General features: G+C 37.0%; 33 protein-coding genes and 2 pseudogenes (1 of these 35 only partly in view). 12 read left to right on the top strand and 23 right to left on the bottom strand.

The annotated features are described in order from the left end of the window. Both BUA16_RS02975 and BUA16_RS02965 read left to right on the top strand, forming a co-directional pair. Positions 1–2,024, top strand: partial view of an alkaline phosphatase D family protein gene (locus BUA16_RS02975; protein ID WP_072763153.1) — the 3' portion only. The gene continues 577 nt to the left of window position 1, outside the view; 2,024 of the gene's 2,601 nt are visible here — the last part of the coding sequence; its start codon lies beyond the left edge, outside the window; its stop codon occupies positions 2,022–2,024. A 413-nt stretch (positions 2,025–2,437) separates the two neighbouring features. Then, a complete protein-coding gene (locus BUA16_RS02965; protein ID WP_084668412.1) occupies positions 2,438–4,315 on the top strand; it encodes a sulfatase family protein in 1,878 nt (625 codons plus the stop codon). Between the two features lie 238 nt (positions 4,316–4,553). Here BUA16_RS02965 and BUA16_RS19185 read toward each other — a convergent pair whose 3' ends face one another. Further along, positions 4,554–4,772, bottom strand: coding sequence for an ATP-binding protein (locus BUA16_RS19185; RefSeq protein ID WP_084668411.1), 219 nt, complete (start codon positions 4,770–4,772; stop codon positions 4,554–4,556). 364 nt (positions 4,773–5,136) lie between these two features. On the opposite strand from BUA16_RS19185, the gene BUA16_RS02955 reads away from it, so the two are divergent. The 6 genes from BUA16_RS02955 to BUA16_RS02930 all read left to right on the top strand — a co-directional run bounded on the left by BUA16_RS02955 (position 5,137) and on the right by BUA16_RS02930 (position 10,592). After that, positions 5,137–5,847: a response regulator transcription factor gene (locus tag BUA16_RS02955; protein ID WP_245795508.1), complete on the top strand. Its 711-nt coding sequence runs from the start codon at positions 5,137–5,139 to the stop codon at positions 5,845–5,847. 7 nt (positions 5,848–5,854) lie between these two features. Beyond that, the gene (locus tag BUA16_RS02950; protein ID WP_084668410.1) at positions 5,855–7,237 is read left to right on the top strand and encodes a HAMP domain-containing sensor histidine kinase; all 1,383 of its coding nucleotides are present in this window, start codon (positions 5,855–5,857) and stop codon (positions 7,235–7,237) included. 86 nt (positions 7,238–7,323) lie between these two features. Further along, entirely contained in the window at positions 7,324–7,806 is a 483-nt protein-coding gene (locus BUA16_RS02945) for a hypothetical protein (RefSeq protein WP_072763149.1), read from the top strand. Positions 7,807–7,847: 41 nt separating this feature from the next. Further along, positions 7,848–9,524, top strand: a complete 1,677-nt coding sequence (locus BUA16_RS02940; protein WP_072763148.1) for a SulP family inorganic anion transporter — start codon at positions 7,848–7,850, stop codon at positions 9,522–9,524. A gap of 4 nt (positions 9,525–9,528) precedes the next feature. Further along, on the top strand, positions 9,529–10,218 hold the full coding sequence (locus BUA16_RS02935) for a carbonic anhydrase family protein (protein ID WP_072763147.1): 690 nt from the start codon (positions 9,529–9,531) through the stop codon (positions 10,216–10,218). A gap of 11 nt (positions 10,219–10,229) precedes the next feature. After that, positions 10,230–10,592: a hypothetical protein gene (locus BUA16_RS02930; RefSeq protein ID WP_072763146.1), complete on the top strand. Its 363-nt coding sequence runs from the start codon at positions 10,230–10,232 to the stop codon at positions 10,590–10,592. Positions 10,593–11,431: 839 nt separating this feature from the next. Here the strand turns inward: BUA16_RS02930 and BUA16_RS02925 are convergent. From BUA16_RS02925 to BUA16_RS02915, 3 genes and pseudogenes are all read right to left on the bottom strand, one after another. Continuing rightward, positions 11,432–11,689, bottom strand: a complete 258-nt coding sequence (locus BUA16_RS02925; protein WP_072763145.1) for a glycerophosphodiester phosphodiesterase family protein — start codon at positions 11,687–11,689, stop codon at positions 11,432–11,434. A 37-nt stretch (positions 11,690–11,726) separates the two neighbouring features. Further along, entirely contained in the window at positions 11,727–12,428 is a 702-nt protein-coding gene (locus tag BUA16_RS02920) for a DUF2490 domain-containing protein (protein WP_072763144.1), read from the bottom strand. A gap of 709 nt (positions 12,429–13,137) precedes the next feature. Beyond that, positions 13,138–13,257: pseudogene (locus BUA16_RS02915) on the bottom strand (aminotransferase class III-fold pyridoxal phosphate-dependent enzyme); the annotation flags it as partial. Positions 13,258–13,348: 91 nt separating this feature from the next. Between BUA16_RS02915 and BUA16_RS02910 the strand changes: the two are divergent. Next, positions 13,349–13,504 (top strand): annotated as a pseudogene (locus tag BUA16_RS02910) (IS4 family transposase); the annotation flags it as partial. A 27-nt stretch (positions 13,505–13,531) separates the two neighbouring features. Here the strand turns inward: BUA16_RS02910 and BUA16_RS02905 are convergent. From BUA16_RS02905 to BUA16_RS02865, 9 genes are all read right to left on the bottom strand, one after another. After that, on the bottom strand, positions 13,532–15,148 hold the full coding sequence (locus tag BUA16_RS02905) for an MFS transporter (protein ID WP_072763142.1): 1,617 nt from the start codon (positions 15,146–15,148) through the stop codon (positions 13,532–13,534). A gap of 62 nt (positions 15,149–15,210) precedes the next feature. Further along, the gene (locus BUA16_RS02900; protein WP_072763141.1) at positions 15,211–16,068 is read right to left on the bottom strand and encodes a phosphoenolpyruvate hydrolase family protein; all 858 of its coding nucleotides are present in this window, start codon (positions 16,066–16,068) and stop codon (positions 15,211–15,213) included. Positions 16,069–16,096: 28 nt separating this feature from the next. Then, entirely contained in the window at positions 16,097–17,311 is a 1,215-nt protein-coding gene (locus BUA16_RS02895; RefSeq protein ID WP_218616750.1) for a Tm-1-like ATP-binding domain-containing protein, read from the bottom strand. 20 nt (positions 17,312–17,331) lie between these two features. Next, positions 17,332–17,628: a Dabb family protein gene (locus BUA16_RS02890; protein WP_072763139.1), complete on the bottom strand. Its 297-nt coding sequence runs from the start codon at positions 17,626–17,628 to the stop codon at positions 17,332–17,334. Between the two features lie 45 nt (positions 17,629–17,673). Then, positions 17,674–18,930 (bottom strand): FG-GAP repeat domain-containing protein, encoded by a 1,257-nt coding sequence (locus BUA16_RS02885; RefSeq protein ID WP_072763138.1) that lies wholly within the window; start codon positions 18,928–18,930, stop codon positions 17,674–17,676. 12 nt (positions 18,931–18,942) lie between these two features. Next, a complete protein-coding gene (locus tag BUA16_RS02880; protein ID WP_084668409.1) occupies positions 18,943–22,128 on the bottom strand; it encodes a DUF7133 domain-containing protein in 3,186 nt (1,061 codons plus the stop codon). A gap of 33 nt (positions 22,129–22,161) precedes the next feature. Further along, positions 22,162–22,893, bottom strand: coding sequence for a 3-keto-disaccharide hydrolase (locus BUA16_RS02875; RefSeq protein ID WP_218616749.1), 732 nt, complete (start codon positions 22,891–22,893; stop codon positions 22,162–22,164). A gap of 583 nt (positions 22,894–23,476) precedes the next feature. Beyond that, positions 23,477–24,925 (bottom strand): helix-turn-helix domain-containing protein, encoded by a 1,449-nt coding sequence (locus BUA16_RS02870; RefSeq protein ID WP_072763136.1) that lies wholly within the window; start codon positions 24,923–24,925, stop codon positions 23,477–23,479. Positions 24,926–25,394: 469 nt separating this feature from the next. Continuing rightward, positions 25,395–27,167: a DUF4091 domain-containing protein gene (locus tag BUA16_RS02865; protein WP_084668408.1), complete on the bottom strand. Its 1,773-nt coding sequence runs from the start codon at positions 27,165–27,167 to the stop codon at positions 25,395–25,397. Between the two features lie 1,672 nt (positions 27,168–28,839). Here BUA16_RS02865 and BUA16_RS02860 point away from each other — a divergent pair. Beyond that, on the top strand, positions 28,840–29,199 hold the full coding sequence (locus BUA16_RS02860) for a hypothetical protein (RefSeq protein ID WP_072763135.1): 360 nt from the start codon (positions 28,840–28,842) through the stop codon (positions 29,197–29,199). 1,169 nt (positions 29,200–30,368) lie between these two features. On the opposite strand, the gene BUA16_RS02855 is transcribed toward BUA16_RS02860, so the two are convergent. The 3 genes from BUA16_RS02855 to BUA16_RS02845 form a co-directional block, all read right to left on the bottom strand. Next, entirely contained in the window at positions 30,369–32,165 is a 1,797-nt protein-coding gene (locus tag BUA16_RS02855; protein WP_218616748.1) for a RagB/SusD family nutrient uptake outer membrane protein, read from the bottom strand. A 28-nt stretch (positions 32,166–32,193) separates the two neighbouring features. Beyond that, the gene (locus BUA16_RS02850) at positions 32,194–35,742 is read right to left on the bottom strand and encodes a TonB-dependent receptor (protein ID WP_084668406.1); all 3,549 of its coding nucleotides are present in this window, start codon (positions 35,740–35,742) and stop codon (positions 32,194–32,196) included. Between the two features lie 149 nt (positions 35,743–35,891). After that, positions 35,892–37,031 carry a FecR family protein gene (locus BUA16_RS02845; protein ID WP_072763134.1) on the bottom strand — a complete coding sequence of 380 codons (1,140 nt, stop codon included), beginning with the start codon at positions 37,029–37,031 and terminating at the stop codon, positions 35,892–35,894. Positions 37,032–37,211: 180 nt separating this feature from the next. Here BUA16_RS02845 and BUA16_RS02840 point away from each other — a divergent pair, with 180 nt between their 5' ends. Further along, the gene (locus BUA16_RS02840; RefSeq protein ID WP_072763133.1) at positions 37,212–37,754 is read left to right on the top strand and encodes an RNA polymerase sigma-70 factor; all 543 of its coding nucleotides are present in this window, start codon (positions 37,212–37,214) and stop codon (positions 37,752–37,754) included. An 81-nt stretch (positions 37,755–37,835) separates the two neighbouring features. Then, positions 37,836–38,408, top strand: coding sequence for a sugar O-acetyltransferase (locus BUA16_RS02835; RefSeq protein ID WP_072763132.1), 573 nt, complete (start codon positions 37,836–37,838; stop codon positions 38,406–38,408). Between the two features lie 309 nt (positions 38,409–38,717). Here the strand turns inward: BUA16_RS02835 and BUA16_RS02830 are convergent, their stop codons facing one another. The 7 genes from BUA16_RS02830 to BUA16_RS02795 all read right to left on the bottom strand — a co-directional run bounded on the left by BUA16_RS02830 (position 38,718) and on the right by BUA16_RS02795 (position 57,317). After that, positions 38,718–41,177, bottom strand: coding sequence for a hypothetical protein (locus BUA16_RS02830; protein WP_072763131.1), 2,460 nt, complete (start codon positions 41,175–41,177; stop codon positions 38,718–38,720). A 48-nt stretch (positions 41,178–41,225) separates the two neighbouring features. Further along, positions 41,226–43,298 (bottom strand): alpha-galactosidase, encoded by a 2,073-nt coding sequence (locus BUA16_RS02825; protein WP_143150443.1) that lies wholly within the window; start codon positions 43,296–43,298, stop codon positions 41,226–41,228. A 40-nt stretch (positions 43,299–43,338) separates the two neighbouring features. After that, complete coding sequence (locus BUA16_RS02820; RefSeq protein WP_072763129.1) at positions 43,339–45,432, bottom strand: glycoside hydrolase family 172 protein; 2,094 nt, start codon at positions 45,430–45,432, stop codon at positions 43,339–43,341. A 390-nt stretch (positions 45,433–45,822) separates the two neighbouring features. After that, entirely contained in the window at positions 45,823–49,185 is a 3,363-nt protein-coding gene (locus tag BUA16_RS02810; RefSeq protein WP_072763127.1) for a VCBS repeat-containing protein, read from the bottom strand. A gap of 335 nt (positions 49,186–49,520) precedes the next feature. Further along, entirely contained in the window at positions 49,521–51,980 is a 2,460-nt protein-coding gene (locus BUA16_RS02805; protein ID WP_143150442.1) for a hypothetical protein, read from the bottom strand. A gap of 304 nt (positions 51,981–52,284) precedes the next feature. Beyond that, positions 52,285–54,099 carry a RagB/SusD family nutrient uptake outer membrane protein gene (locus tag BUA16_RS02800; RefSeq protein WP_084668405.1) on the bottom strand — a complete coding sequence of 605 codons (1,815 nt, stop codon included), beginning with the start codon at positions 54,097–54,099 and terminating at the stop codon, positions 52,285–52,287. 8 nt (positions 54,100–54,107) lie between these two features. Next, positions 54,108–57,317, bottom strand: coding sequence for a SusC/RagA family TonB-linked outer membrane protein (locus BUA16_RS02795; protein WP_072763124.1), 3,210 nt, complete (start codon positions 57,315–57,317; stop codon positions 54,108–54,110). Positions 57,318–57,671: the final 354 nt, after the last annotated feature.

Genomic DNA, 57,671 nt, shown 5'->3' with positions numbered 1-57,671 from the left:
TAACACAATTGACTAAACAAGGAATTGCAGCAGAAGAATTAATTGGCGATTTAGTTTTAGTCAGTAGTTATACGTTAGATAATGGGACTCAGAGCAATCAAAAAAGCGTCGCGTTTAAAGAATGGGAGATTTCTGGAACCAAGGTTAAATCGTATCCAGAAAATACTTTTGGGCCTATTATGTTTTCACAGTATACAATGAGCAGGAAAATCCTTAAACTCACAGCACAAATGGCTCCAATTAACGACTCAGTGGAAAAGGTTAGCTTTCAGATACAAAAAGAAGGGAAATGGAACACCATTCAAGAGGCCGCAATAGATAAAGATGCTCGGACGGCCACTTTTAAGTTTACAGACTGGGAAGGGAGCATAGATATCCCTTACAGATTGGCGTATAAATTGGACAAAGGAGAAAATGTAAAGGAAGAATATTATTGGAAAGGAACGATACGGAAAGAACCAAAAAACAAGGACGAAATTGTCATTGCTGGTTTTACCGGTAATGATCATATGGGCTTTCCTAATACAGATATATTTAACCAGGTAGCCTTCCATAATCCCGATTTGTTATTTTTCTCAGGTGATCAACTATATGAACCAAGTGGTGGATTTGGTATTCAAAGATCTCCAATCGATAAAGCGACCTTGGATTATTTACGGAAGTGGTATATGTACGGTTGGGCATATAGGGAATTAATGAAAGACAGACCTACTGTAAGTATAACTGATGACCATGATGTTTACCACGGGAATATTTGGGGTGAATCAGGAAAGCCCACTCCGCCAGATTATGGCCAAGGTGCCAAGGCGCAAGATGCCGGAGGCTACAAAATGCCAGCCCAATGGGTACGAATGGTAGAGCGTACCCAAACTAGCCATTTACCCGATCCTTTTGATCCTACTCCGGTAAAACAAGGTATAGGGGTTTATTATACCGATATGGCCTATGGTGGAATTAGTTTTGCAATTTTAGAAGATCGGAAATTTAAATCGGCTCCTAAGGCTCTTTTGCCAAAAGCAGAAATAAATAACGGTTGGGCGATGAATAAAAATTTCGACATGAAAAAAAATGGTGATGTTCCTGGGGCAACCTTATTAGGTGAAAGACAGTTGTTTTTTTTGGACAAATGGTCCTCTGACTGGAGTTTTCAATCTCAAATGAAGGTCTTATTGTCGCAAACTATTTTTGCCAATGTAGCTACTTTACCAAAAGAGGCTCTCACAGGGGCTATTATACCTACTTTAAGAATCATGAAAGAAGGCGAATACCCTGCAGACGATCGTCCAGTATCGGATTTAGATTCGAATGGATGGCCACAAACTGGAAGAAACAGAGCCGTGAGTACCATACGGAAAGGGTTTGCATTTCATTTGGCAGGAGACCAACATTTGGGAAGTACTATTCAATATGGTATTGATGGTTGGAACGATAGTGGTTTTGCCTTTTGTGTTCCCTCTATTACCAATCATTGGCCTAGGCGCTGGTATCCTTCAGAAGGCGGAAAGAATCGTCTAAAAGGACATCCAAAATATACAGGAGAGAACCAGGATGGTTTTGGAAACAAAATGACGGTTCATGCAGTATCCAATCCTCTATATACCGGCATGAAGCCGTCTAGGCTGTATGATAGGGCCGCAGGATATGGGATTGTTAGATTAGATAAAAACAAACGAACTATAACTATGGAGTGTTGGCCTAGGCAAGCCAAACCACAAGATGGCGATACGGCGCAGTATAAGGGGTGGCCAATTGTTATCAATCAGGAACAAAACTATGGTCGTGAAGCAGCAGCATATTTGCCTACCTTGAATATTGAAGGTATGGAAAATCCGGTTGTAAAGGTGATCAATGAAGGTACCAATGAAATTGTATACTCCTTGCGCTTAAATAAAAAAACTTTTACCCCAAAGGTATTTGAAAAGTTTACAAAATATACTGTAACAGTTGGAGAACCAGATACCAATACTTGGAAAACTATAAACAATATAGTTCCCGCCGAGGGCATTATTAGTTTTAAATTTTAGGAGATACCAAAATAACCTATCAAAATCCAATTTGTATAATTTTAAAATCGCAGATTGGATTTTGATGGTTATATATTAACCTGAGTTCAGCCTAAGCTTTTTGTAAATTAAATCTAACAATGGGGTTAAAGTTCATAAATAACAATTCTGGACTTTTACAAGTCCAAAGAGGTTCAAGAGGCATAGTTGCATTAAGAACTTTAGGAGACCTCAGTTATACAATTGCATACCTAAAAAAAGAAGTTGGTAGTCGTAACAATAATGTAGATCCTGATCCATGCCTTCCTGACGCTTTGCGCGCTTTTTGAAGGAAAATTATAATTAAAAGGGTGAAACCTATTTAGGAAAAAGCTAGGTATTCTGATGTGGTTTTTTAATAATATTCTGTATTTAGAACATATACACATCTACCTATGATTATTACGTTCCAATATATTAGTAAATCCTTTTGGATAATTCTATTCTGTATCCTTCCATTTGAAAATAGTATTGCCCAGAATACGGCGAAGCGCCCTAATATTGTTTGGCTTGTTTCCGAGGATAATGCCAAAGCGTATTTAAGTTTGTATGTCAAAGGTGGAGCTCAAATGCCAGCAATTGAAGCTCTTGCCAAAAATGGTATTGTATTTAATAATGCCTTTTCAAACGCACCTGTCTGCTCTGTGGCAAGAAGTACCATTATTTCTGGGTGTTACGCACCAAGAACCGGTGCTCAATACCATCGAGGAATGAAAAAGGTGTCTATGCCCGATGGAATAGAAATGTTTCCCAAGTACCTTAAAGACGCCGGTTATTACACCTCCAATAATGCAAAGGAGGATTACAATTATATAGAAAAAAATGTGGTATGGGATGAATCATCTGTTAATGCTTCCTATAAAAACCGTAAATTAGGTCAACCTTTTTTTCATGTCCAAAATTTTGGAGGCACCCATGAAGGACAATTACATTTCTCTGAGATAGACATATCCAAATTAGATAATCAAAACACCAACATCCCTCTTTTTCCCTATCACCCAGACACACCAATATTTAGGTTTACCAATGCTTACTATAGGGATCTTCATAAAAAGGTGGACAAAAAAATTGGAGCTTTTATAAAAGAACTAGAAGTTGATAGCCTTTTGGATAACACCATTATTTTTTATTATGCAGACCATGGAGGTGTTCTTCCTAGAAGCAAGGGTTATGTTTACGAAAGTGGACTTCAAGTGCCTATGGTGGTTTATATACCGGAAAAATGGAAGGCGATATTTCCTATGGAAAGAGGTAGTAGATCAGATGCTTTTGTTGAGTTTATCGATTTGGCCCCTACAGTGCTAAATATTGCCGGCCTTGGTGTACCAGAAAAAATGGATGGCAAACCTTTTTTAGGAAATACATTAAGTACTAATGATTTAGAACAACGAACTACAACCTTTGGCTATGCCGATAGGTTTGATGAAAAATATGATTTAGTTCGTTCTTTTCGTCAAGATAATTATAAATATATCCGAAATTATCAACCATTTAATATTGATGGCCTTTTTAATTTTTATAGATATAGGATGCTTGCTTATCAAGAATGGCAAATGTTATTTAAAACAGATAAATTAAATAAAATTCAACAACAATTTTTCCTGCCACGCTCACCCGAATCACTATACGATTTAAAAACAGACCCAAACGAAGTTCACAACCTTGCCGAGGATCCCGCTTATAGATCCGTATTACTGGATCTAAGATCTAAATTACAGCAAAAAGTCAAAGAAATGCCCGATCTAGGGTTTTATCCAGAGGCTTATTTCCTAGAGAACGGATTAGAAAATCCCTGGCAATTTGGACAAGAGAATAAAAAGGATATTGAGAAGCTCATTGAAATTGCCGATTTATCTCTTGAAACTTTCGTAAAAGTAAAGGATGATATCAAGTTAGCTTTGGAATCTAAAAACCCTTGGAAACGCTATTGGGCATTGATCGATTGCAGCACTTTTGGTAATGAAGCATCCTTTTTCTATACCAAAGCCGAGGAAATGGCACAAAACGATCCTGAAAATTTAGTACGAATTAGGGCGATAGAGTTTTTGACGTTAAATGATAGACCTATTTCTTCAGAACTGATTTTGGAACTATTAAAACGTGCAAATTCTGAATCCGAGGCCATTCTAATGCTAAATACCGTGGCCCTATTGAAGACAGTTAAATCTGGATTTAATATCGTTTTGCCACGTACAATATTTAACCCTCAGTGGCTGGCTAAAAAAGGTTCTTTGGTTAATGAAAGAATAAAATTTATCAATAAGAAAAAATAGGGTTTTGATCAATGTATAATAATTTACTCTGTATAATGGATCAGGAAGGTCTCCCTCAGTAAGTCCTTGTCGAGATCAGGCTACTGTTATCGGTTCCCGAGGATAGATGATGTACCTTCAGCTCCTTCCATGTAGAAGGAAACATAACCAAATTCATCTCAGATTACCAGATCGTATTTTTCAAAGCGGCCTTCGATGACCATTAAGGTGCACTGGAAATGTAACTCCACTATCTGTGTTAACAGTTTATACACCGTGGAAAACGAACCTTCAATCCAAGACCTACGGCGATATGGGTCTTGCCCGTGGCGGGGTTAACGGCCAATATAATATTGTGCCCGGAATCTATAAAATCCAGACGTTCCAATAAGGGGAGCTTCTCCATAGCGTTGGAAGGTAATTGCTTCCGATTGAGCTCGTTCAAATACGTTTTTGAAGGGAAACTGGCCTTTCTAATCTAGTTTTTTTGGTTCTCTATTCCTCCTTCACATTCCCGGTCTTTAATTTATAAAACGAATTCTTTTATGGATCATATATGAAATAAATTCTATAAGGATCCTATTTAGCACAAAGTTACATCGGTAGATCCGCTAACTTTGGGGGTAATCAGTGGCTACTAGCTTACACATTTTGAATGTGATAGAGGATATTTGCGGCATTACAGTCCATTTTGATGGTTAAAAAAACAGCCATCTGATTCTCAACAAAAATATACTTAGACAAATGGGCACGGCTTTTCTGTAAAATTTAGTTCGGCTTTATTTCAATTCTAATGGAATTCTAACGTTCTTACAAAAATTAATTGAGTCAAAAATATATCTTTGAATAATTTTAAAAACGATATTATCATAAAGCAAATATTAGTCATAGAAGATGAGCCCAATGTTGCGGCATTCATAAGCCAAGGACTTCAAGAATCAGGTTATAAGGTCTTTGTAGCATATGATGGTTTAAATGGTTTAAAATTGCTAAAACAGAAACAAATTGATTTAGTGGTCCTGGACATAATATTACCTGGTATAGATGGACTTGCAGTAGCAGGAAGAATAAGACAATTAGGATACGAAAGTCTGCCAATAATAATGCTAACAGCATTGGGTACAACTGAAAATATCGTAAAGGGTTTGGATTCTGGAGCAGATGATTATTTGATAAAACCTTTTAAATTTAAAGAGCTTTTAGCAAGAATTCGAGCGCGAACACGAAAGAAGGATATCATCGAAAATAGTAATCGGATGCTCACGATAGAAGATTTAGAGTTAAATTTGGATGCAAAAATTGTAGTAAGGGCTGGAAAAGAAATAAAATTGACTTCAACCGAATTTAGATTACTTGAATACTTGCTAAAAAACAAGAATAGGGTTTTGAGCCGTATTGACATCCTTGAGAATGTTTGGGATATAAATTTCAATATGGGAACTAATGTTGTAGATGTCTATGTTAACTACTTAAGAAACAAGATCGACAAGAAATTTGACACCAAACTCATACACACAGTAGTCGGAATGGGCTATATACTAAAAGTAGAATAGGTTATTTATGAAATTAAGAACAAAAATATCCTCAATATTCATAGGGCTGATGAGCTTGTTCTTGAGTGTTATTTTTATACTTATTTATTTTGTTTCTAAAGGAGATACTGAGAGTGAATTTTACCTACGTCTAAGTAAAAGAGCTACCATTGCAGCCCAAGCCTACTTAGATGCAAATGAATTGAACATTGATATTTATAATGACATTAGGATTCGCCACTTAATGACCTTGCCAAATGAAAAAGAATTCATATACCCCGTTGATACTGAAAGAAAACTTGTATTGGGAAAATTTGATAAATCTTTGCCAGCGCGTTTTTATGAAAATATTTTTAATGAGGAATATGCAGAATTAAAGATTGACGATTATTATTATGTAGGCTTGTTATATTATGACAAGGAAGGTGATTTTATCGTTGTTCTCTCGGCAACAGACCTATATGGTTCTGGAAAACTCGATAATTTAAGAAATACACTTCTCGTGGCATTCGTCATAAGTATCCTTTTTATATTTATTCTTGGGAGAATATATGCAACACAAGCTTTGAGTCCTATTTCCAAGATTAATAATGAAGTTAACTCAATTCGTGCGGAAAATTTATCCTTCCGTTTAGGAACAGAATATGGTAAGGGCGAACTTGGTAAACTAGCAAAAACGTTCAACAATATGTTAGACCGGTTACAGATTTCATTCGACCTTCAAAGTAATTTCATCAATAACGCCTCTCACGAACTTAGAAATCCTCTTACCGCTATATTAGGCCAAACAGAGATTGCACTTAATAAAGAGAGAAGAATAGAAGAATATCGTTCTATACTTAAGAACATAGAATTTGAGGCATCACGGCTTGATTACTTGGTAAACGGACTTTTAAAACTTGCAAAAACAGATTTTGATTCCAAGGGAATCGTCATTGAACCAATACGTCTCGATGAGTTAATCTTGGATATTAAGCAAACTATTGATGCGTCTATTCCAAATAATAAAATAGAATTTGATTTTGAAGAGTTACCCACAAGCGAAGACGCTATAACACTTTTAGGCAGCGAATCCTTATTGAAAGTAGCTATCGGAAACATTATAGAGAATGCTTGTAAATTTTCAGACAATAAAAAAGTATCCATCAAGTTATTTTCTGATAACGATTTTATTTTTCTCACAGTTAAAGATAAAGGTGTCGGAATTCCAGAAAGTGAACTTAAAAATATATACGATCCCTTTTTTAGAGCTACTAATGTTCGAGGAATAGAAGGTTTTGGGTTTGGTCTTCCGCTTGCATACCGGATAATTAAAATGCATTCAGGCGAAATACGTGTATTTTCCCAAATAGATAAGGGAACACTCGTAAAAATAAAACTACCCAACAAAAACACTACCCAAAACCTTTAGGGGGTGTTTAAAATTCTAATCTCATTTTAATTTAGCTCTTATATCCCTCTAACAAGTGGCAACTAAGTTTGTTTTAAAGTTAGAGAATGAGAAAAATAGTTATTCCGACAGATTTCACTGTTGAATCCTTACAACTTATAGAATATGCTTTTTTAAACTTTCCAGACACAAAGTTAGATATTGTTTTAGTTGGGGGCTTTAAGTTTCCAAATACTCGATGGAAAATTGCCCATTTTAGGGAAGGAAAACAGATTAAAAATCTGCTTAGCGAAGAATTCAATGAGGCAAAGCGCATTATTGAACTTCAACACAAGGAAGATATTGAAAATATAAATTTTGAATTGTTTACTGGTATTAATCCATTCGCCTTTCAGCACTTCATAAAACAATGTCAAGTTAGCGACGCCATCATCCCTAAAAACAATTCCTTGCATAGCTCGAGCAGAAAATGGTTTGATACTACAAAGCTCATCAAAAAGAACGTAAAAAATGTCATTGAAGTTCCTTTTGAACTTAAAGATAAAGTTCCTCCCAAAAAGCACTCATTTATAGGTCTTTTCAATTTGTAGAAAGCCTTAGAAAATTAAACTTATATAATCTTATAATAACAATGAAAAATTTTTCAACAAAATATTTTAAGTCGGATTTAAAGGCCGGACTGGTCGTTTTTTTAGTTGCACTCCCATTATGTTTGGGGATAGCCCTTGCCAGTGGCGCGCCTCTATTCTCAGGTATTATTTCTGGAGTTGTCGCTGGAATTGTAGTCGGTTTACTGAGTAATTCACAATTAAGTGTTTCTGGTCCAGCAGCAGGTTTAGCGGCTATTGTTTTAGCAGGGATTGCGACTTTGGGATCTTTTGAAGCATTCTTGTTGGCAGGTTTTTTAGCGGGTATCATCCAAATCATCTTGGGTTTTGCAAAGGCAGGGATACTTTCCAATTACCTACCATCTAATGTGATAGAAGGAATGTTGGTCGCTATTGGTATAATCATTGTTATATCACAAATACCTCACGCTGTCGGATTTGACAAAATGCACGAAGGCAATTTTTGGTACGTAAATGCCCTTGGCGACCATCAAATTTTCACAACTTTCGCAAATACCATTAATTCCATCCATCCTGGAGCCGTTACTGTGGTTGTTGTTTGTTTGGCTATTCTAATAGCTTTCTTAAAAGTTCCATTTTTAAAAAGGTTAAAATCTATTCCCGGAGCTTTGATTGCCGTATTGGCAGGTATCGGGATAAATGAAGTTTTCAAGGCAACAGGTTCTTCTTGGGCAATAGGCCAAGAACATCTTGTTAGTCTTCCTGTGCCAGAATCCATGACAGCATTTTGGAACCAGTTTAGTCTGCCGGATTTTGCTCAAATTGGAAATGCTGAAATTTGGGTGGTAGCCATTACAATTGCGGCCGTAGCAAGTATCGAAACTTTGCTATGTATTGAAGCTGCTGATAAATTGGACCCCTTAAAAAGATATACAAACACAAATAGAGAACTAAAGGCTCAGGGGGTTGGTAATATGATAAGTTGTTTGATAGGGGGTATTCCTATTACTTCTGTAATCGTAAGGACTTCTGCAAACATAAATTCTGGCGGTAGGACTAAAATTGCAGCAATAGCACACGGTGTATTTTTAATGACGGCGGTACTCGCAATTCCATTTTTATTGAATCTAATTCCGTTGGCATCCCTTGCGGCCATATTGCTCGTAATTGGGTATAAACTGGCAAGTCCGGAAAAGTTTGTTCATATGTGGAGAAATAGCAAAAAGTTCCAATTTATACCTTTTGTAGTAACTGTAGTAGCTATTGTGTTTACAGATTTATTGATGGGAGTAGGAGTAGGTCTTGCGGTAAGTATCTATTATATTTTACGAGGAAATGTAAAGTTAGCTTACTTCTTTAAAAGAGATAATCATAAAGAAGGCGAAATCGTAAATATTGAATTGGCGCAAGAGGTGTCTTTCCTAAATAAAGCTGCCATAAAACAGACTTTCGTACACCTACCCGAAGAAAGTAAAATAATAATTGATGCTTCAAACACGGTTTATATTGACCATGATGTACTTCAAATGATAAAGGAGTTTGTGAATTTTTCCTCTAAAGAAAGATCCATTGACGTAGAATTGGTAGGTTTTAGAAAACAGTACAAGATGGAAAACTCCCAAACACATGTTGTTTCTACTTCACCTGAAATCAAACAAAACATAGGTCTAAACAACATAAAAACCGGCGTTAAAATACCATCTAGCCATATAAAAATAAGTGAATTAAGCAATATATAACATCATGAAAACAATCACGAAAGAAATACAAGAACGCACCACGCCATTAGAGGCATTGGAAGTTTTAAAGCAAGGAAATAAGAGGTTCATAAAAAACATTAGCGCTCCTAGGAATTTACTACAACAAGTGAACGAGACGGTAACGGGCCAATGGCCATTAACTACCATTCTTAGTTGTATAGATAGCAGGGTGCCAATAGAATTAATTTTTGATCAGGGAATCGGAGATATCTTTTCGATTCGGATGGCCGGCAATGTAGTTAACTCCGATGTTATAGGTAGTATGGAGTTTGCATGTAATATAGCCGGATCTAAATTGATAGTAGTAATGGGCCATACCAATTGCGGCGCTGTTAAAGGGGCATGTGATCATGTGGAATTAGGGAATTTAACCGGTTTATTAGCGAAAATACAACCTGCTATATATGAAGAAAAGTCTACTATGGATCCGAGTATAAGAAACTCTTCAAACAAAACTTATGTAGAAAAGGTATCCATTATCAATGTTAGGCGTTCAGTAAATTCTATTATTGAAAGAAGCTCGGTTCTACTACAAATGATTGAAAGAGGAGAAATAGGAATAATAGGAGCCATGTACGAACTAGAAACCGGGAAGGTACATTTTTACCCAGAAACTTTGCGGTTTGGTTCCAGCCAGGCAACGGTACCAGAACTAAGTTCTAGTATATCTTAAAAATAAACAAAATGAATTCATTAAGTATAATAATAAGCCTTTTTGCCTTTCTTGTGGGTGGTGAACATCAGAATGAGCCTCAGAAACACGAAATTAAGGAGGGAACAATTTTGGTAATTGGCAACCCCTCAGCGAATGACTACAAACATATACAATTTCCTAAAAAAAATATAATCATAAAAAGAGGCGGACTGCCAAACTGGGATAGTGTTGACCAGATTAAGGTAATTGTGACCGATATCCGAATAAGGTCTAACAGTAATACAGAAGTTATCCTTAAGCGTGCCGATTCAAGAAAATTTTTCAATAGCTTCCCAGTGATAAAAGCAAATTTAGAAAGTGCAATTGCTTCCAAAGAATTAATTTGGCCATAGTATATGGATAGAAAAAACACCGCTGGTGGTCTGTAAAATTAATTAGGAGCTAACAATTGGCGATCTACAGAAATATATTAACAACATAAGTTCATCTATCAATGTAAATAAGGCAGGGATTAAGTGAAAGAAAGTATCATTACCTTTGGAGGTCTCCCTAATCACAAGTTGATATACTAAGGAAAACAGCCCTGGTCAGTGTGCCATGAACAAAGTGTGAAGATGCGTTTGAACCATTTATTTGTTAAGGGTATGTCCTATACCTTTATAATAGTATCCATATATTTAAGAGGGTGCTTTATACAGCGTTTTACACCATGGATTTCCTTTCTTGCTGCCTGATTGTAATGGATAGAAACAACTACACTTGTACGAAAAGCTATTGCCTGCTTGGTCCGATCGCCCAAGAAAATATAGGTTATATTATAAATAACTACACTAGAAGTTCAAACCAAACTCAGGATTTACAGATTTCTAATATACCCTTTGCAGCAAAAAGAAAGGTAAAAACTATCGTTCACTAAATTTTTATGTAGACGTGCTTGAAAACAAAAAAAGTGATTTGCAAATGCAAATCACTTTTCTGATTAGTCGGGATGACAGCATCCGACCAAATATCACAAACCACTGATTACCAGTTAATTATATCGTTTTAAAACCCATCAAATCCCATAAGGGACATTGTTGCAAAAAAGTAACTTAAAAAAGTTATATTTTAAATCCTTTTAATATCATAACGATACAAATAAAATCACAATATATAAAAAAACATCCTTTTTAATTATTGAGAAAAAGTCGCTTAATAAACAACCTATTCTTTTTATATAGTTAGAGCGGCTTTATAAAAACTTATTTTCCCTCCAAAATCTTATACAGTAATTCTGGTTCATTGTAAAAATGTAATCTACCTTTTGCGCCAAAAGGTCCTTCATATCTTCCTCCTTATCAACTGTCCATGCATTCACTGTCAACCCAAGGTCCTGGGCTTCCTTTATCCATGTTGGATTCTTCTTATAAACATTATAATCTAATCCCGTATAACCATCATTCTTTACCTCCTCGGGTGTTTTTATCCCCATTGAGATAGGCAAGCTCATCTAACTATTTTTCTTTTGTAATTTTTAAAATTAGTTGTTACAACTCAAATCCCATCATAATTCCAACTATTGGCTGGTTGTCCCAATTATCAGATATAATATTCGATTGTAATAGCATATAAATTGCAGGTTCAAATCGCCATTTTTTACCTTCAATACCCACATAAACCCTATTTCTTGAAAAACCGTTTTGGTTAATAAAAATCTCCTCCAACACGTAAGGGTTAAGGTTTAGATTAGTCCAGTTGAAGTTTGGTTTAATCTTGAAGTCTGTCCTATATCGTAGCCTTGTTTCTCCAATTTCAAACATCCTTAATTCAATGCGATGCCGATTTCGAATGCTCCAATCTCGAATTTTAAATTTTCCAGAAAACCTTATCATTGGTCTATATTCTACACCTTTGGAGCCATTTAAATCATAATATTCTTGGCGATAAATTGCTTCAACACCCAGAATTTCATTAATTTTAAAAGCAGTTTTCCCCTCTAAAAACCAGTCGTAATTTCCAAATTGTGAACTATATAAGTTATTAAAAAGAATTTCACCTCTCCACTTTTGATTAAAATCCTTATATACATATAACTCTTGCCAAAGCTCAGCAATCCCAGACTCACTATTCTGTGCATATATTTTTCCAGCTTTAAGAGTAAACATCACCAAAATAGCAAACCAATCCAATCTAGTCTTTTTCAGGGCCCAAATTAATTTAAAATGTAATTTTTCTATTATTTTGAACATTAATTTCGAATTCTTTAAAAATTACTATTGAATTTTCATCGATAATTCCTGCTTCACAATTGACCTAGCCCCCATGACAACTCACAATCAAGATTTGGTCTTGTTTCGGAATTTTATTTTTGATTTTCATGGTCATTGGATAATAAACCTAAAATGTATATTACACAATATTTACCTTTCTCTCCAATTCACCTACTTTACATTAATTATCAACACTTTATTCTATTAAACTTTTTCACCCCTTTAATTCTGGCCAAACCATTAGATTCACCCATTCTCGATCCAATCATGCTTCCTTCCAAATTATCCCATCTCTTCACTCTAAATGCGTTAAAATTCTAGTTGAACCCATAACTGCTATCCTTTAAGTTCCTGATATTTAACCTTATTTGGTTCTATAGAAGCCAAGGAAAAACCTAGGTAGCCATGATCCTCATTATTGGATTAAGCTGCTGGATTAACCTGTAGTAATATTATTAAGACGGTCTGATTCCAGGTCGGAAAGAACTGTGTAACAAAAACCTAATTGAAAAGCGCCCCCTCCCTTTAAGTCAAATTCTGGTGAGGGAGCACGCTACCAAAGCCTTCAAAAGTATAATAATAGCGCCTTGTTTTTTCTGTTAAAAAAATACATGAGCTCTCCATATACCATTCCGACATCATTTTAGCCAAAAGCTCTTTGTATTTGACAAAAAAGGTATTCTTTCCGAAGTCTCATAGGGACCAAACCGGCCGTTAGTGCTTTGGACATACAGATAATATCGGGTTTTACTTCTAAATAATCAGAGGCAAAATGCTTTCCGGTTTTTTCAAAGCCAGTCATTACTTGCTGGTTCTAAAACGCTAATAAATAGCAAAAAAACCAAGAAAATCCTTCGGTTTTACTGTATCTTTAAGTTACTACACACAAAGTACTAAACATGCTACAGTACGAAGATATTGCTAAAGTCCAAGAATTGAAAGCAAAGTTTGATAAGGTTTGGATCATTTCAGAATATTTACAGGTACATCTAAATGTTTTAGGCTTTAATAAAATAAAAGGGCAGTTCAGTTGGTGCAAACAGGCAGGTACTAGCAATATATTTATGCTATTTAAATAAATTCTATAAATCCACTCTAGAAGCTTTTAAAATTATTGGCTTGTATCCTCCTTTAGTTCTGAAATAAAAAATTAAGATTATGTAACACACGAGCATAATAATGGGAAAAATGATCACCTTAGCCAAGGCCAATTGAGTTCCCTTAGTTTTAAGGTCTGAGATCAGCGCATTTACCTCATGAGGATTTTCCATACTAGCCAAATCTCCATTGAACTCTTCCATGTCCACTGTCTGATAATCGATTATGGAATAAATGGTCTCATCCTGTAAAGGGAGTTTTACTTTCCCGTCCTTTACCAACTTTGAGGGAGCAAGCTGTGTCAGTTCATGGGAGGACTGCAATTGTTCGATCTGTGAATTGGATTGGAAAGCTCCAATAATGGGCGCTCCCAACATTCCTACGGTAAGCATTCCAATTCCGCTAACTGCGTTCAGAGTTAGCGCTCCTCCCTTAGGAGTCTGCTCGGCCACAATACCTATAGTAGTGGGCCAGAAAAATGTCTTGCCAAGACCGTAGAGTGTTGCAGCTGCAAAAATGAACCACCCAGTGGTGAAGGAAAGGAAATATAATCCAAATATGGCGAGCACACAACTAATGACCAATAGGGCCAATGGGGATACTTTATGTAATATTGGGCCAGCGAAAAGCCGGAGCACCAGCATGATTAATGATGTGTAAATCAATACCCATCCCGCATCAAAGCCCTTGCTACTGGCAATTCCGTGCATTATAGATTGTATCCAGGAATCCGTACCCAGCTCGGTAGTGGCCAGTGGCATTATAATAAAACATAGGAACAATAATATGGGACGACCCAAAGTCCGGACATACCAACCAAAAGCAATCACCATAAACACACCAATAGCAATAAACCCATATCGCATCAAATAATCTTCAGGGCCCGGCATAAAAAAATCATTCAATTGTAATACCACTAGAAAAGCAACCAAGGAAGCCCCGCCAATACCAAATTCCTGTAGCATCTCCCTATAACTTACCCCCGCCGCAACGCGTTCATTAGCAGGGAAATCCTGTCTCAATAATATTAAAAAATACATTGTGGCCGGAACTACGGTGATAACGATCTTGATCCACCATTCCACATTGCCCATACCTATCACAATAATTCCGGCAAGTACCAATCCACCTGGCCAGGCGGCATGCAATATATTCAACCATTTGGTCTTGTCCTTATTGAACATAGTGGCTACAACCGGATTTATAAAGGCTTCTACTGTACCATTACCTAAAGCAAATACCAAACTTCCCCAATACAAAAGGCTGTAGGCCGTATCAATATCTCCAGACTGTAAAAAATGATAAGCAAAATAGCCCATTACCCCCCAGGTCATATGACCTATAAAAGCAAAGATCATTGCCATTTTATAGCCAATCTTATCAATGAACAGGCTAAAGAATATGATGGCAACAAAAAAAGGCCAGATACCGATTCCCATAAGCCTCCCCGCCTGTGCAGGATTTAGATCGAAAGCCACGCTCCAAGTATCAACTAGAAACACTCTAGTGATAAAACCGAAGGCAGTGGTCAATAATGCTATAAAACAACCTATAAAAAGGGCTCTTTTCTTAGAAGTATCTTCTAGTGGAAATCTTTCCATAATAAGTTTTGAATAATAGTTATCAAGTAATGGGAACTAATGTTTTATATCAGAACCTGTGTTTAAAGTTCCAATGATTTAAATTTCTGTGTCAAAGCAGTCAGTGAGGCTTCTACCGCCATTCGCTCCAATGAAGAAGCCCCAACAAATCCATGGGCATCCGTATTTTCTAAAATAACTTTAACGTCATCTGGTGTATTAATGGGGCCTCCATGTGCTAAAAAAATTATATCCTTATTGATCTTCCGCCCCGCTTCTATGATCTCTTGGGTTCTTTTAATAGCAAAGTCCATATCCACAGTTGCCCCCACTACACCTACAGATCCTCCTACCGTTGTTCCTACATGAGCTATAATTGCATCTGCCCCTACTTCTGCCATTTGAATAGCCTCTTCAGGAGTGGCTACGTACACACAAGAGTATAAATCCATTTCCGAAGCCAAACGTACCATTTCAACTTCTTTGGAAAAGCCCATCCCGGTCTCCTCTAGGATATCCCGAAAGCTACCATCTACAATGGAATGAGTTGGAAAGTTGTTAACCCCAGAGAACCCCATGGCCTTTACCTGTTGTAAAAAATGCCACATCCTCCTTCGGGGGTCCGATCCGTGAACGCCGCAGAATACTGGAATTTCCTCTACTACCGGCAGTACTTCAAACTCCCCTATTTCCATGGCTACGGCATTGGCATCGCCATAAGCCATTAATCCGGCCGTTGATCCGTGACCAGACATCCTAAAGCGTCCAGAGTTATATATTATTAAAAAATCGGCCCCACCCTTTTCTATGAATTTGGCACTTATTCCCGTACCTGCTCCTGCACCTATGATTGCTTTTTTCTGATCCAAGGTTTTTTGTAATCGTTGTCTAACTTCTTCACGGGTATAAGGGTTACCCTTTCCTGTCCATTTATTTGGCATATTGTTTTAATTTTATGTTTATATTTCTTTATTTCATCATTTTCAACAAGTGCTCCACTAACATCTTAGCAAAGACTTCATCATTGATATGAGCGTTCATTTGGACTACTTCAATATGGCCCTTCGCATTTTCCTTTATGGATTCAAAAAGTGCATTATTCGCTTCTGGGTTATAAAAAATATCTCCTTCACTGTCAATTTGGGAAATTCCTTTCAAGGGAATCAAGATTTCCACAGGAGCTTTGGCCTTCTTTAATTTATTGACAAGCTGTTTGCCCAGGATCTTGTTTTCAATATTATCGGTACGCATTAGAGTTACATCAGGTGCCCAACTATAAAGCTCTCTTGATTTATATTTCTGGGGTATAGTATCCAATTGGGCAAAATTCACCATATCCAAACAGCCAGGCACCACTATTTGGGGAATCCCCATTTCCGAAGCCGCTGTCAACCTGTCTGGGCCGGCACTTAAAATACCTCCACAAAGTTCATCAGCCAATTCAGTGGTGGTAACGTCCAATACGGCATCAAAAACACCTTCACGTATAAGCGATTCCATAGTAGCCCCACCAACACCAGTGGCATGGAAGGCCATGACCTCATACCCCCGGTCTTTTAATAGTTCGGTACATTTGTCCACACATTTGGTAGTATTCCCGAACATACTAATTGCTATATTTTTTTTAACTGTCACCGAAGTATCCACTTTCACGAGTGCCATTGCAGTTATGGCTGCTGATGCCTGCTGTATCAACAACCGACTGATCTTATTGATGCCGGCAACATCTACCACAGAAGACATCATTGTGATATCCTTCACCCCGATCTGTCTAGAAAGGTCTTTGGCTACTACCGTAGAAAGACATAGCTTGGGTATGCCCAAGGGTACTGCCTGCATGGCTTCCAATATGATATAGGTGCCGCCACCTCCCCCCATTCCAATAACACCCTTGATCAGGTCTTTGGAAACAAGGTCCGAAAGGATCTCCGAGGCGCCCATTCCCATAAGCTCTACCGCCTTTCCTCGATCACCAGATTTTCTAATGTTCTTTAAGCTTGTACCAGAAGCAGCCGCCACAGATTCGTTATCCACATCAATGGGAAACTTAACGGAAGTATCCATAACCCCAGTGTTTATAGTAATTAAAGGCTGATTCTGAATATCTAAACATTGATAGAGGTAGGTAAAATCCTCTCCCTTAGTATCAAAACAACCAAGCATTACTATGCTTTTATCCTTCATGCTCATAACCTTTTTTTAGGTTATACATTAAAGTCAAAAACCACTACCCGCTCCAATTGTGGAATTACTATGTCTTTCACCTTTTCGTGAATGGGATGGGGCAGATATTCTTCCCTAGATTCTGGACTATCGAAGGTCATGATAAAACCATGGGTAAAGCCATCATTAAATCCTTCCGTACTATCATAAGGGCCATATTCCATGTCTAACAACCCCGGTATTTTCCCTACCATGGCTTTCATTGTTTCAAAACAATTTTCAATTTCTTCGTTGCTCACTCCTTCCTTAAACTGAAACATTCCAAAGTGTCTAGTCATAATTCTTTTTATTAGTTATTTAATTGATTGCTGTTCTTTTTTTAACTATTTCTGCATAAAGACAAAGACCCCTTTTTTGTTTGCGGTCACAATATCGATTTTACCGTCCCCATTAAGATCTCCCGTTGAAAACTGTCTCCCCACCCCAGAATCGTTATCGATCAGATAAGGAACAAATTCTACCAAACCATTTCTATGTCTTAAGGTTTTAAACCAATACAGAACCGCTGGATCTTCGGCACCTGGATCACGCCCATTATGGGCATAATAGCATTTACCGGTTATAATATCCAATATCCCGTCATTATCAATATCTGCCACTTCCATTGCATGCAACTGACTAAAGGACACCCCATAAGTATTATCTTCTGGCCTATCGGTCATAACAATATGTTCTTTAAAATTGATATTCTCTTTACTTCCTATTTGTTCATACCAGGAAAGTCCATAGCCATGTCCGTCCATGGACGTAATCACGTCATTATCCCCATCGCCATCAATATCGAAGGCGTACATTTGGGCCCCACCTGTCCCAGGGGAAAATGGATATGCATGATAGACCCAAGTATCGCTGAGATTCCAAAAATCAGGTTGCTGCCACCATCCACTTTTCTCAATAATATCGACTAGTCCGTCCCCATTGATATCTCCCGCCCCCAATCCGTGGGAATACACAGGAAAACGTGTAGGATCCTTGACGGAAATAGGTAGGGCTTGCCAATCTTCCCCGTTATTTTTAGGAGACATACCTAAGACTAATCTTCCTTGGCTGAAAGCCAATAGTTCTTTCTTCGTATCTCCAATTATATCCATTAAGACAGGAGATTCATGGCAAACATTCCTCAGGGCGTTTAAATAAGTTGGCTCCACTACCATATCGGCAGTAAGAGGTAGCGATATTATTGCAGGATCTTTGATCCATTTACTATCCGAACCTGGAACCCCTACTTGAAGGATATCTATCCAACGGTTCCCATCTATATGGGAAGGGAACGTAAAAAAATTAGTGGAATACCCCTCTAGCCCCGGACCGGTAATCGGAAAATATTCTACTGGCGCATAGACGTAGACTTGTTCAAAACCAGGGCCTTTCCACCATATAGAACCTGAAATAATATCCAAAATGCCATCAGAATTCACATCTGCGATCGAGGCCCCTTCGGAAACATACTTGTCTAACAATTGTGTTTTCTCAAAAAACACCGAAGTAGATGGTATTTTTTGTGCCTGGCCCCATAGAGTAGACAGCAGAAACATCAATAAATATGGCAAAATTGATAAGGTGTTTTTTAAGAGTACCATTTAGTTTCTAAACTACTTTAATGTCTTGATGAATGCCAGTAGATCTGACACCTGTTCGTCCGAGTAATTGTCTATTAGGCCCTTTGGCATAAATGAACGACCTCCTAAAAAACCTTCAAAACTTATTTCCGAAGCTTGAATAAACCTGCTACTCCCTCCCATAAATCCTATGGTAGTGCCCCTTTCATCCTTTTTTACAAGATATCCCTCCAAGGTGCTACCATCTTTTTTAGTAACCCGGTAAATTGCATAACTACTTTCTAAAGCGGCATCAGGGTCTAATATCGCAGTCAACAACGCCTCATTTTCCCGCAAAGCAGAGCCATCCAAGGCCGGAGCAAAATCAAATCCCTTATCTCCCACTCTATGACACATAAAGCAAGTCTGGAAGAGTTTTTCACCGTTTTCTGGGTTACCGCCTTTCTTCTCTGCTATGACCATAAATCGATGCAATTTGGATTCAAAGGCTTTCTTCTCATTCTGGATCCTGTTCTTCACCTGCGCGAAAAGTTCTATTCCCCTTGTATCTTCTTTATTGGACTGAAATATCTTTTCCGCACTAGACAAGCCAAATTCTTGAGAAGTCAAAATTCCTGTATCGAAAAGCTGTTTCAAAAGTGTACCTCCTTCTTCGGAATTGGATAATATTCCGGTTACGGATTGTTTTTGAGATTGCCCCATTTTTGGTATTAATTCACTTAAGGTTTTATTGGCAGTTGATATATTCGTCTTGGCAAGTGCCTGGATTGCTGTAGCCCTCAAATCCAATTCTAAAAATTCCATTTTTGCTATCCGTTCAAACACCGCTTTATTTTCTTCGGGTTGGTTAATTAGTGCTAGCATCGCCAGTTTTATAGTTTCGGAAGAAGAAGTTTTATCTACAAAAGGGATAACCATGTTTCTTAGTGAACTGACATTTAATTTTCCAATAGCCTCCAATCCTAGATGTTGATGGGATATTTCTCGGCTTTTTAACAAAAACCTAATAGGCTTTATTAGTGCATTTGTCAGTTCGTTGGATTGTACCTTAGCTAAGTTTTTCAAAGTGAGCGTAACATGTTTTTCCGCTTTATCAATGTTTTCCAAAACTGGCAGGACAACATTTAATACATCCCTATTCTCCAACATTCCCGCCACAACTATAAATGTGGCCTCATCTAGGTTCTTATCATCACTTTGCTTCCATAAATCCACAAAGACTGCTTCCCGTTCCGCTTTTGGTAGTGCCTGACTTGCCCAGATTAAATTCGAAGTAGCATATTGGGATGCTTTTGATGATTTTACAAAGTCTAACAGTTCGTTCGGATAATTCTCTAGGGCCTTTCGGGCAAGATATCTTTCAAAATTACGTTCGTACGCCCCTCCCATAGCATTCCCATCAAGTGGTGGGTTACAGGCCCCAACTAATAGAGCTATGGTTTCCATATTTGCGGTTCCCACCGCATCCAAGGTTCTTAAGACCTGAGACCTAACCATAGGATTTTCATCCTTGGAGGGAATTTTCAATAAATGGGCCAAGTTATCGGCACTTAAGGAAAAGGATTGAAGGGAACGGACAACCTCCCTTCTTAGGTTATCGGATTCGGTATCCAAAAGGGATATCATAACCTTTTCATCGTAATGCTTTATTCCTTCAAGGGACCAAAGCGCCATTATACGTGTAATTTCATTTTGTTGAATATCAGAAACTAAAAGTAATAGATCTGTGGCTAGTTCCCGAGTTTCTACAATAGGTCGGTCACTTATCTGATGCCAAGCGGCACGTTTCGCCCAAATTGATGGAGATTTAAGATATTGAACTAGTTCATCTGTCCTTAGCTCATTAAAATCAGGAATATCCCGTGGTTTTTGCGATTTATGACGAATCCTCCAAATACGTCCGTGTGATTTGTCACGATCAGGATGTGTGGTTGCTACTTCATTATGGGATACTATTTTATTGTACCAATCAGCAATATATAAGCATCCATCCGGGCCAAACTCCATGTTGACAGGCCTAAACCAATCATCTTTTGAAGTTAAAAAATCTGGCAGATGTTCTGCCGAAACGGTGCCATCCTTGTTGCGTGCAATCTTAACTGCGTTTATAGCACTGGTAATAGGGTTTGCTATAAAGGCCACATCCTTCCATTCTTCTGGGAAGCTCCCTTCCAGATCGTCCGAAAAAGCAACTCCTGAAATCCCAGTTCCCCCTACGCGAAAACTATGCAATTCCGGCATCCACGGTTGGTAAGGACGTAGGCGTTCGCTTCCTATACCGGGAAAACCTGTTCCAATTTCCATGGGGACCACGGAATAACCAAGATCATTGGCCTCCATGCCATACCACTGTCCATTTCCTCTAAGCTTAAAGCCCCAAATATTGTTTAAACCCGAGCTGACCAATTCTATCTTTTTCGAATCCAAGGAGAATCTTGCTATTTTACTATAATCCAAGCGAATTTTGGCATCACTTATCAGGGAACTCACCTCTCCCTTGTTCAAAGCACCTTGGCTAAAATGGATCCAATCCCCAGGACCGCGAACCAATACATGGGCCATGGTATGAGTATCGGTAATTCCAAATCCGGTGAACAAAGGTGTACGTTTGTCTGCCTTTCCATCATTATTTGTATCCTCCAGGAAAAAAAGTTCGGAACCTTGAGCTACATAACTTCCATTTTTATAGGGCAATATACTCTGGGGTATAGCAAGTCCATCTGCCCATATATTGGCAGTTACCTTTTCTTTGCCATAAAGACCAGAAAGCACTAGTATTTTATCCTTTCCTTGGGTCTTGCCTCGGTACAAGTCCAAAATCCTTTTAAATTTGGGATCTTTTTCTTGTGCCTCTGGGTTATCCATAAGCTTTAATAGGTCTTGCCATGCTATATCAGAAACCGGATCTAAAGGATACATTTCGGCCGTCTGCGTCCACAACCTACCAGCATCGTCAAAAGCTAAATGGATAGGGTTCACCACACCATCTCTTTCACTAGCCACCAATTCCACTACGAAACCCTCAGGGACTTGAAACCCGGCCAATTCCATTTCTGGAGAATATATTTCTGTCCTTGAGGACTGTGTCTTTCGGTTATAATCGATTTTTTCGTTTCCTGTAACATCCCCGGATCCGGACATTGATGACTTTTCTTTACATCCTTGAAAAGCCAAGACCATGATCAAGCAGTATAGAAGGGATAATCTATTGATTTTCATTTATGTTGCTTAAATATTATTAATTACACTTTTCTAAAGCCTAGTAATCGTTATATTCCTAAATTCAATTTTCGCATTTCCACCACTATGCAATTGAATACCAATAACTCCCTTTGATGGAATTCCAGGGTCCTTTTCCATATACTCAGTGGTCTTCACCCCGTTGATATACAGTTCATGTTTGTTTCCTTTACACCGGATAATATAACTGTTCCATCCATCTTCTTTCAGGAGGTATCGTAACGTACTAAGATCTCCTCCTATAAGTTTAGCGCGCCGGTGCTCATCGTAGATATCCCCCCAATAACCTCTTCCAATATCCGCCTGATACCCAATAATTTTGTTCCCATCAATAATAGAACGGTATTGGATACCACTGTTGATTAAGCCAGTATCATGATCACCGGTTAAGCGAAAAAGAGCTCGGAATTCGAAGTCCTCATAACTATCACTAGTACGTAAATATGTGTTAGTTGGTATATTGGTGATGCCATCGCCACCGGTTATAACACTATCCACCACGGACCAATATTTTTTGTTTTCTTTATTTACTACTTCCCAACCCTTTAAGGTTTTGCTGTCAAAAAGAGAGCCTGTAAACGTGCTAGGCTGAGCTTTACAGCTTAGATTTCCCATAATAGAAAGAATCAGTACCAGGCACTTTTTACCCAAAAGGTTTTTTTTAATTGTAAAAAATTGGTCTATCCAGGTTTTAATCCTCCGAACTAATTTTCTTGTTTTGCTTACCTCTAAATTTATTTCCATGTACGGCATTTTTTTGCTATCAAATATTATGCAACTAAATTAGATTTAGGGTTGAAAAATAAGCTGATTTTTATAGCATTTTATGTCCCAGAACAGGTACTGGGACGTCCCAAGCCCCTATTTACGGTTACATTCAAGAGGAACGAAAAAAAATGAATCAATTGGGTTTAAATGAAAAAATTACATCAACTATGCTAATTGTAGCTGATATAATTTTATTCAAAGAAGAAAAGGTTAGAATATCTACAAGGTTGTGGTTTCCTTGCAAAATTTACAAGCTAATACCTCTGATATTATTAAGTATACATTATTTATAAGTTTGATTAGAAGAAAATAATCTGTCGTATTTTCATTGTCATCATCTTTATTTCCAAGAATAACGTGAGTAATATAAAATAAAGATTATAAGTATATAATAATTGGAATCATAAAAAAATAGGCCTACCAATAAATGAAGGAAATAAGTCCCTTACTACGAGTTATTAGGAACTTTTTCTATATCCTTATTTCCTCCACCGGTATTCCCCCAAGGAAACATTAGATATAATCAAACAATGGAATACTCTCTTCAAACATTTATAAGTCAATGATTCCGACCAAAGCTCTTTTTATATTCCGAAGGGGTACATTTGGTTATTGATTTAAATATCCTATAAAAAGAAGTTTTAGAACTAAAACCACTATTTTCTGCAATATACATCATTGTAAAGGCTTCATTTTGTGGATCTTTTAATTGCCTTTTAAACTCTTCGACTCTTAAATAATTAATGTAGTTTGTTAACGAGGTATTTCCCGCCGTTTCGAATAAATAATTGATCTCATTCTCCTCTATACCCGATATTTTAACAATATCATTTATACTCGGGTTCTGTTCTTTAAATATTTTAGATGTTTCAATTGAAGCCTTTAATTTCTCATATTTTTCCTTCTCTTCATCACTTACCTCCACTATGTGCTTCAATTGTTTTCTAGAAGTGACAGTTTTAAATAGGACGTAGGAAATTATAAGTACAAAAAGTACTGATCCCAAATAAAACCATATATTACTTCGCACAGGCTTGTTGTAAAAAACTATTTCGTCCACCATAATATGTCCCCATCCCTTAGAATAGTGGTCTACAATTTCAATCTTAGCCATTTGGCCTTTAAAAGGTGTTACATCCCATTGATGCGATCGCATCTCACCGTCATTTTGACCAACTTGAGAAAAAACAACCGAATCATTAACTATTAAATTAATACAGGTTTTATTTTCATGACCTCCTCCACCGATCAAAAACTTTATCCCATCATGGGTTATCTCAAAAGTTTTTGAAGTGAGTTTTCCCTGTTTAGAATCATGTGTCTCGCCGAAAGAAAAGGCAAAATACTCTCCATTAAATCCATTTACTGAAATAGGATAATAAACGTTGATCCTATTCCGGGGTACTTCGAATGCATCACCCTCCACCTTCCAATTATTGTAGTTACCACTTTCAAAATTCTCAAATATTACTTCTTGGGAATTCTTAAAATCGCTGAATACAATATTATCAACAATTATATGACCTAATGAATTCTGTTCGTAACTGGATGCCAATGCATCCACAATTTCTATCATTGCAATCTTACCCTGTAAATCACTAACATCCCAAGTAATTTCCCTTAAAGTATGATCATTTTTTCCTGTTGCAGTCCTAACAATTTTATTATTAATGATAAGATTTATACATTCTCTAGTTTTGTGTTTACCTCCTGCAACCAAAAAGCGGATATATTTTCGGTCTATTATAAAGTTGCCTGAAACTAATTTTCCCTGCCCTAAACTTTCTCCTGATCCTTCAAAATTCGAATATGCAAATAAATTACCTTGTACATTTTCAATTGATTCGGAAATCGAGTCTTGTCTAGTTGGTGAATTAAATGCTACACCTAATTTATTCCAGTTTTCGAAGTTTCCACTTTCAAAATCTTCAAAAATAATATCAGGTCCCTCAGCAGAGGAACATGACACAACCACAAAAACGAAAAGAAAAAGGAGACGAAATAACATTGATTCAACGAATAGTTACATAAAAAATGAGCAATAAATATACTGATGTAAAATTCAGTATCAAAGTTATCAGATCTCAAAGAAACATTTTATTTAAAAAACACTTAAACAACATAATCAATGGAAGCAAAGGCTTCAAATTTAATAGTTATCACTATTTTATAACCTACTTTAGCTTGGATAAACATGGTGATTTTTAACTATGAATAAATAACCCCATTTCCGATAGAGTCAATCTCCTTCAACAGGCCTGATGACTTCATAAATACGAAATGGGGCTTCTCCTTTTAGATCAGGATTTATTCCTATATGTTCGGTTCGATTGCTACAAGGATAAAAAGAGGGCTACAACCCAAATATATCCATGAAGGGCTACTATTTGAAAACTATACACCCATAATTTTCAAATAGTATTAATCCCCATGGTCGGCTAAAAAACATCCTCAATCCTAGATGTTAACTTTCAATGCTATTCTATTTTTTTTGCTAGAATATTTAATACGTTTTTACCATTTTCAATCATAGCTTCAACTCCGCCTTCTGGTTTTGCAGTAATATTAAATTGTGCTACTACTTTATTTAAATAATCGAGATCTTCAAGCATATTTTTGCTTTTTAAATCCTCCCTCAATATTCTGATCTTTTCAGCATCTTCAATACCATCACGCAAAGTTTCAAATCGAATTGAAGTTCTATTGTCCGGATAAACCAAATAGGTGTCTCCGGCGGGCCAAGCGCTAAACCGTGAATCTTGCAAGGGGTTTTCTACCCAACTATTGTAAGCCCAACGCAAAAATCCATCAAAATCTGCAGCAATAGTGTACCAACCAATAAACACACCTTCTGCCGGAGGTGAGAAAGTAAAAGTATTCGGAAACCCATCTGAACAACACACATAATGAGTACTTATATATTCATTAGCTCTTCTTTTTTCCAAATCTTCCTGATCTACAGGATGTCCAAAAGCTACCGACATATCTTTTAAAACATCAGGGTACAATTTATAACTCTTATGATTGTCTGCAAACGATACCCCAAATTCTGGAGCATATTGGTTAAGTAAGTCCAGCATGGCTTTCATTTCTTCGGGCCCTCTTTCATCCATCGCAATTCTGGTAATATTATTCCAGCCTTTTTTTGTCAAGTGCTTTTTAAATTCTGTTAAAAATGGAATCCACAAGGCTTCATATTCTTTGGTTCCAGGAGCTGCTTTAATTTTAATTTCTTTATTTTCTTTTTCATCAAAATAATAAAACTCATTCCCCCAAGGAACCATCGAATAACAACTTATTTGTTTTTTAACGCCCAAATCCATCATAAACTGAACCCACTTGTCAAAAATGTCAAAATCATATTCCCATGTGCCATCTATCTTCTTTTTCCATTTGACCATAGTTTCAAATTGGTCAAAAGTTTGTCCGCCCCAAGGCCGTTTATTTAACGACACGGTAATTACCTTCTGTCCAGCATCTGCCAATCGTTTCATAATTGGCCTTAACAACTCCCAATGTTCTACAGACCATACTTCTACTTTATGGAATCGGGCCACGGCAAAAGGATTTTGCCATAGGTCCAAATGAAATTTCCAATCTGTTCCTTCTGGAAGAACCTTATCTATTACATTCAAAGTAAATTCAAAAGTTTTTGAATCCTGCCCTTTAATATCTAGGGTAACAGTACTTTTATAAGTTCCTGATACGGCATCACTTGGAACATCTATAGTTATCCAAATTGGTCTGGTTTCTTGTGCTTTTACAGCATATGAACTTACCTCATCTAAAGCATCGGCAGCTAAGGACGATGAAAAATCTTCTGGTTTTCTGTACCCACAACCTTCAGCAAATTCATCTGTAATCACATATTTTACAAATCGCGCTTTAGCAATACTGGAAGGCAAGAGGTGCCCGGAATTTGATTTAAAATCAGAAATTTCAGTGCTTACATGATTAATAGAATCATTACTCCATAGGACTAATTGACTTGAAATACGCTCCCCTTTCCAAGCATTACCTGTCCAAGTTGTTTGTTTTTCCAATTTAGGAATGACACTTTTTACAAAACGAATGTTTGTGGATGTTACTGTAGCTTGCAATCCTTTTGGAACCCCTTCCCAATTTTCATCTTTATTAGGTGATGGATCTATAGGTTCTTCAAAAGTTTGAGCAATTACAATCTTGTTTTTCTGTTCACAGCTGACATTAAAAACAATTACTAATAATAGCCCTAAAATTAATTTATTCATTTTAATCTTTATTTATTTACTTTTTATATATGTGCTTTTATTTTTTTTTCAATTCTTTATTTACAATTAGCCAATAGTTGTAAATAAAGAAGTCTGGAAATCCCATGTTTTTGTTTTTACCGACAAAAAATATTTTTTTCGAACTCTTCAGAAGCATTAAAAGTACAAACAAGGTTTTAATCCGCAAAACATTAAATTTATTCCATAGCTGGATGCCCAAACATTGTACCGATGAGTGCCATGGTAAGAACGGGAGCAGCAAATGTAAAAGCTACGAACAATTCGTGATCCTAACATTGGGACAGCTGAACTATTGTATTACCCTATGCGATATTTATATTGGAATAAAGGGCAGAGATACCTTTATTACTGATCTCTGACAAATTCAAAGGCACGCCCGTTTCTCAGTGACTGGAATGAAAAACGGAGTCTAAAATTCTTCAAAAACCTCTATTACAGACTTTTAATCCGATAAAACAGAGTGTTGAAATATTATGGTCAAGGTAATATAAAGCACGACTATCAGCTTATGTTTATCTATGTTCGATTGAGCTACGTTTCGGACAGTCAAAGGAGGGTTAAAAACACATCCCTGTTAGGACGATGCTTTGATGATACCAGATAAACAATATACCTGAGACAACAATTCTTGACAGAATAATATAATCCTGCTTGTACTATGGATACGTGTAAAATGAAATTTTTCCACATATGGATTTTCAGTTTTTTTTTTAATCTTAGGACTTCTAATAAAAGTAGAAATGTACTTATCTCTATTAAATAATTCATTCCGTAATTTTACCTGCATTTATCCTCAGCCCAATGAGTCAGGAAAATTGATCATTCTCAAACGACAAATGATTCTTAAAAAGCTTTGCTTCAAAACCTGTTTCTAAACTTTCCATCTTCCCTGGTTTTATCAAAGAATCGGAAATGGCTCCAGGCAAGCTATGCCTCCCTGATATGAAGAGTTCTATAAAACTGACCTAAGAAGGGCGAAGTATCATTCTCTTAGGTAGCCTAAAAAAACTCAATTTCGCAAGATCGTTCAATGGGGCATTCGGTTTAAAATCTAGATCCCGTCCTCCAGCAAACAAATAGTGACCAAGAATAAAAAGAACAACCAATTCCTCTTCAAAAGTGTTTTGGATCAATCATTACGGGTTGTATTACCCAAGAAGTAGGCCTCATCCCAACTCCCTCATCCCAACTCAATGATGTCTTTTGAAACGAGCCACTAAATTTTCACCTTTTCTAAAACTTATCAGCCACATTTATCAAAGCTTGAAATATAGCCATGGTATATTTTGAAACATTGGATTTCTTTATGCTATCTTAAGTGTTTTCTAAAAATTAATTTTAAATTTGTAAGTTATATTTTATAATAGATCTTGAAATTATTTTACAGATGGGCAATTTTAGAAATTGACATCTGAGATGAAAAAAGGCTGCACTTTAAATATGGATGAAGAAATGTTCTTTTCCTTCAACACTAATTTAAAGAGAAATAGAAGGAAATTATTCTTGGTTAAAAATTGAAATGCATGGGACTACCTGCTTAGGTAGTGTAGACAGGGAGGTAAAATAATTATATAGATAAACAAATTTATATTTAAAAACACCACTTACTACTTTAACCATTAGCCAACCTCCGGGTACAAAAGCATAATTAATGACACTAAAACAATTAGCGGGCGACTACTCCATAATAGGTAAAAATCAAGATGACACCGAAAACACTTATAGAGGAATTCTATCCTTGTCCTTGGACGAAAACAATAGAATCATTGCCAAATGGTTAATAAATTCTAACCAAGAACAAAAAGGAACTGGCTTTTTTAAGGACAATATATTGGTGGTTAATTTCAATTATCAAGGCGATGACAATGCTATCTATAAAGGCGTTGCTATCTATCGTTGTTTAACGAAGGATGTACTAGATGGCTTTTGGTCAGAAAAACACGGAAATCCGTTATATTTAGGAGAAGAAAAATGCTTTAGGATCAATTCTGAAACGCAGTTAGTGGACTGATCGAGAAATTATCAAACTGAAAATGACTTAAACAAACACCCATACAATGGCAGGGTACGATACTATTACTGAAAGTAATTGGTTAAGGAAGAAAAAGAAACTAATATAAAAATCTGTAAATTTATTTTAGGGGACTATTTTAGACACTATGCCTTAAACTGTGTAAGTTTTAAGGCATAGTGTCGGATGACGGAAATGCTGCGCTTCGAAAATTTATCTAACCTCTAGAATTATACCTTTGAAATAACTAAAAAATTACCTTGGCATACTTAATTATAAAGATGATTTATAAATGAAGTTTAAATTTTATTTTGTAAAACCTACCATCATATAAGGTAATTAGATAATTATTGCCCTTCATTACATAATTCCTCTTTTTTGGAAAAACTAGTAGTACATCCTCTACCCTTTTCCTCTGCTTAATGCATTTTATGCTTATTTTCTATCCATAGTTCTGGGGAACATTATCTAGGGGTTTATTATGTTTTGAATGTACTCACCCTTCCCGAATTATGACTCTATGGACGTTTATTTTGCCCAAGTGAACAGTTTTAATTTAGAGCATAGTTTAGATTCAATACTCCACAAGTCTTGGTTCTTAGAATAATTCTATTGTTTCAAACCAATGTTTTCCTTCAGGAGTCATGACCAGTTGTGGTGGTGATATAAAGGATATATGTCCGTTACATCCTATAAACCTTCGTTGTTTTTAATCTATCAGGCCTCCCTTTTTCAGCTCTTCTCCAATTCGGGTAGATTCATTTGGATCTAAGCAAATATGGGATATGCGCAAAAAGCCCCTTTGTTAGTTTTTGTATAGAAATTCTAGTATGGAACGATAATTATTCATTACAGAATAATTTTATCATCCTGTATGTAGTTCATTTTTGGCAAAAGAAGTAGTTTAACCTATAAGAGGTCTAAAATATTAATTAAAATTCTTACAAATATAATTTTAATAACTTTTGTTTTATTTTTTGTTCTTATCCATAGCTAATCTTACTATTTATATTTTTTTATAACCAAAGTTACAAGGCAAGAGTTGTGCATGTAATTAAATGGGGTGCCCTACCAAGAATAATGTTAAAAAAACAGAAAAGGGTATCTATAAAATATAGAAACCCTTTTCAATGATTTTAGCTTTTAGTGATCAAAGATACAAAGTCTCTTTAATCTTCTAATGTAGGATTGAAAGTACCTCCCCATCCAACATTTTGTTCAAGTTTGGTATTCCGATCCAAAATTTCTTGCTGTATTGGAAAGAAGTAATATGACTCCGGTACTGAGCTGACTTTAACCCCACTAAACGGCACCTGAAGCACGCTATATTTAAAGTCGGTTTCAACCAATTCATAATCGTCAGCTTTATCACGAGCCTCTCCAATTGGCATTTCGGTACCATCCTGATTTATTGCAATGGCCTCTACTCCAGATTTGGTTTTGTTGTCCAATCGATCCAGCATTCTTAGTCTTCTTAAATCCCAAAATCGGTGGCCTTCAAAACTAAATTCTATATTTCGTTCGTGCAATATAGCCTCTCTCATTTCTTCTTGGTTCGTGGCGACAATTCCGTAATTACCATCCACTCCAGGCTCAATGCCCGCTCGCTCTCTAATTGCTCTAAGAATATCCATTGCCTCGCCTAGTCTTCCTGTTTCGTTTGCTGTCTCAGCGTAATTAATCATTACTTCTGCAAAACGCATTAAAACATAATCTACGTCGTATTGCTGAACCTCGGCCTGCGTATAACTGAGTCTTGAAGCCTTCAAAATAAAAAATCCGCTATATCGGTCTAAGTTAGTAGAATTCACTGCAGCTTTTGGATTTACTCCAAAATCATCGAGCTCGTGGGCTACTCCTAACGCGGTGTATTGCCTTTTTCCTGATTTTCCCGACACCTCGTACACTTTCCCGTTCCATACTATCGACTTACTGAATCTAGGATCTCTATCTGACCAGTAGCTGCTCAAAAGTTCATCATCAGTTTTAAAGTAGTTCCCAGTTGGGTCATTATACTTTTTTCCATCTAACATAGGGAATTCCTTCACGAACTCCCAAGTAGGAGTTACAGAAGCAGGGCCACGGCTTTCTGAACCAGGACGGGCCCCTGCATCCCAATTTGCTGTTTTATTAGGATAGGTGTTAATTACCGCAAAAACAACCTCCGGACCTCTTTCTTCCAAAAAGATATCGCTGTAATCTTCCGTTAAAGCATACCCTTGAGACGATAATTGTTCATAGGCTTTTTTGTTTATTGTATACGCCTCTTCCCAATAGCTGTTAGACCAAGGGTTGGACGGATTAAATTGTGGAGATGCCTTATAGAGGGAAACTTTTGCTTTAAATGCCAATGCAAAGTTACCGTCAATTTTCCCATAATCGTTGGAGGCCCGGTCAATTCGCTCAGGAAGTAATGAAATAGCTCTATCTATGTCTTCTGCCAAAAGATTAAAACTTTCCTTGGTTGAATTACGTGCTACATAAAGATCGTCGTTATACCTATCTTGAGGTTTTGTAATATATGGTACGCCACCGTGATATTTGATCATTTCAAAATATATGTAAGCCCTCATGAAATAGGCCTGGCCTAAAATTTGATTTTTAACTTCTTGGGTCAAGGTGCCATTCTGAACATCTTCTATAGCTTGGTTTATCAACCGAATCCGATCGTAATCCCAATATTTGAAATTCCCATTTGAAATCGTGATCATATCGGGGTAAAACCGAATACCGGTCAATTGCTGGGAATAACTGTCCCGACCAATATCCCAATTGCCAAACATGGGGTATAGATTCGCCATATAGGCATTGGCCAAATTCTCATCGTTCCACAACTGATCTGGATCGTAATTATTGATATCTTCAATATCCAAAACATCTTCGCAACTAGTTAAAAAGGAAGAGGTCATCAATAGCATTCCAAAACAGGCTATCAATTTTATTTTAAAAGTTCTTTTATATTTCATCTGTTTATTCTTCATGTCTTAATCTCTATTAAAAGTTTAAATTAAGTCCAAGTGTAAATGACTTCATCAGCGGATATGAATCATATTCCTTCTGTTCAGGATCATGAAATTCCTTCATCTCAGATATTGCAAAAAGGTTAGTACCATTAAAAAATACTTGCGCGTAGTTAATATTAATTAGGGAAGCCCATGCTTCCGGTAAATTGTACCCTATATTAAGATTTTTCAATCTTAAATAAGCCCCATTTCTAATCCAGAAAGAGGAAGCTCCGGTTCCGGATTCATACCAGTTTTTTCCAACCGGACGAGGATATTGAGCACCTGGATTCTCCGGGGTCCAAACATCCTTAGCCCAGATCGGATAATACGGCCTGATAGAACCACCATGTTGGCGCATTCCTGGTCCTTCTTGGTTGGAAATTATCCTATCGTACATACCTACACCTTGGAAATGAGTATTAATAACAAAGCCCTTATACTCCACGTTCAAACCAAATCCGTAATTAATCCTGGGAGCTGCATTGTTGGAGAGTACTTGCATATCGTTACCATCAATTTTACCATCAGGTCCGTCAGAATATCCATCACCGCGAATATCCTCGAACAATAGTGCTCCCAAGTAAGGATCTCTTCCGAATTGTTTAAAACCTGATGCTAATACCTCATCGAGTTTATCTTGTGTTCTAATCATCCCTACATTCTTCAATCCTATGATCCTGTTTAACGGTTGACCGATTTTAGACTCCCAAGCACGGGATCCTCCTTCTTGAAAAGATGCACCTTCATCCAATATATCCCATTGGTCTTTAGCGTACCCTATATTAGCGCTAATTGAATAAGATAATTGATTATCCATCAATACATCACGCCAGATAGCTGAAAATTCTGCTCCTTTCCAAGATCGTGCTGCATAGTTCTCAGGAGCAAGATCCTGACCGTAATTATCTGGCAAGGTTACGAGTCTTGATCCCAGAATATCCACTTCTTTCTTATAAAAGATATCGAACATCGTAACAAGCCGATTTTTTAAAATGGCAGCATCAAAACCAGCATTATAGGTAGTAGAAGTAGCCCAAGTTAAATAAGGGTTGGGAGTTACGCCAGGAGCAATACTTCTGTATAAATTATTACCAAATATATAAGAACCTGCATTCTGGTATACTTGTCTATATCCGAAAGCACCAATATTCCTATTGTTAACATCTAGGTCATTTCCTGTAGTACCATACGACACCCTTAATTTCAAGTCATCCAGCCAGCTCTCATATTTACTCATAAAATTTTCGTTATTAAGACGCCAGGCTAGTGACATGGATGGAAAAAAGCCCCATCTTTTATTTTTAGGAAACAGCGTATTCCCATCATATCTAAATGAGAATTCTGCGATATAGCGCTGGTCGAAGTTGTAATTAAATCGACCAATGGCAGATTGTCGTGCACCTATTTCTTCCCATCCGTCACCATATCTTCTTTCCGAATCCGTAGAATATACAAACATCTGGTCGTAGTTAGTAACAGGGTCTTCAGCTTGCGCAAATGCTCCATAGCCCCCATTTTCGCCTTGCTCCAAAACCAACATCGCGCTCAAGTCATTTTTACCAAATGACTTTAAGTAGTTTAATTGCCAGTTTAATTGGTAGCTCCACAGAGTATTGATATCATAACTCAAAAACTCTTGATTTTTTGAAAATGTAAAAGTATTTGTCTTATCCGGATCTGGTGGAGCAGGAATAAACCTATTACCATCTGGATCAGCTTGATTAAAGACGTAATTCTTCTGGAAAGTCAGGTATTTTTTCCGCATATAATCAGATCCAAGGTAGTTTCCTGAGACTTTAGTAGACAATCCTGGAACTAGTTTACCTAGATCAACATCAATAGATAGGATTGAATTTACCTCTCTTTTTCTTGTTTTAATATACCGGTCTCCAATAACTTGATCGATCACGCTCCATGCCAACCAGCTACCCATAGGAGTTTGAACTGGATATTCTGTTACGTAATCTGCAGGAGTTCCGTCAGCAGTGGTGTAAAAAGGATATACCTTAGGCCAGTTAAAAGTGACTCGATACAAATCGGACACATCATAATCATCATCCGGGGAGAACGGCCAATAAAAACGATCATGGTTACGTTGATTAGCGGATACATTCAGGTTCAATTTAATGGCGTCTGTAATTTGCGCGCTAACATTCGACCTCAGGTTTACCCTCTCATATTCCAAATTCTTATAGGATCCTTTTTCCCCTTGGTAACTGGCCAAAGAGTAATACGTAATCTTGTCGTTACCACCACTCACACTTAATGAATGTTTTTTACTTTGGGGGTCGTTCCAGATAAAATCATTTACGTTGTAGTTAAGATGCTTAAAATATTCAAATTCTTCCGGCCCATTAGGTGCTGGGGTGCCCATAAATTCTGCCACCCTGTTTTGATATATCAACTCATCAGTGGCGGTAGTTTGGTCTGACAAGAGCTCTTGGGTAGGACTTGAAGTAGAAAAAGATCCTTGATAACTAAAAGTAGGCTTTTGCTTATCACCTTTTTTGGTAGTAACCAAGACCACACCATTACCTGCCCTACTTCCATAAATAGAGGCTGAAGCCGCATCTTTTAGAAAACTTAGCTGATCTACCTCACTGGAATTTAAAGAGTCAAAGGCTTCTTTGTCCCTAACAATACCATCAATCACATAAAGCGGCTCTCCAAAGGCTCCACGAATGCGAACAGAGGAACTAGCCCCTGTTAATCCTGACGAACCGGCAATAACAACTCCTGGAGCTCTTCCTGCCAGAGAATTGGAAAGGTTTGCATTCGCTATATTATTAAGCTCCTCTACTTTAACAGTAGTAATTGCCCCCGTTAGATTTGCTTTTTTCTGAACACCATATCCAACTACAACAACTTCCTCCAAACCCGCTGCATCCTCGGTCATTTGCACGATAATGCTGGTTTGACCTGCCACCGAAATTTCTCGTGTAGCGAATCCCATATATGAAACTACAAGAATAGCTTTGGAATTGGCTACTTCCAAAGTAAAATTTCCATCAAAATCTGTTGTTGTTCCGTTTGTAGTTCCTTTTTCAACCACACTGGCACCTGGTAAAGGAACCCCATCTGTATCCAGGATGTTCCCCGAGACTTGAAACTGAACATCTAAAAGCTTTTGCTTTGATTCGGGCTTTACACTATTTTCAGGCCGAGGTTTCTCACCACCTTTAGTGAGTATAACCTGTCTATTAATTATCTTAAATCGAATATTCGTAGCGTCAAAAATAAGTTTAAGAACATCCGTAATTTCTTTATCTTTTATACTCAAGGAAATCTTCCTTTCTAAATCCAATTGATTACTTTCATATAGAAATCTATATTCTGATATCGATTCTATTTGATGTAATGCACGCACTATATTTACGTTCTCTAATTCCAAGGAAAGTTTGGAAGTTGTATCCGTAGCATAAGAATTTGCGTGGATATTGAACAAAGAAAGAGATAATAACAGTAAGGTTATTTTAAATTTAAGGTCAATCTTGGGAATTTGCCGATAATGCAAGCCCCACTGATAAATTTTATTCATAATTTTGCTTAGATTAAATAATTTTGAACAGATTTTTTAATTCACATTACTTAAATCGGGAAATGGCTCTAAACATTTTCCGATTTTTTTTGTCTTAGGACATCTTTTTCAATAAGTTTTACTTAATACATTTTTTGGGTTTTAGTTGGTTATTTAATTACAATTTGTTTTCCGGAAATCTTATAAGAAAATGGGTAAATAGCATTAATGGCCTTGAGTACAACTTCTATATTTTCGACCTCTTTATTAAACCTAGCATTCAATATCTTCTCTGCCAGCATCAGGTTGTTATTCTCAATTTGGACATCGAAGGCCCGTTCTAACCTTTTTTCCATATCCTTAAAAGGAATATCCCTAAAAATCAATTCTCCATTGATCCATCCCGTATAGTTTTCAGTAGGTACCTCCTTTACATTCAAAGAATAATCAGCTTTGTTCCAGCTGGCCATAAAACCAGGTTGAAGTTTTAATTCCTTACCTGCATTTGATTGGGTCTTTAACTGAACCGAACCTTCTACCAAAACTGTTTCTATAACTTTATTGTCTGTATAACTCGCAACATTAAAAGCAGTCCCTAAAACCTCAACGGCGACGTCATCCGCATATACTATAAAAGGGTGTTCCTTGTCTTCAGCGACCTGAAAGTACCCCTCCCCCTCTATAAAAACTTTTCTTTTATGACCTTTTAAAAACTTTACAGGATAACGCAATTTACTACCTGCATTCAGATGGACTAAAGAGCCATCGGATAGCTGTACCTCAAAGACATTCCCATGTGGGATATTCAATTCATTGTACACCAATACATCTTGTTTTGCTTCAGAAGAATAGGTGATTCTATTCCCTTGCTGTGAACCTATAACTTCCCCAGATCCATTTAAAATGGTTTGCTCCTCATCATTTGTTATAACCCTTATATCATCATTCCCTATAGTCAGGGTCACAGCATTTTCGGGTACCTCCTTATTCCTATCGGTGGCCAAGGATTTAGTGAAGACTATAGCCAATACTGAACATACCAGCATTACAGCGGCATACTTAAAACTGGTTTTCCCAATCCGTCGAAAAGACTTTATAGGAGTGTTCAATTGTTTCTTTATCGCATTCCAATCCTTTGTGGTATCCAGGCCTGCAAGAAATGTTATGGATTCTTCCACCATACCTTCTTCATACAACTTTAGCAATAGGTCTCTTTCTTCTTTGTTTAGATTTTCTAGATCTATGCCTTCAATACTACCAGAGCTGTTGATCGCCTTTAATACTTTTTCTAATTGATTTATTCTGGACATACATTAAGCCTTTATATGAATGTTATTAAAAAAGCATTTTAGGGTGACAAAGAATTAATTTTTATTTAGCAACCTATTAACATCTATTTTAAATTATCCTCAAAAACACTATATTCGAAATCGAAACCAACCAGTTTTTTAACCTTGTTTGATTACCAAACAGTCTTTATAGCTAAGTTTATGAAGTTTTCTTCGCCTTCAAACACATCTAATACAGAACGGCTCTTTAAGGAGCACTACTCGCTCTTATGCCTTTACTCATTTAGCGTAGTAAAAAACCAAGAAGTTGCCAAAGACATCGTTCAGGACTTTTTTATTTCTTATTGGCAAAAAGAAGATGAATTAACCATTACCAATAGTTTCAAGGCATATGCCACCGGAGCTGTTAAAAATCTAAGCTTGCGTTATCTAGAACAACAACGTAAACAGCAACGCCTACTTCAGCAACTCCCAATTAACGACTACGAGGAAATAACTGAGGAAGAAACCCCTATTGAAAAAAATAAGATACCAGAATTGCTTGACCAATTACCAGAAAGCCGAAGAGAAATATTTATTTCCTATGTGCTTGAAGGGATGAGTTATGCTGAAATAGCAGCTTATAATGACATCTCTATAAACACGGTAAAAACGCAGATGAAAAGGGCCTATGCCTTTCTCAGGACTAAATCAACCAAGGACTGGCTTCACATTCTACTAATAGTCACAACATGTATAAAGTAAACAGCATCATGTTCGGTTCTTAGGATAGGTCTTTAAAAGGATCCTAATAATTTAAATATAGATTTAAAATAAAAAATACTTGTGACCGAAAAAGAAAAAATGATTCATGGAGATTTTTACGATTCCAGGGATCGAGAATTATTAAAAATATACCATAAAGCACGAAAGTTATTAAAGAAATACAACAATCTTAATTCTGACCTTTTACAGGAGCGAGAAGTCATTTTAGGTACATTATTGGGCTCCATAGGTACAGGTGTTTGGATTGAAACACCCTTTATGTGTGATTATGGAGAAAATATATTTATTGGGGAAAATACTTTCATAAATACGAATTGTATGTTCATGGACAACAATAAGATTACTATTGGAAAGAACGGATTAATTGCTCCTAATGTGCAAATTTATACAGCTAGCCATCCTTTAAAGGCTTCGGAAAGAATAATGAAAAATGGAGACAACACATACTACCTCACTTCTTCCAAATCAGTAACAATAGGAGATAATGTTTGGATCGGAGGGAATTCAGTGATTTTACCAGGAGTTAAGATAGGAGATAATGTAACCATTGGAGCGGGAAGTGTTGTAACAAAAAATATCCCAAATAATGTCTTAGCATTTGGAAACCCCTGCAAAGTAATAAGAAACCTATAAAATTAAATCATCTAACATCACTTCATGGAAATTAGGAAATGGCACGGTTCTAAATAATGACACTATCTCGGGGATTGTGTAAGTTTAATATATGTGTGCAATTATAAAAATCAACACCTTATAAAAAATTTATCAAAGATTGAAGTATAGCCATTATACTCGATTTCTTTATGCTATGCAATGCTTCATCGGAGATACTAAAAATTGAGAGAATTTACTGCATAAAAAAGGTCAGACTTTAGATAAAAGTCCAACCCCTGTTTTTTTAAACTTACAAGTTTGCGTGATAGTGTTACATAACTATATGTCCTAAATCTTCTTTGATTCATTCACTTCAATCTTTACTAATTCTGGTTTCCCAGCAGTTTTTACCTCTAATTTTAGACTTGCTTCTTCGTTTTCTGAAAATTTGCAATCTATCTTCAAAATGTGGAGCCCTTTATCAACCTCAAATAATTTAGGATCCACAGATATACTTTTTATTTTATTCCAAGTTTTATCATAAAGCACCAATTCGTTTGTCCCCGAATATTTAAGATGTTCACCCTCTTTAACGGTGATATCAAGAGAGACTTTTTTAAAATCATCAAGTTCAAAAACAATATTAGAAACAGCGGTATTCTTAGTTGTAAGAATAAACTGTAACGGTTGGTTGGAGTGTATGTTTTCAAAAGAAAAGCTAGACCACACGGGCTCCCCTGGCTGACGAACCTTTTTTTTATGTTCAAATCTTTCGACATTATATGGCGTCAAGTTCCAGCTGTTCTCTGAAATTTTTTCCAAAGAAAACTCGTCCTTAATGTTTTCCATGCGCTTCTTCTGATCAATTGTAAAAGCTCCACCCAATCGAGCCTTTTCCCATTCCTTTATTTTTTCCAATATTTCGTTTCCGGAACCATTTTTTTGAACAAGATCAACAGCGGTAACTAGTGCATAGCCTGCATCAAAAGCTGCACTTCTGGCCAACATCCATTCTATGTCTTCCAAACTGGTATTATCTCTCATACTAAACCACCCTAACATGGCTGGAATAAAGTTTCTCCTAAAATAGTCCTGATTCAACAATCTATAGGAAGTCTGACTTTCCCTAAATCCAGCATACCAGGGCTCGCCCCAGTTCATACGTGTAAACATATGCCAAAAATAGTGCCCAGGCCTACTCGCATCCATTATGTAATCGTTCTTTATTTCTTCATTTAAATTTTTATACCAGGCATCAACGAACAATAATTCTCCATATGCCCCCATCCCTGTAGAATAATTCCCTTCCAATCCATCGAACGATATTTGTTTTAAGCCGGTTTGGTTATATAGGTCTGCTAATCTTAAGGACATTTCTATTCCAAGATCCATATTGGTCAAAAATGTTTTATAAGCATGGTCTGCCAATTTCCCTATATTTTTCTCCTTACTATGACTAGTAGCCTTTGTTCCAAAGGCTCCACGCTGACAGTTCAATAGGGTCCATGGCGCCGTTTCAGACACACTTTCATACCTAATTATTTCCTTTCCAATGACAGCTGCATGAAGACTATTATTACCCATTTGATTAAAATAAGTTGGGTCATTAATTACTATGTCTTTATCTTCAACATCTATATCCTTGGCAAGTTGGCTGCTTCCCACCTTTGCCAATCGATCATCTGGAATTGGTGTTACAAATGGATCATTTGTGGTTATGAAATTAGAGAGGGTATGGATTCCTAGCTCAACTCCTGCTTCTTCCGCTTTTTCCACACATTCTTTCATACTTTCCCAATTTTTTGGAAAGGCTTTTTTATGTAAATCAAAATGTCCCCAATTTAAAAAGGGACCGGAATGGTATAAATATCCTAAGCCAGCTTTTTTTGTTAATGATATAGCTTCGTCAATTGTAGTTGTACTAAAATCCTGTATGAGATAAGCAGAAGTTGCCTTAGGTGATTTTTTACTCCACACGCCATCAATTGTGGGGTGAGGCAACCCTTCTCCTATTTCTATAGCTTCCAAAGTGTTAAGAACATCTTCGGGAGCACAACCAAAAAGGGCTATTTTAGAACCTATTATCCCTTCGTCCTTATAAGCTGGCGCCTCATAGTACTGATGATCCATTGAACTCACGATTCTATCTTTTGCCCTATTTCGCGTATATGCTTGTAAAGAACTACCATAATCTTTAGGTAAAGCCGTATGGCCACGATATAATATATTTAAAGAATCGGCAACATCTACCAAGCTTGTTGTTCCAAATATATCAAAGGAAGGAGTTGAATCATCTTCAGTAGATGGGTATCCCCCAAGAGTTCTCATATTCAATGCCTGTATCCCTATTGAAAAATCCTTATTACGAACAACACCTACTGTTTCTCCTACGGTCTCCTTAATATTTGTTTCAAATGGCCCCCACAATACTAATTCTATTTGGTCTTGCTTGGTTATTGAAATTAGTTCAAAAGTGAGATACTTTTCCTTTTTTACAATTTCAATCTCTGCGGCAACTTCATTTTTTGGAAATTCCAACAAAAGAGATCCACCCCCGTTTATGACTTCAACCGAATTAGGATATTCCAATTCCCCATCAACCTTAATAGCTAAGATCGATTTACGATCGTTGCTGGCATATTCGTATTGAGTGTTATTTTTAGAATCAATCATTCTAGTAATTTCCCCATCCTGATTAATTCCAATATTCAGATTTCCAGCAAAAAAAACAGTATCCACGTTATTAGTGCAGGACACAAAAGCCCCAAATAGACATATTACTGCAATTATTATATTTTTAGTTTTCATATATTAATATCTGGTTTTAAAAACTTTATTTTCAATTCAAATTATATTTTAATGGAAATTCAAAACCTTTACCTCTCCTGGATTCATGCTTATTGTTAATTCATCACCAAAACCATATTTTTTATTTTCAAATTCTTTGGAATTCTTTAAGGGGGATGATACTTCGTATTGATCTTTACCTTTGATCAATCCAAATTTTCGATCTAATTTAATGTTATACATTTGTGGTTGATCCGAAGGATTATGGAACGAAATAAATCCACCATTTTCATTCCATCCGGTATATCCATATACTTCGGATTCCTTGGGATCGCCTCCGTGTAATTTGGCTCGCTTAAAATACGGAAAAACAGATTTAACCCATTTTAATCCTTTAGCCAAAACATCCCAATCGCTTTCAGAAAGTTCCGGAGTTTTAATATATAATTCAACAAAACCAGTTCCTCTAGAAAGATTCATCCATAAGTATTCCGAAAATGCTTCACGACTTTCCCCTGATTTTACTTTTTTTGGTTCATGATTAAATATCGAATTAATAGGGAATTGAGTGTTTTCTTTTTGCCATGTGTCATAATAAACCCCATCCCTATAAACCAATTCCTGCGTTCTATTACTTCCTCCTGCCGCATCCCCTGCATTGATCATCCAGACTGCATCTACGTACATCAGCCACCATGGACTAAGGTAAGCCCCATTGGAAATTACGACATAAACATTGGGATCAACGGCGTGCTGTTTCTTAAAAAGTTCCATCAACCGCTCGGTTCCAGCGACGAGATAATAGGTTTTTAATTCATCAAATTTGGAATCGTTCAGAAGTGGATCCGATGCCGATAATCCATCTGTTCCCAATTGTGGCATATAAGGTAAGCCATATTGGTTTCCATGAAGTTCAAATTCCCTTGAATTGAGATGTCCAAAAACCCCATCAAGTTTAAAATATTTAACTCCACTGTTGGTCAATTCCAACATCCTGTCCTCCAGCGATTTCATATATTTGGGTCCGGCCATAGACATCCATTTTCCCAGAGTTTCAAATCCTTGTTCCTTTAGTTTCGGCACCGCCGGTTGTGCCCCGAAAAGACAACCTGGGCTCAACCACAATCCAAGTTTGGATCCTGCTAATTGTACTCTCTTGAGACTCGTCGAGAAGTCTGGATCAAACTTTGAGTTTACTTTCCATACCTTTTGGGACCAATCTGCCTTTACGTCTTGCCAACCATCATCAATAACATAGGCACTCAATGGATCAACATTCCTTTCCTCAACCAATTCTTGATGGACTTTGGACACACTTTGGTTAAATTTTTCTTTGTCTACACCACTATAAAAATCAAACCAACTGTTATATTGAACCTGTAATCTAAATGGCCTTATACGAATCCGGTCTATATAATTAAAAAATGTTTCTTGTATGTGCTCCGGATCATCACCCACTCCAATTACCGCTTTATGGGAGGTGTATATTTCATCTGCCTTAATTTCCTTTCCCCACAAATAGCCACAATAGCCCTTTTTATCTTCTACATAGTTGTCAGCTGCAGGAAACTCGACGCCAAAAAAAGTGGCGGATATAGATCCATATAAGGGTTGACCTAGGCCGGGTCGCCATTGGGCCACCCCTTGGGAAGTAATTTGTTTGATCTGGTATGGTTGATAAATATCATTCAGAGACAAAGACTCAACATCTATTCGTTCTATCGTCACTGGTTTTTTAGAACTAATTTTCAGGTATTTACGAATATAAAAATCGCCTTCTTCTACTTCAAAATATAATTCTACTTCTAATTGATGTTCCTTGTTTTTTAAAAGAAAACCTAATGAGTTACTCCCTTCATTTATAACTTTTTTAAAATTGAAATCCTTCGAGCTTAGTACTACATCTGACCCCTCTATATGTGTACCTTCGGAGATCCGAAATCTAAACTCCTCATTATCTCTTGGAGTTAATATTTTACCTGCAATTTTATTATCAACTTTTGAGGTAAAAAGTTGCCCGTCATCACTGATTTTTATAGTCCTTGAAATAGATTTATTTCCAATGGTATATTCACTCTTAGTTTTGCAGCTTCCTGCTATAAACAGGAATAGAACAATAAAAAGCTTTATTAGATTCATCATTTTTAATTATTTAAATAGTCAAACTTATAGTCTTTAAAACTTAATTTTTCAGGAAATTATTTTTTATAAGAAAAAAGTCAACACCCAAAGCAAACTTATTATTGGTCATTTTTGCTTCTTTGTTGTTCCCTACAAATTGAATTCGAATAACAAAGGCATTATTCACTGGTTCGCATTCTCCTAGGACTAGATATGGATTCGTAACCCCTTCATGTTTGGAATAAAGATCTTGACTATTTTTTTTGATTCCATTTACATAGATATCAAACTCACCGCTGTTAGGTCCAACAGCAGTACATAGATAGATTTGGGAAGTTTCAAATTGTTCGGTAATTTTAAACTCGGCAAAGTCCCCTGGTTCCTCAAACCATATGTTTTTAAGTGCCCCAGAGCTTATTTCCCCCCACATTGGGATTTCACTGAAGTCTTCCTTGACGGTTGCACTTTTATCAACAATGGGGAGTATTTCTGCTTCTAGAGCTCCATCAACCACATATTGAGATCCTTTTGCCTTAACTATTTTCATCTCCAAGTCTTTTATAGACGGTAATTTGGCCGAGGCAAAAGAGGGTAACGCGGGTTTATTGTGGGTTACCCCTGGGGCACCATACCAAAAGGTAGTCTGTGCATATTGAAGAAAATGAGATTTACTACGTTTGCCACAGGAAGATTCCATATCAAATTTTATTTGACTTCTAAAAGGAATCGCATCCAATACCCGGGTTCTTGAACAAACGTTATATCCCTTGGATTTTTCTCCTACTATAATATTACCCAAGAAGGGTTTCGAAAACTGATCAGATGGCGTAGGAACAACACCGCCAGCCCATCCATAATAGTCCTCCGTTCCAGTCCCAAAGTGTGATGGAAAGTTTCTTTCCAGATCATCATCAATGTAGATTTTCTCATCGCCTTCCCCCCACCATCCTTCAATGGGATTGAGTACTGACCATTCATCACCAACAATGACTCCTTTTCCTCTTGCACTCAAAAAATTATAATCAAACAATGGAAAGGTCGGAGTGGGGTGATCCATTTGCCATGTGGCATAAAAATGCATAGAATTGGGCGTCCATTTCATTCGTTTCGTAGTAACAGACATTTTAATTTTTACTTTTTCTTTTCCAAGATTCTTAACAACCAACTGACCGCTATTCTTATATGGCATTACCCAACGACATATCATATTGCCGTCTTCAGTAACCGAACGCTCCCACATATCATAATTTTGGATTTTACCTACATTGTTAAAAAAGTCGCCTACTGGAACCCATATTGTTTCCTTACCATCAAAATTGGACTGCAATACCACCGAACGCAGGGCTTGAGCCATATCAGAGGTACTTGAAAGCTTAATTTGAAATTCTTGAATGGAATTATTTCCTTTAGGAAGGTCAAAAGTTATAGATTCTAAGGGGGCAATCGACTTTTCTTGTTCTTTTTTGATTCCTTTCGGTAGTCTATATTCGGTTAAAATTTTACCCACTTCGGTTCTCACCTTTGAAGCATTCTCAAAATCTTCCATAGTAAAGGTTTTCACCTTGCTTCCCAATGGATATTTTCTATAGTTAATAATATTATAGAAAGCTTTCTTATCCATGGTAATCTTACATCCCTTAGCATAAGGTATTGGAAAGTAAAGATTCCCTGCCCTTGCTGATTTATCTGCAAAGGGTGGCTTTACAAAATCATTCCCTTGCACAAGGTCAAAGAAATTAGTAGAAATTACGGGCTTTGGATTGCCGTCCAAGTAGATATTAATATTTGCACCCTCAGTATTGTCCAACCCATAATAAAAGCACACCGCCCAAATTTTAGTGATTACACCCGGACCTATATCTTCCATCAGAACCCATTCCTTTTTACCGTTTACCTCCTCGACCTTTTCATATGAAACTCCATCACTATCAGCAAACCATCCCGGCAAATCAGGAGAAACTGATTGCCTATTATAACTACTTGCCTGTTTGGATTGATAGTTGGATGTTGGAAACTGGGTAATCAAATCACGATCCACCATTTCTTCCAACAAGGTTGAGATATTCACCTCGGCTTCCTGAGCGCTTAGCCCTGCACTGGAAATGAATAAAAATCCACTTAATAAAAATCCAAATAACTTTGTTCTATTTTTCATAAACTATAATTTTAAGGTGGTTGATTTTTATTAACAATTGAACAAGATTAAACCACAAAACTTTGATTTCAGACCTTAAGGGAGGATTAGGACAATCAAAAGTTCTTAAAATGAACCTAATGACCATTGATACAATTACAATAAAACTCAACCTACATATTCCAGTACCCTTCAACCGAATGAATAAATTGGGCCAAATTTAACCCGTAATTATTAAAAATAAATAAGCAATTGTCCGGGGTTTCCTCTATTAAATTCTTAAAATATAACTTGGAATGCTCCAGTTTAATTTCATTAAACAGGGAGTCCTCCCCCTGACCGGAACATACGTGCCATAGAAAGAAAAACATATAAAAAGTAAATTTCCTAAAGCCCTTAACTTTTCCATTTTTAATTATTTATTTTAATGAGTTTTGCCGTACCATTATTTACCGCTATAACAAGTGCCTTTTGGTTTCCATAACCAATGAGTTTTAGTTCCTTTACATCTTGAGAAATGTTTAGTCCTGATTTGCCCATAGGTACTGACTCAAAAATAAACTGGCCCTGTCCCTTTAAAAACAAGCCCAAACTCGCATCATTTCTTGTTGTTTCTATTTCAGATCCATAAAGATTTCCAGCCACAACAATATCCTTTATCCCATCATTGTCAAAATCATAAATTACTGAACTGTTGATGTTGGAAATTTGGGCTAAATCTGGCAATTGCCTAATCTCATATTTACCATTCCCCAAATTTTCCATACTAACACTAGCAAAAGTCTTAGCTTGATAATGCAAGGAATTATCCAATTTGGAAACCCCATATACGTCTTGCAAAGTCGATAATGCAAATTCATTGTAGGTTGCAAATTTCTTTTTAATTTCTGGAATTTGCTGGGAGGAACATGACCTACCTCGTAACGGATATTGTGTCCCATAATTATAATAACTCAACACTATGTCGTTCTTTCTATTTTCATCAAAATCACCATAGTGAACGGAAAAAGGTTCATTCTCTTTCGCCTTGTATTTGTAGTTTAATCCTAAATTCCCTAATACATAATCCTCATCACCGTCGCCATCCAAATCACCATTGGAAATACTGAACCACCACCCAGTGGTATTTTGTAAATTAAATTTATCCGTACTATTCTTAAATTGCCCTTCAACATTTTCCAAAACGGTAATGGGCATCCACATACCTGTAACCAACAGATCCAAATCACCATCCCCGTCGAAGTCTGTCCAAACAGCATCTGTAACCATACCCAACTTATCCAATACATTTCTATTAGTTTTGATATAACCTAATGTCCCAGTTTCCACAAGCTGATTTTTTAACAAATAACTATCCGCAGGTTCTGGATAATGCCCTGGAACTTGCCTACCTCCAATGAACAGATCTAAATCGCCATCATTGTCATAATCTGCCACCTTGACCCTAGATCCACTTGCAGTAATATTGGGTAGGATACCTATGGATAATTGAAAATTGCCATCTCCATCGTTTAAATATAATCTGTCCTGGTAATTTTTCGAATTCAATTCAAACTCATTTCCGCCAGAAACCACATATAAGTCCTGATCTCCGTCATTATCGGCATCAAAAAAAACAGACCCCATGTCCTCCCTGTTTAGGTCGGGAATAAGTTTTAAGGGATTTTCTGTAAATGAACCCGAGGGTTGTTGCTTATAAAGTTTCCCTAAACCTTCATTTGGCCCACCGATATAAAAATCCTCCAGACCATCACCATCAATATCTGCGACAGCAATTCCGGAGCCTAAGGTAGACATACGGTGAGGCAATAGTACCTCACGCCCAAAATCGTCGAACTTATTCTCTTTATGTACATAATTTACTTTGGCAGCATCGGAAACATCTTCAAATAATAGAAAATCCGGTTTTTTTGGGGGGCGTTGGTTATTTTTAGCACCATTAAGATCATAAACCAATGTTCGGTTTACCTTAACGTTTTTATAAAATGATGTCTGGCCGTTAAACCAATCTATTCTCAAACTGTCTATAGTATTGATTTGATTCAATCCGAAATGTATAGTTTCTTCACTACTGGAATTTATTCCACGAGCATTGGTCAATTGTGAGATTTGGACTCCATTTTTGTGAAACAAAGAAACTTTTGTACCAAAAAAACTTTGACCCACCTTACCCCTTTTGAAGTTTATCCTTAAATAATTATTTTTTTTCTTCTCGGATGTGTTATTTCTATATATATGGACCACCTCATCTATATTGTTTACTACCAAATCTAAATCCCCATCATTATCCAAATCCCCATAAGCGGCACCAGTGGAAAACGTTTTTTGGGATAGTCCCCATTTATCGGACACTTTTTCGAATTTCAGCCCATTTGTATTACGATACATATAGTTCTGAATTTTTTCGGATGGAAAAAAAGATAGCATCTTTTCCAAATTGGCATATTTCCAAACGTCAAAGTTTTTGTCGCCTTCCTTATTATAATTGGTATCAATATCGCCAACATATTCATCCAATTTCTTAAGGGCATCGGTGTTTCCAATTTCATGTCGTATTCCATTGGTAACGAACAGATCCAAGTGCCCGTCATTATCAAAATCGGCCAATAAGGGGGACCAACTCCAATCCGTACTGGATATCCCTGCCATTTGGGCTATTTCACTAAAAAGCATATCCCCATGTACATCAACACCATTATTCAGTTGTAGTGTATTGAACATATATTGATAATGCCCTCCTCTGCTAACATTATTCCAAAAATCAGCGGGGTTCATGGAACTCATATTACTTTTAAGTCTGTAGTTATCTTCTGCAACCATATCCAGCACCACAAAATCGAACCAACCATCATTGTTAATATCGCCTACATCTGTGCCCATACTGAAGTAGGAAGTATGCTTTATATTTTCATAAATTTTATTGGTAAAGGTTCCATTGCCATTGTTGATGTAAAAAAAATCGGGACCCAAGTAATCATTTGCCACATAAATGTCCTGCCATCCGTCATTATTAAAATCGGCTATACTTGAACTTAATCCATAACCAAAATTGCTAAGGCCTCCATTATCGGATGTTTCAAAAAATCGATTGTCAATATTCTCCAATAACCTATAGTTCTGGGTCGGCGTAATTTTTTCTTCATCGCTTGCAGGTGCCATAAAAGATGAATTCTTTGGTTGATTCACCAAGAAAACATCAAAATCCCCATCCCTATCGAAATCAAAAAAATTAGCTTCTGTCGTTCTATTCCTATCATTTAAATTGTACTTGACCGCCGATTCACTAAAAGTAAGGTCTCCATTATTGATATAAAGTTCGTTCTCCCGTAGATCTTCTCTACCGTCATAAAGACTTTTGCAAACGTAGATATCCTTAAATCCATCATTATTAATATCAACCATGCTTACATGTGTAGACCAGCCGCCCTTATCCAAGATCCCGGCTGTCAGGGTAATATCCTCGAACTTTAGATTTCCCTTATTGAGATACAACTTATCACCAACCTGATTTCCAGTAAAATACATATCCAAAAGTCCATCATTATTCACATCTCCAATTGCAACTCCACCTCCCTTGTAAAAACCCTTGTAAACAAAAATATTCTCTTCATTGGTTTGGTGCAGTTGGTTATTGAAGATTATATCTGTTGCAGAGGGATCTAGTAAAGAAAATACTGTATCCTCGTTATTATTTACTCCTACACCTTGTGCGTAACTATATATAGTAAGAACAAAAATCGAAATCGTTTGAAAAATGGCAATTCCTCTACTCATTTTAATATTATTATTTCTGGTTAGCCTTTGCCCCCCCCTTTTTATTTGCGAAAGAAACAACCTACCCTCCTCACAGTCATTAGAACTTCATTAGTACATTACATAAGTATTGGCAAATCAAATAGCACTTTCCTCACCAGTCTTACTGAAGGGAAAACGCGCTACAAACATTGACATTATATCGTTTCCTTACCATTACTTATTCAATATGTTACCTGTGTGGCATATTATTTATTTTATTTGAATATCCTCATTTCCAGGTGATCTTCTTTAGATTGTTATGACGAGCGACAAAGGGCATTGGCAAACCATGAGTGACACATTAAATCTAAAAACTATTTTATTGTACGGAAATTAACAATCATTTCAGGGCCTGCATCCCTTCCTTTGCCTTGATAATCAAATTCGATTACGTTTTGACCTTCATTTACTGTAAAATAGCCCTCATCTATAATAACTTCATTCTTAACTTGAAGATCTGCGGAAAGATGTTTATAGGTACTGTTTCCTTTATTAGTAATAAAATCGCCTGGTGCCAATGTAAACGGCATCACAATTTTTTTTGCTCCTACCTTCAAGTAGATACCATTCACACTTTCTCTCGATTCTTTAGGAAGACGAATTACAAATTGCAATTTTTGTTTGGGTCCTGCACAAAAATATTTCCAAATTGCAGCCGTAGGCTGTCCCGGTTCCGTGGTCATATTCGTATGCCTATAATCTAAGGATACAGGAGCTTCAGGACTGCTTTTTAATATTGAAGATGATAAACTATTAAAATCATTTTCTCCCTGAGTTCTTCCTCCTTCTGGTGCCCAGGATTCAATAAAAACCAAACTCACACCCTCCCCATTTCGCTCTAGACCATAGAAAGTATAAGGATCGCGTAGTTTTTCTTTTTGTGCTTCTGTAAAAAGACCTTCCATTCTTGCATTTTCCCACTTCTTAATTTCTGATAGAATAGAATTAGCCTCTTTGTTGATTTCTTCAAAATTGGGGCTTATGTAAAAATCTACACCCGCATCGTAACCGGCACACAAGCCCATTACCCATTCAATATCCTTTTTTGTGGTGTTTGCATTGATACTAAATTGTCCCATTTTGCGCGGCAACAAGTCTTCTTTTAAGGCCTGTTGCACATCCAATCTGTGGCTTAAATGCGCTTCCCTAAAATTATCGGATGTCCAAGGCTCGCCCCAACTTTCATTAGCAAAATAATGCCAACCAAAATGTGTTACATCCGATGAATTCGCTACAATATTTGGATCTTTTAAATGATCAAAGAATACTTTTACAAAACGATCACTTCCATAGCGTCCATGTCCGGAAGCAAGCCCACCTTCAATACCATCAAAACTAATTCTCTTCAGATTAGCTTCATTAAAGAATTTAGCTAGGTTTTTAGCCATTTGATCTTGCAAGTTAATATCTGGGAAAAATACTTTGTAACCATGAGACATTAGTCTACTTACCTTTTCTCCTTTTTTGTGTTTAACCGCTTTAGTACCAAAGGCCCCACGTTTACAATCTTTTAAAACCAATTTGCCTTCGGAAGTTGCATAAGAATACTCTATAATTTCATCCCCAATTCGAACCGCTGTATGCTCGCGCCACCTTGGGTTGACTTTTTCAATATTTGGTTCATGGTATGCCGGGCGCACAACCTCATCTTGCAATAACAATTCATCATCATTTTCAGATATACTTTTTTCAAGCCTGGTGATACCAGCCATAACAAGACCTGGATCAGGGCGAGGAGTAACTAATGGATCATTTGTCGTTATAAAATTTGTTAATGTATGAGCTCCTAGATTTATACCATGTTTTTCCGCTATATCTGAACACTCCCTAACCGATTGATAACCTTTGGGAAAATCTTTATCATCTAACATAAAAGTTCCCCAAGTTTTAAAAATACCTCCATGATAGACAGATGTAATACCAGCTTTTTCCGCAACATCAATACAGGCTTCAATGTTGTTCACATTGTAAGACATAATCAATTTTGACGAACTAGAGTATTGCGAAACTTTATTCCAGACATTTTTCGTTTTAATATAAGGTAGGTCCTCGTTTAAAACGATTTCCTCTACAACTTTCAATAATTTCTCTGTAGGTACACAGTAGAAAGCAAATTTGGCACCTATTATTTCAGCATCGCTATCCTTAACAGGTACTGACTGTCCTAACTTTTGCTCCCAATTATCCACAGTTCGAAATCTGGATCTATCGCGGACAAAACCAGTTAAGCTTGCACCTCCATCTATTCTCTTGGCAGCATTTCCAAATCTTTCTCTCGTTTCAATCTCAAATCCACCACGACTCTTAAGATTTAATCCCATTAATCCGATAGCCGTATTATCATCATATGCTATCCCAATTGATTGGCCTATTTTTTCTGAAGGCAAGACATGATAGGGCCCCCAAATAACTTTTTCAATAAATTTTACACTTTTAACTTTTACAATTTCAAAGGTTAAATAGCTATTTTCACTATTAATATTTACACTAATTTCAGCTCCTATTTTATTAAATTTCAATTTCAATATTTCTCCTGCCCGTTCCCAGCTTGTAATCGGATAATTAACACCATCACTTTGAATCGTTAATAGAGATGCATTATAACCTTTCATTAATAGGTTTTTACCTGTTTCTTTCTCTAATAATTCCGTTAAATTTCCTTGGTTATCAAGGGTTAATTTGAAAAAATCATTTTCAAGAAACTTATTATCCTGAAAATTGCCATAGGCCGTCATACATATTGTAGATAAAAAAATCCAAAATAGTTTAGTCATAATTTTATATTGTACTTAATAAGATTCTTATTCACTTATATTTTTTAATAAACAACTCATATTGCAATTAAAGAAGGATGGCTTTCTTATATAGGATATAGAAAACCAGAACCTATATATCCGGTCAGTTTTAAATAATGCTTTAATTTCTGGCTGACCATTTTTCAAGTTTGCTACTCGTGTTTTCATTTCTCGTTGCAGCCAACAAAAATCTTGATTTGTAAAAAGAGGCTATTAAAAAACAGCCCCTTTTTATCAAACCAACTAACTTAAATAGAACTCCTTTTGTCAAAATTAGTGTAGTCTATTGTAATGGATCAAAAGTCCCACCTGGCCAACCTTTGGTTTGTTCCAGATGAGGGTTTTTATTAAGATCATCTTGTGGAATATCGAAGAAATAATAGTTATCAAGATAATTTATGGCGCTACCATCATCATCTATATTTCCAAATCTTTCCACACTTCTCAACTCCGTGTTGAAATAGGTGTTGTATACACTTGGGTCGTTAAGATCTATGCTTCCATTATTTATCCCTTCTTCCAAAGCTATTCGATCGTCCAAAATTTCTTCGGAAGGGTCAAGGGCATCAAAAGAAGCTGTTTTTGTAATTCTATAGCCTTGACGATAGGTCCCGTTTATGGCATCGTACATTCTTCTTCTTCTAAGATCTGAGGAACGTTTACCTTCAAAAACCAACTCTAGCCTTCTTTCGTGCATTATAGCCATTCTCAATTCGTTCTGGTCCATCCCCGCTTGTAAGCCATACAATCCGTCTAAACCAGATTCTATACCTGCACGATCCCTGATTTGGGATAGTATGTTGTAGGCTTCCATAGACAATCCAACCTCATTTGCCGCCTCTGCTAGATTTAACAGTACCTCGGCATACCTGATTTCTATCCAATCCGTAGGGGAGGACAAGCTGGCCGCGCCTCCCTCGATGGAGCCATCAATAGCCTTTCTACAATTAAAACTGGTAGGGGTAATCCTGCTATCGGCCTGTCCTTCAATGGCACTTTCCTGAAAAGTCCACTCCAAATCACTAGTCCTATTGGGAGCAGGATTGTTCAATGGCCAAACGGCACCGTTCCAGGCTATAGTAGCGGAAAATCTCGGATCCCTGTCTACCCAAAGGGCAGTTGGGTTATAAGTATAGGAAGAAGTCGGATCATTAATAGCCTTTCCGTCTTTCATGGGAAAAGCATCTACCAGACTTTTGGTGGGCTTGTCAAAGGATTCCCCGTTGGTTCCAACAATAAATGGCCTACAGCCAGCATCGCGATTGTGCGATTGATCCAGGGTATATCTTTTAATTAGTATTGCCTCAGGATTTGATTCGCTTTCATCGAACCATAGATTTTCGTAGCTGGGATGCAGTCCTTTTCCATTTGAGGATAGCAATGCCACTGCAGCCTTATTAGCATCATATGCCGCTTGCCAACGCCCTTTATCCTGAGCTGGGTCAAACTGTTCACTGGCATAGTGCAATAAAACCCTCCCCTTATAGGCTAAGGCAGCTCCTTTGGTAATTCTTCCATATTCTTCCGCCGCATTGGAATAAGCAACCGGCAAAAGATCGGCCGCATCATCCAAATCGTTCAAAATTTGGGCAATACATTCTGATGTTTTATTTCGTGGCACCTGCAGCGCCTCTATGTCCGATTTATCCTTGGCGTCTAATACCAAAGGCACCCCCCCATATGCCGCAACCAATTTAAAATACAAATGGGCTCTCAAAAACAAGGCTTGGCCAGACATCAGGTTTTGGGCTTCTGTCCCAATAGTTCCTGTGCCTATTTTCGCCAGGAGTAAATTTATATCCTTAATTGTTTTATAGTTACCGGAATAAATATTCATGGATCCTGGTTGGGCCTCACCGTACATCAACCCGTTTTCACCATGGGCATCATCGGATAATTGCGAGGCAGTAGTAGCCCAACCTGGTAAGGCCCTACTATAGATGTTGTTCAAAAATCCTATGGCTAAATTCTCGTCGTTCCATACTACCTCTTCACTTATTGCCCCTAACGGCCTTTTATCCAAAGGGTCTTCACTACACTGTGTTAAAACCAAAATGAATAGGAACATTAATTTATTTATATTATTTATTTTCATCATACCTTATTTTAAAATGTAACATTTACTCCCAAGCTATAACTCCTATTAACTGGTATTCCCCTTCCGGAAGTTTCAGGGTCAAAGGCCTTAATCTTACTGTAGATCATAAATAAATTGGTCCCGTTAGCAAAAATATTTATTCTTTCAGCCCCAACCTTATTGACCAAGGAAACCGGGATATCATAGCCAAAGTTTAAATTTTTAAGTCTTAAAAAATCTGCATCTTCCAACCAAAAGGAGGAATTAGTATCCCCAAAGGGGGAACCAAATCTTGGAAAGGAATTATTAGGACTATCCAGTGTCCAGGCGTTAAGCCATTGCGTATGGGAAGATTGACCAATGGAAGCAAACTGAAACCTGTTATTGCTCGGCTGATATCTTTGGTGACCTGCAAATCCCTGGCCAAAAGCCAGTAGACTAAATCTTTTATACCTTAAGTTCAACCGTATACCGTAATTAACGGAAGGGTTACTTCTGGCCCCTATATAATCTCTATCGTTATCATCTATTACCCCGTCTGGCGTATTACCTTCTGGGTCTACCGCAGCAGGGCCTCTTAAATCCCTAAAATACAATGCCCCAATTTGAGGATCTTGTCCGTAAATCTTATAACCACTAGCTATTAGATTGTTCAACTGTTCCTCTGATCTAATAATACCTTCCGCCTTGAGTCCCACGATCCTGCTAGTTTCCTGTCCAGATAAAAGCTCGTAAGGCCTCCTGGTTTCAGGTTCGTCTAAGGTTACATATTCTGCCTTGGAATAGCCTATATTTAAACCTACCTCATAATTAAAATCATTGGTGATATTATCCTTGTATGTTATTAATCCCTCAACTCCTTTTATATCTATAGCCCCATAATTAACCGGCCCTAAGGTGAGCCCTGAGGATGAGGGTATAAAAACCTGTCTACTCCCGTAAAGATCTGTTTTCTTATTTTTGAAGAAATCAATGGTGGTGGATAATTTATCATCCAATACCTGAAAGTCTATTCCAAAGTTGTAAGAAGTTTGTTTTTCCCAAGTGATAAATAAATCTGGTTCCGCACCAATCGAAGTGGCACTGGAAATAGCATTATTAGTACCGAATATTGGGCCCGTGCCCCCTACATTATAATTTTGGATATAAGGGAATATTGTGGCTCCTTGCCCAGTAACATCATCATTTCCTGTGTTACCTATGGAATATCTTAACTTAAAAAAATCAAAGAAGCTCAAATTGTTCTTAAAAAACCCTTCCTCACTTACTATCCAAGCCGCGGATACAGAAGGAAAGAATCCCCATCGTTCATCTTCGGCAAATTGCACTGAACCATCATACCTAAAGGTTGAATTAAGGAAATATTTGTTTTGGAAGTTATACCCAAGGGTTCCGATATAAGATTGTCTACCTGTTTCTCCTGCATTCCCGTTTGCAAATTGATTTTCTACCGCCGGATTGGTCGCGAACAATTGGGAAACCAGGGGGGTTAGTAGGCCTCTTCGCAGCGCGTAAAAGGATTTGTCATCCCGCTCATACTGTTCATAATTTAACAACGCATTTAAGGAATGATCTCCAAAAGTATTTTCATATCCTAGCCTCGCATTCAGCTGATAGGAGTTTGTCTCTGCGGTAGATTCCCGTAGACTGTTGGAATTTGCTCCATCATCACTTCGAAGCCTTGTTCCAAGAACTTCATCGGTCAGAACAAATCGATTGTTTGGATCAACACCAAAGGTAACGTCCTCCACAATATTTCTCAGCAAGGTTTGATCATTCCTTATATTCAGTTTATTATAGGTCAACCCGGCCGTCAATCCTGCCACAAAGGGGAATTTATAATTTACGTCTACAATGGCTCCTATATTTCTTGCACTTCTATCCTTAGATCCGGCCCCTTCCTGGGCTAAATGAACAGGGTTCCACCCGTTGAAATTGGCTACATACTCCCCATTGTGGACAGCTGGCCCCCACCGCCCGGTTCTATTTCCTGTTCTATAGAAATCCCCGAAATCCTCATCATCACCGTTCCATCTCCAATAAAACTCCTCGCGCAGATCATTATTGGTATTAAGATTTAAAGATACATTAAGGTCATCAGTTATATCCACATCTACCTTGGCCCTAAAATTTGTTTTCTGATAGGATAGATTACTAAAAGCACCGGTTTCTTTGATATAGGATCCTGACATGAAATACCTAACATTATCCGTACCACCATTCACAGTCACCGCATGTCTATTCAAGACTGGAGTCTCCTCGGCCTGATCTAAAAAAGAACCTATATTCAAATTCTTTAAATATTCCAATTCGGTCTGGTTAAACCTATTGGGATCATCCATGGGCACGTTGTTAAAATCCTGAACCTGTCCTATGATCAAAGCCTGTTCATAGGCGCTAGTCATAGGTGGCACATTGGTTGGTTCTGTGGTTCCAATCGAGGATGTGAAATTAATGGTAGGTTTTCCTGTTTTCCCCGATTTTGTTTTTACCAACACAACACCGTTGGCGGCTCTAGATCCATAAACGCCAGACGAAGCCGCATCTTTTAAGATCGACACAGATTCAACCTCACTGACGTCCAAGGCGTCGAAAAGTTCTTTGGTGGAAATAATATTATCAATTACGTAAAGTGGTTGGTTATTTCCAGCAAATTGTCCAGAAGTTGCCCCTCTGATTATAATATCCGAACTTCGACCGGGCTTACCTCCCGCCTGACTAATATTTACCCCTGCAAATCTTCCTGCAACCGCATTACTCAATGAGGTTGCAGGAACCTCTTGAATTTCCTCTGTAGTCACCGCAGAAACGGAACTGGTTAAATTTCGTTTTATAGATGAACTGTACCCTAAAACGACAACCTCATCTAAAGAATTAACATCTTCCTCCATGGAGATTTTCAATTCAATTTGATTTCTGACGACAACATCTTTGGTTTTAAATCCAATATAAGAACACCTGAGTATATCCTCAGTATCCGCCAAAATAGAAAACTTACCATCAAAGTCCGTTTGAGTTCCTTTATTGGTGCCCACCACCAATACATTGACTCCGGGCAAAGGAGTCCCCATTTCGTCGGTAATAATTCCCGATATGGTTTTTTGTATTGGACCATTTTTTTCATTGAATTTTTCACTTGCCTTTAAAGGCAATAATGCAAACAAAAATAACATTGCCAAGGCTGTTCTAATGGACAAAGCTATTATTTTGGTTGCCTTTTTTGATTTGATTAATTTCATTTTTTAGGTTTTGGTTGTTACTTGACATTTCTTTGTCCCTTGCAATAGACCGGAACTTATATCAGCTTTTAATCGCAGATTTTTTTTTACATAAACATTACCCCATAGACTTGTTGTTTTAATTACTGTTTTTTTAAACATTATTGATTTTAATGATATTATATCATTCGCTAGATTAAAGATTTGTTTAATTAGTATCGACACATATGATTTAAAAGGTCTTTTTTAAAATGTCTTATTAAGCATTGGGACATGACAATCAATAGGAAAGTTAATTTAGCCTCATAGCTTTATGAAAAATAAGTAAGCTTTTCAAATAAGGTAGCTTATGTAAATTAAAAAAAAGGGGAAGTA

The sequence above is a fragment of the Arenibacter nanhaiticus genome, from assembly GCF_900141935.1.
Taxonomy (GTDB): domain Bacteria; phylum Bacteroidota; class Bacteroidia; order Flavobacteriales; family Flavobacteriaceae; genus Arenibacter; species Arenibacter nanhaiticus.
The sequence above is the reverse complement of the archived record's forward strand: the minus strand, read 5'-3'. Positions and strand labels throughout refer to the sequence as shown.

Coding starts and splice junctions, on each gene's coding strand:
- BUA16_RS02895 (WP_218616750.1), bottom strand. CDS start 17,311: ATGAAGGATAAAAGCATAGTAATGCTTGGTTGTTTTGATACTAAGGGA.
- BUA16_RS02795 (WP_072763124.1), bottom strand. CDS start 57,317: ATGAAATTAATCAAATCAAAAAAGGCAACCAAAATAATAGCTTTGTCC.
- BUA16_RS02860 (WP_072763135.1), top strand. CDS start 28,840: ATGACACTAAAACAATTAGCGGGCGACTACTCCATAATAGGTAAAAAT.
- BUA16_RS02925 (WP_072763145.1), bottom strand. CDS start 11,689: ATGAGCTTGCCTATCTCAATGGGGATAAAAACACCCGAGGAGGTAAAG.
- BUA16_RS02845 (WP_072763134.1), bottom strand. CDS start 37,031: ATGTCCAGAATAAATCAATTAGAAAAAGTATTAAAGGCGATCAACAGC.
- BUA16_RS02950 (WP_084668410.1), top strand. CDS start 5,855: ATGAAATTAAGAACAAAAATATCCTCAATATTCATAGGGCTGATGAGC.
- BUA16_RS02965 (WP_084668412.1), top strand. CDS start 2,438: ATGATTATTACGTTCCAATATATTAGTAAATCCTTTTGGATAATTCTA.
- BUA16_RS02945 (WP_072763149.1), top strand. CDS start 7,324: ATGAGAAAAATAGTTATTCCGACAGATTTCACTGTTGAATCCTTACAA.
- BUA16_RS02855 (WP_218616748.1), bottom strand. CDS start 32,165: ATGAAATATAAAAGAACTTTTAAAATAAAATTGATAGCCTGTTTTGGA.
- BUA16_RS02940 (WP_072763148.1), top strand. CDS start 7,848: ATGAAAAATTTTTCAACAAAATATTTTAAGTCGGATTTAAAGGCCGGA.
- BUA16_RS02875 (WP_218616749.1), bottom strand. CDS start 22,893: ATGGAAATAAATTTAGAGGTAAGCAAAACAAGAAAATTAGTTCGGAGG.
- BUA16_RS02935 (WP_072763147.1), top strand. CDS start 9,529: ATGAAAACAATCACGAAAGAAATACAAGAACGCACCACGCCATTAGAG.
- BUA16_RS02830 (WP_072763131.1), bottom strand. CDS start 41,177: ATGAAAACTAAAAATATAATAATTGCAGTAATATGTCTATTTGGGGCT.
- BUA16_RS02820 (WP_072763129.1), bottom strand. CDS start 45,432: ATGAAAAATAGAACAAAGTTATTTGGATTTTTATTAAGTGGATTTTTA.
- BUA16_RS02890 (WP_072763139.1), bottom strand. CDS start 17,628: ATGACTAGACACTTTGGAATGTTTCAGTTTAAGGAAGGAGTGAGCAAC.
- BUA16_RS02805 (WP_143150442.1), bottom strand. CDS start 51,980: ATGACTAAACTATTTTGGATTTTTTTATCTACAATATGTATGACGGCC.
- BUA16_RS02900 (WP_072763141.1), bottom strand. CDS start 16,068: ATGCCAAATAAATGGACAGGAAAGGGTAACCCTTATACCCGTGAAGAA.
- BUA16_RS02865 (WP_084668408.1), bottom strand. CDS start 27,167: ATGAATAAATTAATTTTAGGGCTATTATTAGTAATTGTTTTTAATGTC.
- BUA16_RS02800 (WP_084668405.1), bottom strand. CDS start 54,099: ATGATGAAAATAAATAATATAAATAAATTAATGTTCCTATTCATTTTG.
- BUA16_RS02930 (WP_072763146.1), top strand. CDS start 10,230: ATGAATTCATTAAGTATAATAATAAGCCTTTTTGCCTTTCTTGTGGGT.
- BUA16_RS02840 (WP_072763133.1), top strand. CDS start 37,212: ATGAAGTTTTCTTCGCCTTCAAACACATCTAATACAGAACGGCTCTTT.
- BUA16_RS02880 (WP_084668409.1), bottom strand. CDS start 22,128: ATGAAAATCAATAGATTATCCCTTCTATACTGCTTGATCATGGTCTTG.
- BUA16_RS02885 (WP_072763138.1), bottom strand. CDS start 18,930: ATGGTACTCTTAAAAAACACCTTATCAATTTTGCCATATTTATTGATG.
- BUA16_RS02810 (WP_072763127.1), bottom strand. CDS start 49,185: ATGAGTAGAGGAATTGCCATTTTTCAAACGATTTCGATTTTTGTTCTT.
- BUA16_RS02850 (WP_084668406.1), bottom strand. CDS start 35,742: ATGAATAAAATTTATCAGTGGGGCTTGCATTATCGGCAAATTCCCAAG.
- BUA16_RS02870 (WP_072763136.1), bottom strand. CDS start 24,925: ATGTTATTTCGTCTCCTTTTTCTTTTCGTTTTTGTGGTTGTGTCATGT.
- BUA16_RS02920 (WP_072763144.1), bottom strand. CDS start 12,428: ATGTTCAAAATAATAGAAAAATTACATTTTAAATTAATTTGGGCCCTG.
- BUA16_RS02905 (WP_072763142.1), bottom strand. CDS start 15,148: ATGGAAAGATTTCCACTAGAAGATACTTCTAAGAAAAGAGCCCTTTTT.
- BUA16_RS02825 (WP_143150443.1), bottom strand. CDS start 43,298: ATGATGAATCTAATAAAGCTTTTTATTGTTCTATTCCTGTTTATAGCA.